The sequence below is a fragment of the Leptotrichia sp. oral taxon 215 str. W9775 genome, from assembly GCF_000469505.1.
GTDB lineage: Bacteria > Fusobacteriota > Fusobacteriia > Fusobacteriales > Leptotrichiaceae > Leptotrichia_A.
This window is the reverse complement of the sequence record NZ_KI272824.1, coordinates 1-57,671: the sequence shown is the minus strand read 5'-3', so window position 1 is coordinate 57,671 and position 57,671 is coordinate 1. Positions and strand designations below refer to the sequence as shown.

General features: G+C 31.1%; 60 protein-coding genes and 1 pseudogene (1 of these 61 running past the window's edge). 5 read left to right on the top strand and 56 right to left on the bottom strand.

What is annotated here, in order from left to right; genetic code table 11:
• The 9 genes from HMPREF1984_RS00500 to HMPREF1984_RS00460 form a co-directional block, all read right to left on the bottom strand.
• On the bottom strand, positions 1-1,261 hold the 5' portion of the coding sequence (locus tag HMPREF1984_RS00500; protein WP_021765897.1) for an ABC transporter substrate-binding protein. 5 nt of this gene lie to the left of the window's left edge; the window shows 1,261 of its 1,266 coding nt (coding positions 1-1,261); the start codon lies at positions 1,259-1,261; the stop codon falls past the left edge of the window.
• 31 nt (positions 1,262-1,292) lie between these two features.
• Positions 1,293-1,946 (bottom strand): hypothetical protein, encoded by a 654-nt coding sequence (locus HMPREF1984_RS00495; RefSeq protein ID WP_021765896.1) that lies wholly within the window; start codon positions 1,944-1,946, stop codon positions 1,293-1,295.
• Positions 1,947-1,993: 47 nt separating this feature from the next.
• Complete coding sequence (locus HMPREF1984_RS00490; RefSeq protein WP_036099230.1) at positions 1,994-2,548, bottom strand: hypothetical protein; 555 nt, start codon at positions 2,546-2,548, stop codon at positions 1,994-1,996.
• 34 nt (positions 2,549-2,582) lie between these two features.
• Positions 2,583-3,581, bottom strand: a complete 999-nt coding sequence (locus HMPREF1984_RS00485; RefSeq protein ID WP_021765894.1) for a uroporphyrinogen decarboxylase family protein — start codon at positions 3,579-3,581, stop codon at positions 2,583-2,585.
• A complete protein-coding gene (locus HMPREF1984_RS00480) occupies positions 3,582-4,223 on the bottom strand; it encodes a B12-binding domain-containing protein (protein WP_021765893.1) in 642 nt (213 codons plus the stop codon).
• 27 nt (positions 4,224-4,250) lie between these two features.
• Positions 4,251-5,120 carry a carbohydrate ABC transporter permease gene (locus HMPREF1984_RS00475; RefSeq protein WP_021765892.1) on the bottom strand — a complete coding sequence of 290 codons (870 nt, stop codon included), beginning with the start codon at positions 5,118-5,120 and terminating at the stop codon, positions 4,251-4,253.
• Positions 5,110-5,970 carry a carbohydrate ABC transporter permease gene (locus tag HMPREF1984_RS00470; protein ID WP_021765891.1) on the bottom strand — a complete coding sequence of 287 codons (861 nt, stop codon included), beginning with the start codon at positions 5,968-5,970 and terminating at the stop codon, positions 5,110-5,112. The genes HMPREF1984_RS00475 and HMPREF1984_RS00470 overlap by 11 nt, the downstream gene beginning before the upstream one ends.
• An 86-nt stretch (positions 5,971-6,056) precedes the next feature.
• On the bottom strand, positions 6,057-7,334 hold the full coding sequence (locus HMPREF1984_RS00465; RefSeq protein ID WP_021765890.1) for an ABC transporter substrate-binding protein: 1,278 nt from the start codon (positions 7,332-7,334) through the stop codon (positions 6,057-6,059).
• Positions 7,335-7,391: 57 nt separating this feature from the next.
• Positions 7,392-8,693: an extracellular solute-binding protein gene (locus HMPREF1984_RS00460; protein WP_021765889.1), complete on the bottom strand. Its 1,302-nt coding sequence runs from the start codon at positions 8,691-8,693 to the stop codon at positions 7,392-7,394.
• Positions 8,694-9,283: 590 nt separating this feature from the next.
• On the opposite strand from HMPREF1984_RS00460, the gene HMPREF1984_RS00455 reads away from it, so the two are divergent.
• The 3 genes and pseudogenes from HMPREF1984_RS00455 (at position 9,284) to HMPREF1984_RS11055 (ending at position 11,637) form a co-directional block, all read left to right on the top strand.
• Positions 9,284-10,990 carry a DUF4091 domain-containing protein gene (locus tag HMPREF1984_RS00455; RefSeq protein WP_051314403.1) on the top strand — a complete coding sequence of 569 codons (1,707 nt, stop codon included), beginning with the start codon at positions 9,284-9,286 and terminating at the stop codon, positions 10,988-10,990.
• A gap of 127 nt (positions 10,991-11,117) precedes the next feature.
• On the top strand, positions 11,118-11,375 hold the full coding sequence (locus HMPREF1984_RS00450; RefSeq protein ID WP_021765886.1) for a type II toxin-antitoxin system RelB/DinJ family antitoxin: 258 nt from the start codon (positions 11,118-11,120) through the stop codon (positions 11,373-11,375).
• Positions 11,375-11,637: pseudogene (locus tag HMPREF1984_RS11055) on the top strand (Txe/YoeB family addiction module toxin). The gene HMPREF1984_RS00450 and the pseudogene HMPREF1984_RS11055 overlap by 1 nt, the downstream one beginning before the upstream one ends.
• Positions 11,638-11,723: 86 nt before the next feature.
• Here the strand turns inward: HMPREF1984_RS11055 and nagE are convergent.
• The 23 genes from nagE to HMPREF1984_RS00335 all read right to left on the bottom strand — a co-directional run bounded on the left by nagE (position 11,724) and on the right by HMPREF1984_RS00335 (position 35,508).
• Positions 11,724-13,157, bottom strand: a complete 1,434-nt coding sequence (gene nagE / locus HMPREF1984_RS00445) for an N-acetylglucosamine-specific PTS transporter subunit IIBC (protein WP_021765885.1) — start codon at positions 13,155-13,157, stop codon at positions 11,724-11,726.
• 292 nt (positions 13,158-13,449) lie between these two features.
• Positions 13,450-14,115 (bottom strand): uracil-DNA glycosylase, encoded by a 666-nt coding sequence (locus tag HMPREF1984_RS00440; protein ID WP_021765884.1) that lies wholly within the window; start codon positions 14,113-14,115, stop codon positions 13,450-13,452.
• Positions 14,116-14,139: 24 nt separating this feature from the next.
• Positions 14,140-15,003 (bottom strand): S-adenosyl-l-methionine hydroxide adenosyltransferase family protein, encoded by an 864-nt coding sequence (locus tag HMPREF1984_RS00435; protein ID WP_021765883.1) that lies wholly within the window; start codon positions 15,001-15,003, stop codon positions 14,140-14,142.
• A 33-nt stretch (positions 15,004-15,036) separates the two neighbouring features.
• Positions 15,037-15,873 carry an energy-coupling factor transporter transmembrane protein EcfT gene (locus HMPREF1984_RS00430; RefSeq protein WP_021765882.1) on the bottom strand — a complete coding sequence of 279 codons (837 nt, stop codon included), beginning with the start codon at positions 15,871-15,873 and terminating at the stop codon, positions 15,037-15,039.
• Positions 15,874-17,604 (bottom strand): ABC transporter ATP-binding protein, encoded by a 1,731-nt coding sequence (locus tag HMPREF1984_RS00425; RefSeq protein WP_021765881.1) that lies wholly within the window; start codon positions 17,602-17,604, stop codon positions 15,874-15,876.
• Between the two features lie 81 nt (positions 17,605-17,685).
• Positions 17,686-18,228, bottom strand: coding sequence for an ECF-type riboflavin transporter substrate-binding protein (locus HMPREF1984_RS00420; protein ID WP_021765880.1), 543 nt, complete (start codon positions 18,226-18,228; stop codon positions 17,686-17,688).
• 60 nt (positions 18,229-18,288) lie between these two features.
• Complete coding sequence (locus HMPREF1984_RS00415; protein WP_021765879.1) at positions 18,289-18,774, bottom strand: dCMP deaminase family protein; 486 nt, start codon at positions 18,772-18,774, stop codon at positions 18,289-18,291.
• 23 nt (positions 18,775-18,797) lie between these two features.
• A complete protein-coding gene (gene xseA, locus HMPREF1984_RS00410; protein ID WP_021765878.1) occupies positions 18,798-20,138 on the bottom strand; it encodes an exodeoxyribonuclease VII large subunit in 1,341 nt (446 codons plus the stop codon).
• Between the two features lie 45 nt (positions 20,139-20,183).
• The gene (locus HMPREF1984_RS00405) at positions 20,184-20,729 is read right to left on the bottom strand and encodes a hypothetical protein (protein WP_021765877.1); all 546 of its coding nucleotides are present in this window, start codon (positions 20,727-20,729) and stop codon (positions 20,184-20,186) included.
• 32 nt (positions 20,730-20,761) lie between these two features.
• Complete coding sequence (locus HMPREF1984_RS00400) at positions 20,762-21,112, bottom strand: arsenate reductase family protein (RefSeq protein ID WP_021765876.1); 351 nt, start codon at positions 21,110-21,112, stop codon at positions 20,762-20,764.
• Between the two features lie 109 nt (positions 21,113-21,221).
• Positions 21,222-23,195, bottom strand: a complete 1,974-nt coding sequence (uvrB, locus tag HMPREF1984_RS00395; protein WP_021765875.1) for an excinuclease ABC subunit UvrB — start codon at positions 23,193-23,195, stop codon at positions 21,222-21,224.
• Positions 23,196-23,442: 247 nt separating this feature from the next.
• Positions 23,443-24,135 carry a hypothetical protein gene (locus HMPREF1984_RS00390; RefSeq protein ID WP_036099226.1) on the bottom strand — a complete coding sequence of 231 codons (693 nt, stop codon included), beginning with the start codon at positions 24,133-24,135 and terminating at the stop codon, positions 23,443-23,445.
• A gap of 296 nt (positions 24,136-24,431) precedes the next feature.
• Positions 24,432-24,800 carry a TIGR02328 family protein gene (locus HMPREF1984_RS00385; RefSeq protein ID WP_021765873.1) on the bottom strand — a complete coding sequence of 123 codons (369 nt, stop codon included), beginning with the start codon at positions 24,798-24,800 and terminating at the stop codon, positions 24,432-24,434.
• Complete coding sequence (locus HMPREF1984_RS00380; RefSeq protein WP_021765872.1) at positions 24,784-25,188, bottom strand: YbgA family protein; 405 nt, start codon at positions 25,186-25,188, stop codon at positions 24,784-24,786. Before HMPREF1984_RS00380 ends, HMPREF1984_RS00385 begins: the two co-directional genes overlap by 17 nt.
• Positions 25,189-25,405: 217 nt before the next feature.
• Complete coding sequence (locus HMPREF1984_RS00375) at positions 25,406-27,052, bottom strand: PTS transporter subunit EIIC (protein ID WP_021765871.1); 1,647 nt, start codon at positions 27,050-27,052, stop codon at positions 25,406-25,408.
• Between the two features lie 74 nt (positions 27,053-27,126).
• Entirely contained in the window at positions 27,127-28,488 is a 1,362-nt protein-coding gene (locus HMPREF1984_RS00370) for an ABC transporter substrate-binding protein (RefSeq protein WP_021765870.1), read from the bottom strand.
• Positions 28,489-28,552: 64 nt separating this feature from the next.
• Positions 28,553-29,398 carry a carbohydrate ABC transporter permease gene (locus HMPREF1984_RS00365; protein WP_021765869.1) on the bottom strand — a complete coding sequence of 282 codons (846 nt, stop codon included), beginning with the start codon at positions 29,396-29,398 and terminating at the stop codon, positions 28,553-28,555.
• Positions 29,399-29,409: 11 nt separating this feature from the next.
• A complete protein-coding gene (locus tag HMPREF1984_RS00360; RefSeq protein ID WP_021765868.1) occupies positions 29,410-30,306 on the bottom strand; it encodes a carbohydrate ABC transporter permease in 897 nt (298 codons plus the stop codon).
• Positions 30,307-30,373: 67 nt separating this feature from the next.
• Positions 30,374-31,336: an acetylxylan esterase gene (locus HMPREF1984_RS00355; protein WP_021765867.1), complete on the bottom strand. Its 963-nt coding sequence runs from the start codon at positions 31,334-31,336 to the stop codon at positions 30,374-30,376.
• Positions 31,337-31,533: 197 nt separating this feature from the next.
• Positions 31,534-31,932, bottom strand: coding sequence for a DUF488 domain-containing protein (locus HMPREF1984_RS00350; RefSeq protein WP_021765866.1), 399 nt, complete (start codon positions 31,930-31,932; stop codon positions 31,534-31,536).
• Positions 31,925-33,274, bottom strand: a complete 1,350-nt coding sequence (locus HMPREF1984_RS00345) for an APC family permease (RefSeq protein ID WP_021765865.1) — start codon at positions 33,272-33,274, stop codon at positions 31,925-31,927. The genes HMPREF1984_RS00350 and HMPREF1984_RS00345 overlap by 8 nt, the downstream gene beginning before the upstream one ends.
• 327 nt (positions 33,275-33,601) lie before the next feature.
• Positions 33,602-33,871: a 30S ribosomal protein S16 gene (gene rpsP, locus HMPREF1984_RS00340; RefSeq protein WP_021765864.1), complete on the bottom strand. Its 270-nt coding sequence runs from the start codon at positions 33,869-33,871 to the stop codon at positions 33,602-33,604.
• 128 nt (positions 33,872-33,999) lie between these two features.
• Positions 34,000-35,508 carry a YfcC family protein gene (locus HMPREF1984_RS00335; RefSeq protein WP_021765863.1) on the bottom strand — a complete coding sequence of 503 codons (1,509 nt, stop codon included), beginning with the start codon at positions 35,506-35,508 and terminating at the stop codon, positions 34,000-34,002.
• 226 nt (positions 35,509-35,734) lie between these two features.
• Here HMPREF1984_RS00335 and HMPREF1984_RS00330 point away from each other — a divergent pair, with 226 nt between their 5' ends.
• On the top strand, positions 35,735-37,024 hold the full coding sequence (locus HMPREF1984_RS00330) for a folylpolyglutamate synthase/dihydrofolate synthase family protein (protein ID WP_021765862.1): 1,290 nt from the start codon (positions 35,735-35,737) through the stop codon (positions 37,022-37,024).
• A gap of 85 nt (positions 37,025-37,109) precedes the next feature.
• On the opposite strand, the gene HMPREF1984_RS00325 is transcribed toward HMPREF1984_RS00330, so the two are convergent.
• The 3 genes from HMPREF1984_RS00325 to era form a co-directional block, all read right to left on the bottom strand.
• Entirely contained in the window at positions 37,110-37,718 is a 609-nt protein-coding gene (locus HMPREF1984_RS00325; RefSeq protein ID WP_036099223.1) for a DUF4240 domain-containing protein, read from the bottom strand.
• A gap of 49 nt (positions 37,719-37,767) precedes the next feature.
• Complete coding sequence (locus HMPREF1984_RS00320; RefSeq protein ID WP_021765860.1) at positions 37,768-38,394, bottom strand: DUF2278 family protein; 627 nt, start codon at positions 38,392-38,394, stop codon at positions 37,768-37,770.
• A 136-nt stretch (positions 38,395-38,530) separates the two neighbouring features.
• Positions 38,531-39,430, bottom strand: coding sequence for a GTPase Era (gene era / locus HMPREF1984_RS00315; RefSeq protein ID WP_021765859.1), 900 nt, complete (start codon positions 39,428-39,430; stop codon positions 38,531-38,533).
• Positions 39,431-39,728: 298 nt separating this feature from the next.
• On the opposite strand from era, the gene gltS reads away from it, so the two are divergent.
• The gene (gene gltS / locus HMPREF1984_RS00310) at positions 39,729-40,952 is read left to right on the top strand and encodes a sodium/glutamate symporter (RefSeq protein WP_021765858.1); all 1,224 of its coding nucleotides are present in this window, start codon (positions 39,729-39,731) and stop codon (positions 40,950-40,952) included.
• 114 nt (positions 40,953-41,066) lie between these two features.
• Here the strand turns inward: gltS and HMPREF1984_RS00305 are convergent, their stop codons facing one another.
• The 21 genes from HMPREF1984_RS00305 to HMPREF1984_RS11450 form a co-directional block, all read right to left on the bottom strand.
• Complete coding sequence (locus tag HMPREF1984_RS00305) at positions 41,067-42,410, bottom strand: glycoside hydrolase family 10 protein (protein ID WP_021765857.1); 1,344 nt, start codon at positions 42,408-42,410, stop codon at positions 41,067-41,069.
• Positions 42,411-42,424: 14 nt separating this feature from the next.
• On the bottom strand, positions 42,425-43,162 hold the full coding sequence (locus HMPREF1984_RS00300) for an endonuclease/exonuclease/phosphatase family protein (protein WP_021765856.1): 738 nt from the start codon (positions 43,160-43,162) through the stop codon (positions 42,425-42,427).
• A 5-nt stretch (positions 43,163-43,167) separates the two neighbouring features.
• Positions 43,168-43,812, bottom strand: coding sequence for an O-methyltransferase (locus HMPREF1984_RS00295; RefSeq protein WP_021765855.1), 645 nt, complete (start codon positions 43,810-43,812; stop codon positions 43,168-43,170).
• A 108-nt stretch (positions 43,813-43,920) separates the two neighbouring features.
• Positions 43,921-44,973 (bottom strand): type II secretion system F family protein, encoded by a 1,053-nt coding sequence (locus HMPREF1984_RS00290; protein ID WP_021765854.1) that lies wholly within the window; start codon positions 44,971-44,973, stop codon positions 43,921-43,923.
• 22 nt (positions 44,974-44,995) lie between these two features.
• A complete protein-coding gene (locus tag HMPREF1984_RS00285; RefSeq protein WP_021765853.1) occupies positions 44,996-46,507 on the bottom strand; it encodes an MFS transporter in 1,512 nt (503 codons plus the stop codon).
• Positions 46,508-46,540: 33 nt separating this feature from the next.
• Positions 46,541-47,422, bottom strand: coding sequence for an ROK family protein (locus HMPREF1984_RS00280; protein ID WP_021765852.1), 882 nt, complete (start codon positions 47,420-47,422; stop codon positions 46,541-46,543).
• A gap of 89 nt (positions 47,423-47,511) precedes the next feature.
• Entirely contained in the window at positions 47,512-48,516 is a 1,005-nt protein-coding gene (gene rfaE1 / locus HMPREF1984_RS00275) for a D-glycero-beta-D-manno-heptose-7-phosphate kinase (RefSeq protein WP_021765851.1), read from the bottom strand.
• A gap of 150 nt (positions 48,517-48,666) precedes the next feature.
• Positions 48,667-49,836 (bottom strand): type II secretion system protein GspD, encoded by a 1,170-nt coding sequence (locus HMPREF1984_RS00270; protein WP_021765850.1) that lies wholly within the window; start codon positions 49,834-49,836, stop codon positions 48,667-48,669.
• Between the two features lie 17 nt (positions 49,837-49,853).
• A complete protein-coding gene (locus HMPREF1984_RS00265) occupies positions 49,854-50,393 on the bottom strand; it encodes a hypothetical protein (protein WP_021765849.1) in 540 nt (179 codons plus the stop codon).
• 15 nt (positions 50,394-50,408) lie between these two features.
• Positions 50,409-51,518 (bottom strand): hypothetical protein, encoded by a 1,110-nt coding sequence (locus tag HMPREF1984_RS00260; protein WP_021765848.1) that lies wholly within the window; start codon positions 51,516-51,518, stop codon positions 50,409-50,411.
• Positions 51,519-51,548: 30 nt separating this feature from the next.
• On the bottom strand, positions 51,549-52,103 hold the full coding sequence (locus tag HMPREF1984_RS00255; protein WP_021765847.1) for a hypothetical protein: 555 nt from the start codon (positions 52,101-52,103) through the stop codon (positions 51,549-51,551).
• Positions 52,104-52,115: 12 nt separating this feature from the next.
• The gene (locus tag HMPREF1984_RS00250; RefSeq protein ID WP_021765846.1) at positions 52,116-52,595 is read right to left on the bottom strand and encodes a hypothetical protein; all 480 of its coding nucleotides are present in this window, start codon (positions 52,593-52,595) and stop codon (positions 52,116-52,118) included.
• 12 nt (positions 52,596-52,607) lie between these two features.
• The gene (locus tag HMPREF1984_RS00245) at positions 52,608-53,027 is read right to left on the bottom strand and encodes a hypothetical protein (RefSeq protein WP_021765845.1); all 420 of its coding nucleotides are present in this window, start codon (positions 53,025-53,027) and stop codon (positions 52,608-52,610) included.
• Positions 53,028-53,043: 16 nt separating this feature from the next.
• Positions 53,044-53,517, bottom strand: a complete 474-nt coding sequence (locus HMPREF1984_RS00240; RefSeq protein WP_021765844.1) for an A24 family peptidase — start codon at positions 53,515-53,517, stop codon at positions 53,044-53,046.
• The gene (locus HMPREF1984_RS00235; protein WP_036099219.1) at positions 53,517-53,918 is read right to left on the bottom strand and encodes a type II secretion system protein; all 402 of its coding nucleotides are present in this window, start codon (positions 53,916-53,918) and stop codon (positions 53,517-53,519) included. The genes HMPREF1984_RS00240 and HMPREF1984_RS00235 overlap by 1 nt, the downstream gene beginning before the upstream one ends.
• 205 nt (positions 53,919-54,123) lie before the next feature.
• Positions 54,124-54,588 (bottom strand): hypothetical protein, encoded by a 465-nt coding sequence (locus tag HMPREF1984_RS00230; RefSeq protein ID WP_021765842.1) that lies wholly within the window; start codon positions 54,586-54,588, stop codon positions 54,124-54,126.
• 407 nt (positions 54,589-54,995) lie between these two features.
• Positions 54,996-55,721, bottom strand: a complete 726-nt coding sequence (locus HMPREF1984_RS00225) for a hypothetical protein (protein WP_036099258.1) — start codon at positions 55,719-55,721, stop codon at positions 54,996-54,998.
• A 22-nt stretch (positions 55,722-55,743) separates the two neighbouring features.
• Positions 55,744-55,923, bottom strand: a complete 180-nt coding sequence (locus HMPREF1984_RS00220) for a hypothetical protein (RefSeq protein WP_021765839.1) — start codon at positions 55,921-55,923, stop codon at positions 55,744-55,746.
• A gap of 329 nt (positions 55,924-56,252) precedes the next feature.
• Positions 56,253-56,390 (bottom strand): hypothetical protein, encoded by a 138-nt coding sequence (locus HMPREF1984_RS11245; protein ID WP_021765838.1) that lies wholly within the window; start codon positions 56,388-56,390, stop codon positions 56,253-56,255.
• Positions 56,391-56,778: 388 nt separating this feature from the next.
• On the bottom strand, positions 56,779-57,168 hold the full coding sequence (locus HMPREF1984_RS00210) for a hypothetical protein (protein WP_021765836.1): 390 nt from the start codon (positions 57,166-57,168) through the stop codon (positions 56,779-56,781).
• Between the two features lie 17 nt (positions 57,169-57,185).
• A partial coding sequence (locus tag HMPREF1984_RS11450) for a hypothetical protein (RefSeq protein WP_021765835.1) occupies positions 57,186-57,671 on the bottom strand: 486 nt, incomplete at its 5' end.

Sequence of the window (57,671 nt, the reverse complement as noted above, 5' to 3'; positions counted from 1 at the left end):
TATTAGCTTTTACAAGTTCATTTACTTTTTGTTCCATAAGGTCTGCTGCAGCTTCAGGTGTAAGTTTTCCTTGTCCTAACTGATTTATAATATTGAATATTTCTGTACTCATTTTAGTATAATATCTTGGAACTCCGTTAGGGAAAGGAGATGCAACTATTTTAGACTGTTCTACTATGGATCCTGGAGTTTTTATAATTCCTTCCTTAACCATTTGTTCTATAACACTTGTTCTTGTAGGAGTATTGTTTATAGCTTTATTTAATTTCAGCTGAGTTTCAGGTCTTGAGAACCACTCTACAAATTTCTTAGCCGCTTCTTTATTTTCTGAGTAAGCAGAAACTCCCACCGCTTCAGTAAATGTAATAGTCTGTTTAGCCGGACCGTCTATTCCTGGAACAGGAATTGTTGTTATTTGTCCTACAACTTTAGAAGATTTTGGATCGTTTGAACTTGTTATGAATGAAGTTGGTCCTATTAAGAATGCCCCTTGAGCATTATTTATTCCTCTGAATGTATCAATTCCAGGTGTAGAAACACTTGCAGGATTAATGTATCCCTTGTCAACAAATTGCTTAATAAGTTTCAATGCGTCAAGTGCACTTTCCTTATTTAAAGTATCATCATCATTGAAAATTTTCCCATTTCTTGTATATGCCAAAGTTAAGAATGAAGTTGTTGTTTTTTCTTCAGCATTTAAAGGGAATAGCATAGGATATTCTATAGCTTTGCTTTCTTTAAGTTTATCAAAAACTGCTTCCATTTCAGTCCATGTTTTTGGAAATTCTGTAACTCCTGCTTTTGCTAACATTTCTTTGTTTATATATGCTAATCTTAGCCCATTTGCATAAGGTACTGCATATATTCCATTATTAACCTTAAAGTATGAAATAGACGGAATATCCTTTTGTGTTGCTTCATCTACTTCAAGAGGTTCAAGCCATCCGGCATTTTGGAATTCTCCAACCCATGACCAGTCTACTTCAACTACGTCTGCCGCCGCTTTTTTTCCTGCCGCGGCTATTGAAATTTTACTTTTTGTATCATCCCACGCAGTAGGCAATACCTTAACTGTAATTCCTGTTTCAGCTTTAAACTCCGCCAGCATTTCTTCTGTAGGTGCACCCCAATCAGGAATCATCAATGTTATTTCCTTTCCTTCCGTTGTTTCCTTTTTAACTTCTTCAGTTTTTTTCGACTGACATCCGACAAATAGACAGGCAATTAAAATTATTACTGCCACTAATCTTTGTTTTAACATACGCTCTTTTCCTCCTTAAATTTTTTTCATTTTATATTTTTTTTATAAAATATCCTTTTGTCATGGGAAATCTCATCCCCTTTTTCCATTCTTCCTTCAATTTTCTTTGCAGACTTGTATCTTCTTCCCAATCTTCAATATTCTCACTTTTATTTCCAAAAACTCTTTCTATAATTTGAGGATTTTCTTCATTTAAGTTTGACGAGAAAAAAGTATATTTTTCCTGAAACTTGATAATATTACTTTCTTCAGGAAGAATATTTTTCAAATTTGGGCTTAAAAGCCATGAATAACAGATAAAAACCACTGTTGAAAATTTATACCCTCTTGATTTATAGAAATTAATAGCCATATCATATGATTTTTCACACTCTTCAGGGGTAAGTTTTTCCCCTTCCCTTATGTGAACATTTACAAAAAGAAAATCCTTTGTTTCTTCAAATACGTTACTTAAGTCATCTATATTTTCCAATACTTCAAACTGTAATCTTCCAAGTTTTATTACCTTCATTTCAAGAATACTGTCTACCCATTTAAAATGTTCTTTATAAAGACCTTTTACGTTATTTTCCTTTTCATATTTTTCCGACCATATGTAAAGATCTTTTATATTATCTGCAAAAAGTTCATCTGATAACTTTGTATTTTTATATAAATCTTTTGTATATGTTTTACTCTTATTCAATAAAAATCTATATCCTGCTTCCTCATCACTTTTTTTACCTTCACAAATTATTTCACATTCTCCGCAGGGGTTATAGAACTTTTTTTTTTGGAAAGAGACAATCTCAATGCCACAGATTTTACAGGATTTAGCTGAAAATATTCATTTACTTCTATACTTTTCACATTTTCCATTTTATCCAGTATTTCCTTCTGTATACTAAGAGGATATCTCGGACTTCCCGGATAACCTTCAGAAGTTACACTGTAACCATATTTTGAGTATATTTCATTTTCTATACCTTCTTTTATCTCATCCAGTGTGACAACTCCTATTTTATCCATTATCATAGCCCGCATACCTTCTCCGTTGTCTACATATTTCTGAATTACTCCCTCCAGTTTGTTTCCTATTGTATATAGTATGTCAGCATACATATTCCCATTTTCTTCAAATATTTTATAGTCATACTCCATTTCTATATACTCTTCAAACTTTTCAAGTTCTTCTTTAATTTTTCTCACAACGATAGGAGGTGGAGTCTTTTTTACAAATCCTAAAAATTTTATAACTGTAGAACTATTTTCCTTCACATTTTCTATTACTTCACTTCTTTTTATCATAATTACCTCTATTCTTATTTTCACACATTCAGAATCATTTTCTTTTAAAAGTTCTAGTTGTATTTATTGCAGCCCTTAAATTTTCATCAGGCGTGTCATTTAGGCAGTTGCACCCGAAAGCACACAAATAATTATTATATGGCAGCATTTTTGTACAAAGTTCCTTCGTATATTTTTCAATTTCTTCAACCGTACCTTTACCAATTAAATCAATAGGATCCAAATTTCCTATAAGAACTTTATCTGACGGAATTCTTTTTGCAACTATTTCATAATCCATTATCTGATCAAGACTTACTGCATCCAAATGACAGCTTAACATTAAATCCAGAAATAAGGAAGTATCTCCACATATATGCATTCCTTTCCAGCAGTCTATTGAATCAAATATCTTATTTACCCTTGGCACCACATAACGCTTAAAATTTTTAGGACTAAGAGTCACTGTTCCTGGTTCCGCTATTGAAATATACATTGCTCCGGCTTTACGCACAGCTTTAACATACTCCAGCACAGTTTCTGTCGCAAAATCAAGAATTTTTTCCACAAATTTAGGATTTCTTATTACTTCCCCTAGAAGATGAGTTGCCCCTGCCATTTGAACCGCTAACGTAAAAGGTCCCTGTATAGAAACATAAAGGGGTTTGTCGATGGATTTTGCAATCAATTCCAGACTTTTTAAATTTACAGGCATTCTCCCATCCTTATAGGGATCTGGTACTTTTGCTTTTTCAACATCTTCAATTGTCCTGAACGGATGGCTCATTACACTAGGAAAATCATAATCAGGTTTTAAAAGTTCAAGGCCTAATGTCTCACAAAAAATTGCACCGTCACAAAATGAATATATAAAATCTGAGTCAAACTCTTCATTCATACGTTTTGCCAGCTTCAGCTGCATTTCAGGATTTGTATACACATCATAACTTTTTACTCCAAAAAATTTTAATCCATTTGTTGCCATATCAGGCAGAAAGAAAAATCTATTTTCGCTATTTATATACTCTAATAACGTCATTTTTCTAAAGTCCATTTAATCCCCTCCCAAGAGCTTTTTCACAAGCAAAACTGCTTCAACTGCATTTGCCGAATATCCATCTGCCCCTATTTCTTTCGCATATTTTGCACTGACACTTCCTCCGCCAATAATCACTTTAGGTCTATGTTCAAAATTTTTACTGTTGACAAGATCCACTACATCCTTCATTTTCCCCCTGGTAGTAGTCATCATTGTAGAAAGACAGATTATATCAGGGATTTCATCTTCTGTTTTTTTAATTATATCTCCTGCTTTTACATTGATTCCCATATCAGTAACTTTAAATCCGGCAGCTTCAAACATTATTTTTACTATATTTTTTCCTATTTCATGTAAATCCCCTTCAACAACTCCTATAATAACTTTTGGTCCTTTTGCATCCTGTTTTGCAGGAAACTTGTTTCTCAGATAATTTACTCCAACATTTAATGTATCTGCACACACTATTACTTCTGATACAAAATATTCTTTATTTTCAAATAATTTTGTAACATCAAGCATACCTTTACTTAACCCGTCATTATAGATTTCTTCCGGAAGGACTTTTGCCTCTAAAGCCTTATCTATTAATGGTATGATATTATCTTCATCCATATCTACTATCGCTTTAGCAATTTCTTCTAAATATATGTTCATAAAATTATTTTTCTCCTTGATTATGTATTATTCCTTTACTGAACCTGCTGTCAGCCCTGAAACTAAATTTTTTCTGAATATTATACTTGCCAATAGCGGAGGTATTATTACAATAATTCCTGACATTGCTATAACACTGTAATTAATTGCATCCCTTGTCATAAATTCTGACATAATAAGAGTTAATACTTTATTATTATGTGAGGATAACAGCAGCATAGGAATAATATACTGTTTCCATGACATTAAAAATATTACAAGTGAAGAAGTAAGAACAATCGGCTTTGCCAATGGCAATCCTATCTGAAAGAACAGCTGCCTCTCATTAGCTCCCTCTATCGCTGCCGCTTCCCATAAATCTTCAGGAAGTTCCCTGAAATAATTCATAATTATCCATATATTCAGTGGAATAAATGCTGATATAAATATTACTGATGTCCATAACATACTATCAAGCATTGAATGTTCCATAAAAAAGGAATAAATCGGGATAATAGTAGTAAATACAGGTATTACTATTGTCATCAGAATAAAACTGATAATTAAATTTTTAAATTTAATCTTATAACGTGCAAGGGCATATCCTGTAACAACAGACAGCGGCATCCCTATAAGCACTGTAATTACCGCCAGATACATACTATTTGAAAGTCCATTTATAAGTACATCACTTTCCTTACTTCCCAAAGTTAGAAAATTTTTATAATTCATAAAAGTAACTACCTCAGGAAAAATCTTTAAATTATTTTTCAGCAGATCCCCTTCCGGAGTTATACTTATAAGAAAACACCAGAAAATAGGCCCTACACTAAAAATAATTATAAAAAATACTGTAATATAATAAATCAGTTTATGCTTTCCTGTTTCCTTCATAATTAATCCTTTCCTACTTTTCATAAGCCATATTTCTTACATAAAAATATCCAAATATCCCTGATAAAATCATTACAACATAGGATATTGCACTTCCATATCCAAAATCCAGAAAATTAAACGTTGTTGAATAATTATAAACAAGTAAAGTCTGGATTTCAAACTGATAACCTGATATTGCTATAACCTCATCAAAAATGCTAAGTGCCGTCGTTGTTAAATTTATAAGAACGACCCCTATTGACGGTAATAACATAGGTAATGTCACATAATAAAATTCCTGAAATTTATTCCCTCCGAATACCTTTACAGTATCATAGTAGCTTTCAGGTATATTCTGAAGATTTGCTAATATTACAAGCGAAGAAAAAGGAATAATCCTCCACGAAACAACTATGGAAATAACAAGTAGAAATAAATATCTGTTATCTGTCCACGAAATTGGACTTTTTATTAAATGCAGATTCATTAAAATCTTGTTCATAAATCCATACCCGGGAAAAAATATAAATTTCCACATAATTCCGTTTACGATAGGCGGCATAGCCCATGGTATTATTACCAGAGCTGTCAGTACAGGATTAATTTTAGACTTTACATTTAAAACAAGACCTGTAATTATACTAAATACCAATCCTATAATCATAACCATTATTAAAATTATTACACTGTTATATAAAGCATTGTAAAAATGAGGATCTTTGAATATTTTTACATAATTCTCAAACCATATAAATTTTTCATTTTGAGGTTCTGTTAAATTGTAGTACTTCAAGCTATAACGAAAAGTTAAAACTACCGGTAAAATTACTGAAATTAACAGTAATAGTAAACATGGCAATAATAACAACGTTCCTTTTGTATCTTTCCTCATAAAGTACTATCCTCCTATATTTTGATAATTTATTAATGAGTCTGCTTATACAAACAGACTCATTAACAACTGTTTTTTTATTATATTTAACTGTTAGCTTTTGCCAATTCATTTACTTTTTGTTCCATCTGGTCAGCAGCCTGTTCAGGAGTAAGTTTTCCCTGTGCCATCTGATTAATAATATTAAATATTTCTGTACTCATTTTTGTGTAATATTTTGGTACACCATTAGGGAAAGGACTTCCTACTATTTTAGCCTGTTCTATAAGTGATCCTGGTCCTCCTGGAATTGTTCCTTCATCAGTCATTTTCTGAATTACACTTGTTCTAGTAGGAGTAAGGTTTATTGCTTTGCTTAACTTAAATTGAACCTCAGGTCTTGAAACCCATTCAATAAACTTCTTAGCAGCTTCCTTATTTTCTGAATAAGCTGAAATTCCCATTGCTTCAGTAAATGCAACTGTTTTAGTCGCAGCTCCTTCTTTACCTGGAATAGGTAAAGTAGAAATTTGACCTACAACTTTTGATTCTTTAGGATCATTTGCACTTGTAATATAGAAAGTCGGTCCAATAAGGAATGCTCCATTTCCGTTTATTATCCCTTTATATACAGTTCCACCGTCTGCAGAAATAGTTTCAGGGTTTATATATCCCTTATCCAGATATTTTTTTATCATCTGTAACGCTTCCAGTGCATTTGCTTTATTTAAAGTATTATCTTTATTAAATACTTCTCCACTTCTTGTATAAACTAAAGTTATAAATGAAGTAGTCGCATTTTCTTCAGCACCTAGAGGGTATAACATAGGATTTTTAATAACACCTTTAGCCTGCAGCTGATCCATTACATTTTCAAGTTCACTCCATTTTGAAGGAAGAGTTTCAACTCCGGCTTTTTTAAGCATTTCTTTGTTTATATATGCAACTCTTAAATCATTAAAATGTGGCATTGCATAATATTTACCATCAACTTTAAAATAATCAAGAGATAAGATGTCCTTTTGTGTATCTTCATTTATTTCAAGAGGTTCCAGCCAACCTGCACTTTGAAATTCTCCAATCCATGACCAGTCAACTTCTATAATATCAGCAGCAGCTTTTTTCCCTGCCGCGGCAATTGAAACTTTACTTTTTATATCATCCCATGATGTAGGTAAAGTTTTTACAGTTATTCCTGTTTCTTCCTTAAATTCCTTTAACATATCTTCAGGTGGAAGACCGTAATCAGGAAGCATTACCGTAATTTCTACTTCTTTTTTTTCTGTTTTTTCAGTTTCTTTTGTTTCTTCTTTTTTAGGTTGACATCCTATTATAAAAGTCAATAATAGTAATGAAGCCATAAAAAATCTTAAAGTTTTTTTCATTGTTTTATATCCTTTCAGTTACAACTTAAGTTATATAATTTTATTGCTTACAAAATTTTACTTATTAGCTTTTGCCAGTTCATTTACTTTTTGTTCCATAAGATCTGCAGCGGCTTCAGGAGTAAGTTTTCCTTGTCCCATCTGGTTAATGATGTTAAATATTTCTGTACTCATTTTTGTGTAGTATTTAGGTACTCCATTAGGGAAAGGGGAAACAACTATTTTAGATTGTTCTATTATTGAACCTGGATCTTTAATAGTTCCATTTTTAACCATTTCTTCAATTACACTTGTTCTTGTAGGCATGTTATTTATAGCTTTGTTAAGTTTCAACTGAGTTTCAGGTCTTGAGAACCATTCAATGAATTTTTTAGCAGCTTCTTTATTTTTAGAGTAAGCTGAAATTCCCACTGCTTCAGTAAATGTAATTGTTTCTTTTGCAGGACCGTCTTTTGCCATTGCAGGAATAGTTATTATTTTTCCTACAACTTTAGAAACTTTTGGATCGTTTGTACTTGTAATGTGAGAAGTTGGCCCTATTAAAAAAGCTCCCTGGGCGTTATTTATACCTCTGAAAACATCAATTCCAGGTGTAGAAGTACTTGCAGGATTTATGTATCCCTTATCCAAATATTTTCTCAATAACTGTAATATATCTAAAGCACTTTCCTTATTTAAAGTATCATCATCATTGAAGATTTTTCCATTTCTAGTATATGCGATAGTAAGGAATGATGTAGTTGCTATTTCTTCCGCATTAAGAGGGAATAACATTGGGTATTCAATTACTTTATTCTGTTTAAGTTTTTCAAATGCTGCTTCCATTTCATCCCATTTTTTAGGATATTCTCCTTCTTTTATTCCAGCTTTTTCAAACATTTCTTTATTTAAATATGAAAGTCTTATTCCATTAGCATAAGGTACTGCATATATATTGTCTTTTACTTTAAAATAAGATAATGAAGGTATATCCTTCTTTGTAGCTTCGTCTATTTCAAGAGGATCAAGCCATCCTGCACTGTAAAATTCTCCAACCCATGACCAGTCAACTTCCACTACGTCTGCCGCAGCTTTTTTTCCTGCCGCCGCAATAGAAATTTTACTTTTTATATCATCCCATGCTGTAGGTAATACTGTAACAGAAATTCCTGTTTCATCTTTAAATTCTTTTAACATTTCTTCAGTAGGTGCACCCCAGTCGGGTATCATTACTGTTATTTCCTTTCCCCCTTTTTCTTCTTTTACCTCTTTAACTTCTTCTTTTTTACTCTGACATGCCGTCATTAAAAAAACTAATCCCAAACTTAAAAGCATAAGAGCTATTTTTGAAGCTTTGGAACCACTGTGAAAATTAAACATTACTGCACTCTCCTTATAAGTTTTTATTCAGAATAAACCTCATATGGAAATACAAATAGTTATTTAAAAATAGGTTTAACGTTATATTTTATTTAAAAATTTATCTTTATATGGTAAATGAATTTTAGATAAGAAAGCGTATATTTCCCTTTAATAATTTGTATTTAAAATGTCAGCTCTGCAAAAAAGAGTCAATTTAAAAATCTTATCAAAAATTCTGCATAAAGAACAACCTGCTCTTTTAGAACTTGAGAATCAAGTACAAGCAAAAGTATTGATATTTTTAAATAGAATATTTTTATTTTTTGTGCTATCCGCTATTTTAGTATAAATATTCATATTTTCCCTTCCTTCGTTGCTATTCCATATAATAAGTATACCATAAAAAACTTATAATTCAAGTTTTTAAAATATAAATAAAACAAATGCTATATTCAAAAAACAAATATTAAAAAATAGAAAACCACTAAAACATAAAGGATTTTCTTCGGTTTCAAATTACTCCCTATTCATAATATTAATTGACATTTATCAGCTTATATTATAATATGGGGTAAATACTTATTTAAAATCTATTTTAGGAGGCAAGCATGAAGTTTTACAGCAGTGTACATAATTTTTACAGAAATTGTGAAATGGAAAATTTGAAAAAATTTAATAACAATTATTTTTCAAATTTAGAAGTAATAAAAAATGAAGAATTCGGTTTTTTTGTCACAGTGGATTTTCCTCAGGAATCATGTCTTAACATAAGTAACTCTCTGGACTTACCGTGGTGGGGATTAAACAGGAGATACCGTCTTGAGGTAACTTCTGACTTTGAAACTGTTTATCCAAGTCTTGTAGATTATTCAAAAGATGATTACGGAAATGAAATTGCTGATATAATTCTTTCCCAGAAAAGTAAAGTTTATCCGGAAGGAGAAATCCCTGTTTTTATTCAAGGAATTATTCCTCAGGATTTCTCAGGAGAAAAAGTTTCAATAAATGTGAAATTATTTGAAAATAATGGTTACGAAAAGGAAAAACTTATAGAAGAAAAGACTTTAAATGTAGACGTAATTGATTATGTACTACCTGAAAACAGTTTTTTCCTTGATTTGTGGCAGCATCCTTGTTCATGGGCAAGAACATATGATTTAGAATATTTTTCAGATGAACATTTCTATGTAATAGAAAACTATCTGAAAGAAATGAAAAAACTTGGTCAAAAGGTTATAAACCTTGTAGTTTCAGATTTTCCATGGGCTGGCCAGAAATGTTTCGATGTAAAGGAAAATGCTTCCCGTTTATATGAATATAATATTATAAAGGTTTCAAGAAAAAATGGTAACCTTATTCTTGATTTTTCTCATCTTGACAGATATGTTGAACTTTGCTGCAAACTGGGAATTGACGAGGAAATTAATCTATTTGGCCTTATAGGAAACTGGCATGGATATGATTTCGGATCACCTCTTGAAGATTATCCGGATCCAATAAGAATAAGCGTTTATGATGAAGATACAAAAATTAACGATTATATCAGAAATAAATCTGAACTAGCAGAGTACATCAGGCTTTTATTCCAGCATTTAAAAGATAAAGGATATCTTTCTATAACAAAAATAATAGGAGATGAACCAAGTTCAGTAGAAGTATTTAAAAAATTCTCAGATTTCTTAAATTCCTGTACAACTGAAAAATTACAATATAAATACGCTATTCATTCTCCTGGATTTTTTGAAGAATACAGCGATGACCTGGAAAGTTTTTCAATAAACACACTACTTTTAGGAGATTATTATCAGAAGGAAAATCCTGCATATAAAAAATTGGAAGAAAATTCTAATAAATTAACATGGTATTCATGCTGTTTCCCAAAAACATTCAATGTATTTATAGAAAGTCCTCTTATAGAATCAAGACTTACAGGGCTATATACATATTTATTTAAAATGAAGGGAATGTTACGTTGGGCATATGGTATCTATGTGGAAGATGTTTTCTCTGAAGTATCGTATAAAAAGGAAAAATGGACTGCCGGTGATATGCTGTTTGCATATCCTGGAAAAAATATGAAACCTCTCCACAGTTTAAGAGAGAAAAATATGCTTTATGGAATACAGGATTTCAATATTTTCAGACATTTGGAAACTAAATTTGAAAATTTAAATGATGAGTTAAGAAATAAATTTGGGATAAAAAATTTAATTAAAAGAATAGATGGAGATATAGACCTTGGAAACTATCCTGATATGGATAAATATAGAAAAGTCAGAAATGAAATTATAAAAGAATATATAAAAAAAAAGTAGTTCTATATTTATTCTACAATAAAATATAGCAAATTTAATTTCCATATTTTTGTATAGTATTATTATATACATATACTTTACATTTGATGTCAAATGTAGTATATTATACCTGAAAGGAGATGATTTTATGGCACAAATTAATTTGCGAATTGATGATACTATCAAGAAAAATGCAGAACAGGCATGTTCTGATATGGGACTTTCATTATCAACAGCCATAACTATCTATTTAAAAAAAATAGGTTCTGAAAGACGTATTCCATTTGAAATAACTGCAGATCCTTTTTATAGTGTTCAAAATATGGAACGTCTAAATCAGTCAATCAAAAATGTAAAAGAGGGGAAAACTACGCTTAAAGAACACGAGTTAATTGAGGAGGAATAGTGAAAAAAGTATGGTCTGATGAAGCATAGGAGGAATATCTCTATGGCAGACTCAAGATAGAAAAATTATAAAAAAAATAAACAATTTAATTAAAGATATCGACCGAAATGGATATCATTGTATAGGAAAACCTGAACCATTATCTGGAAATCTTACTGGATATTGGAGTGTCAGAATTGATAAAGCAAATCGCATTGTTTTCAAAATTTCTGATGATACATTGGAAATATGGCAATGTGGCTCACATTATAGAGATAAGTAAAATTTAAAACTGCACTTTCAACCTTATTAAGATTTTAAGTGCAGTTTATTTATTTTATGAGACAGTTATCCGTATAATTATTTTATCTATAATCTTTTCATTTCATTTGCAACAAATTCAACCAATGGACCAATAATTACCTGAACATCTGTTTTTGAAGGTTTTATTATTCCTGCTGCAACCTTTTTTATCTTTTTATCATCAATTAAACTTGAATCTTTTACTTCCAGTCTTAATCTTGTAGCACAGTTATCTATAGAAACTACGTTATCTTTTCCACCTAATGCTTCGTATATAACCGCAGCCACTTCTGCATGATTTGTATTTGAAGCTTCTATTTTTAATTCTTCTTCATTGTCATCATCTTCTCTTCCAGGTGTTTTCAAATTAAACATTTTTATTAACACTTTAAATAGCAGATAATAAACTACTGCAAATCCAAGTCCTGAAACTAACAGCATAAATGGATTATTTGCCATTGGCATTCCTGAAGTAATTGTAAAATCAATAAGTCCTGCACTGAATCCAAATCCTGCTGTCCAGTGGAATGTAGATGCTATAAACAAGCTTACTCCTGTTAAGAATGCATGAACTCCATATAATAAAGGTGCCACAAACATGAATGCAAATTCAAGAGGCTCTGTTACTCCTGTTACAAATGAAGTTACAGCTCCAGCTAACATTAATGATGCAACTTGTTCCTTTTTCTCAGGTTTAGCTTCCTGATACATTGCAAATGCAGCTGCCGGTAATCCAAACATCATAATTGGGAAGAATCCTGCCTGATACATTCCTGTTACTCCTTTTACTCCTGTTCCTGCAAGGAAGTTTTTAATATCACTTATTCCTGCTATATCAAACCAGAAAACTGCATTTAATGCATGATGTAATCCCAGAGGAATTAACAGTCTGTTAAAGAATCCAAATATTCCTGCTCCTAAAGGTCCTAATTTTAAGAAAGATTCTCCGAATGCAATTAATGCTCCAAATACTATAGGCCATACAAAGAAGAATACAGGTGACAGTATAAGCATTGTAGCTGCTGTCAATATTGGTACCAGTCTCTTACCACTGAAGAAGGCAAAAGCCATCGGCAACTGTGTTTTATGGAATCTATTAAATATTTCAGATGCGATTATTCCTGATGCTATTCCTATAAACGCATTATTTATTTTTGCAAAAGCTAACGGAACTGTTGCTACATCTACCTTTGTTAACATTGCAACTGATTCTTTTGATAATAATGTTGTTATTACTAAGAAACCTACTAATCCTGCCAATGCCGCAGAACCGTCCTTCTCTTTAGACATTCCAACTGATATTCCTACTGCAAACAATATAGGTATATTTTCCAGTATGGAAGCTCCTGATTTTATTAGGAATGCCGCTGCGGGACTATTTGCTCCCCATCCAACCGGATCAAGTCTATAACCAATTCCTAAAAGTATTGCCGCTGCTGGCAGTACTGCAACCGGTAACATAAGTGATTTACCAATTTTTTGTAAATACTTCATTAACATTTTTAACCAACTCTCTTTCTACTTTTTTCGTTCATATCCTTTTTATATTGGAATATAAACCTTATTTTCAATAATATTATATATTGATTTTTCGTCAAGTCAACTTTCATAAACATTCTTTTCAATAGACTTTTTTAACTAATTATAAAAAGTGTGACCAAATATTTCATTTTACAACCATAGAAACGAAAAACTTTTTCAACTTTTTTAAAAAAATTAAAAAAGTTCTAACCTTAATCTATCTTGAAACTTTATTTTTTTAATCACACTTTCTATTTTTGTTTTTATTTTTTTACATTTTCCAGTTTATTTCTTTTTTTCCTAATTCCTTTAAGATACCATTTGCTTTTTCAAAATGTCCACATCCAAAAAAACCTCTGCTTGCAGAAAGCGGACTTGGGTGTGCTGATTCCAGAATATAATGTTTTTCTGTATTTATAAGTCTTTTCTTACTTCTTGCATTATTTCCCCAAAGTATAAATATCAACGGTTCTTCCCTTTCATTAAGATATTCTATGACGTTATCTGTAAATATTTCCCATCCAATTTTTGAATGTGAATTTGCATTTTCTGCAACAACTGTCAATGCTGTATTTAAAAGAAGCACTCCCTGTTTTGCCCATGAAACAAGGTATCCATTTTTGCTCATGCTGTAACCGTACTCGCTACTTATTTCCTTATATATATTCTGCAATGAAGGTGGAAGTTTTACCCCTTCCTTTACAGAAAAAGCAAGTCCATGTGCCTGATTTGGTCCATGATAGGGATCCTGTCCCAGCAGAACTATTTTACAGTCCTTATAGCTTGTCAGTTTAAATGCTGAAAATATTTCTTCCGGCTTAGGATATATAGTTTTTGTCTTATATTCCTTCACCAGAAATTTTCTCATATTCTGATAATATTCCTTTTCAAATTCTCCTTTTAAAATCTCATCCCAGTCATTTCCTATATTTACCATAACTTCTGTCCTCTTTTCCTAAGTCTATTTCTCTATTTTCTTCAGCTCCACTGTCCACTGGTATCCTGATTCCACCTGATGTGCCCTTGAAAATGAACCTTGATTTATTGCCACACCGATTTTATCAAGTGAATTTACATAAAGCAAAGTTCTTCCTATGTGAACTTCAGCAAATGATTTTACAAACTTTACTGTACTGTTGTAAACATTTCTCATGTTGTGTTTTATTACAAGTTCCAAAGTATCTCCATAATTTATTCCAACTTTTTCAAAATAACTTCTGTCTATATTTGTCCATAAATTTCCAAATCTTATATCAAGTATGTCTATCGTTCCTGAAATTACTTCATCATCAGAAATTTTAACTTCTGTTGTTTGCAGCAGTTCCATTTTTTCAACTTCAATTTTTTCTCCAACTTCTTCATATGAAATTACTCCACTTGCAAGTCTTGCTCCAGTAAATGCATATATGTCCCTTCCATGAAAAGTGTAGGATTCTCCCGAATATGGCAATCTATTCCTAGTTTCATCGATTTCCCTTATTTCTTCTATTCCTATGTTTGAATGTATATGTGTCAAAGTTCCATTATCAGGAGTTACCACATATTTTCCGTCCTTTGTTTTTGCAACAATACTTTTCCTGTCACTTCCCACTCCAGGATCCACAACAGATACGAAAACAGTTCCTTCAGGCCAATACTGTAAAGTCTGTACCAGTCTATAAGATGCATCCCATATATTATATGTTTCTATTTCATGTGTAAGATTATATATTTTCAAATCCGGATTCACTCCAAGTGAAACTCCATACATTGCAGCCACAGCTCCATCCTGTAATCCAAAATCTGTCTGTAGAACAAGCATTCCACTTACTTTATTATTTCCCATTTTGATTTCCTCCTAATTTCATAATAAAAACTGTTATTTCACAAATATGTTGTAAAATCTTCCGTTATTCACTTTTATAAGTATAAGTGCAACAACAACAAATACCGCTGTTATAAAAATCGCCACTATGTCAGATGTTTTCATTTTTCGTGCCTGATACCATGTACGCTTATTCTTTTTTCCAAATCCTCTTAAAACCATTGCATTACTTATAACATCTATTTTATCAAGACTTGAAAATATTAGTGGAAGTAACGTGTAGGATATATTTTTTATTCTCGTTGTCAGTTTTACATTTTTTGAAATATCTATCCCTTTTGCCTGCTGTGCCTTACTAATTGTAATAAAATCTTCCTGAACTGTCGGTATATATCTCAGTGCAATTGATACTGCATAAGAAAATTTATATGGTACCCCTATCCTGTTCAGTGAAGATGCAAATTCACTTGGATGAGTTGTTATTACAAATAGCAGACCAACAGGAATAACCGAAAAATATTTTATAAATATATTAAATTCATAAAACAGCTGCTCCTGAGTTACTATATAATTTCCAAAAATTTTAAAAATGTCATGCTGTGTTCCATATATTTTTGTCCCTTCCAGAGGAGAAAATAAAAATATCATTAGCAGATTAAGTATCAGAAAAATAGAAATCAGATAAAATACAATTTTTATTTCCTTAAATCTTATTTTTGAAACTTTAAACAATATAAAACCTAAAACTGTTAAAAATATTAACAATCTTGTATCATAAGTAAGCATAATTGCTGTTGTCCATAACAGGAAACATATCAGTTTTGCTGCTCCATTCAGTCTATGTATTATTGAATCTTTTTCTATATATTCCAGTAAAAACGTACTTGCCATCTAATCACCCGCCTTCTGATGATATTTTTCAAAGTTAACAAAAGTTCTTATAAGTTCTTCTGAATTTATTCCAGCCTTTTCAGCCATATAGTGAAGTGAAGTTTCCTTAAGATTTGCTTCTTTGAGTATTTTTTTGTCAGCCAGAATTTCTGCAGGATTTCCTTCTTTTATAACCTGACCGTCATTGAAAACATAAGCTTTGTCAGTATATTCCAACATCAGATGCATATCATGCGTAATAAAAAGTATCGTAATTCTATATTCGTTCAGCTGTTTCAAAAATTCCATTATTTCCCTGTAATGAAATAAATCCTGTCCTGCAGTCGGTTCATCCACTATTATGATTTCCGGCTGTAATATTAGTACAGAAGCTATTGTTACCCTTTTTTTCTGCCCATAGCTAAGTGCTTTTATAGGCCAGTTTCTGAAGGGCTTAAGTTTACATATTTCCAAGATTTCAAGCACTCTTTTGTCTATTTCATCTGGTGAAACGCCTCTAGTTTGAAGCCCAAGAGCCACCTCATCAAAAACTGTCACCTTGGAAATCATCGCATTTGGATTCTGCAGTACAAATCCTATTTTTTCTGCCCTTTCAGTTATACTTTCATTACTTATATCTCTATTCTTATAATAGATTTTTCCTTCATCCTGTTTTTCAAATCCAGTAATAACTTTTGAAAGTGTTGACTTTCCGGCTCCATTTGAACCTACAATACTTATCATTTCTCCTTTTTTTATATTTATATTGACATTTTTCAATATTTTTCTTTTTTCATTATATGAAAAGGAAATATTTTCAAGCTTCAGCATTGTTTCTGAGTCTTTTTTCTGTCCTTCCACCTGATTATGCTCTATCCATTTCAGTATATTTTCCTTCAATTCAGAAAAATTAATTTTTTCAACATTAGAAATATCCTGATATTTTTCGAGATTAACATTACTATATTTTAGTGCCGAAATATACAATGGCTCCCTTATATTCATTTCTGTAAGAATATTTCCCTTCAGGATATTATCAGGTGTATCATCTGCCACTACCCTTCCCTTATCCACAACAATAATTCTGTCAACTTTTCTATGTAGCACATCTTCCAGCCTGTGTTCAATAATTACTGTAGTAATTCCTCCTTTTCCATGAAGTTCATCTATCAGTTCAATGGCATATTTTCCACTTAGCGGATCAAGATTTGCCAAAGGCTCATCATAAAGAAATATCTTCGTATCATCAACCATTATTCCAGCAAGGGAAACCTTCTGTTTCTGCCCACCTGACAAGTCATGAGGTTTTAAATCCAGCAATTTTTCAATTTTTACAAATTCTGCTATTTCCCTAACTTTATTTTTCATAATTTCAGTTTCAACTTCATCATTTTCCAGTACAAAGGCTATATCTTCTGCAACACTCAGCCCTACAAACTGGGCATCTGAGTCCTGAAGAACTGTTCCTACGTACTTGGAATGTTCAAATATTTCATTTAGCTGTTTACCATAAATTTCAATTTTTCCTGTTTTACTTCCCTTATAAAAATATGGTGCCAATCCATTTATACAATGTCCCATTGTACTTTTCCCGGAACCTGAAGGCCCTATTATGACAACTTTTTCTCCTTCATATATTTTAAGGTTTATATCATACAATGTCGATTCTGACTGACTTTCATACTGAAATGTAAAATTTTCAAAATTTACAGCAACTTTTCTAACATCTTTGTTTCCTCTAATTTCTTCCAAGAATTTTTCCTCCCTGTTATTTAAAATACCCGCCTAATCTGTCAGCATTACTACTAACTAGAAAATGCGGGTTATTTAAAACTATTCTTTCTTCAGGCTTCCCTTACTTACAATTGTTTTTGAGAAAGCAAATATAAGAATTGTTCCTAATACTGCAACAACAAAAGCATTACTCAATGCCGCAGCAAATCCCTGTATAAATACTTTTCCCTGAGGCTCTTTATATATTACAATATCCAGAACTGGTGCTATAACTACCCAAGTCAGTAAACTTATAATTATATCTCCTATTATAAATTTTACAGCTTTTGCCTTGTCAAAATTTTCAGGCTTAATCATTTTTCCTAAAAGTCCCATACCTATTCCGAAAAATGCAGTGGCTACAACCCAGCTGAACCATACATTTCCATAAGATAGGATGTCATTAAGTGTATGTCCTATAAATCCTACTCCCAGTCCAACTACCGGACCATAAATAAATGCCATTAATGCCAGAAAAGCATAAGTAACCTGTAATGTAGTATTTGGAATTGGAGTTGGAATTGCTGCAAATCTTGACAACACAATATAAACTGCCGCTCCTATACCCATTGCTACTACTTTTTTAATTGAATTTGCTTCCATTTATATCACCTCTTATAAATTTTTATTACTTTTTTATTATATACTAATATTGATTTTTTCTCAATCCTTAAAGATTATATTTATTTTTTCTTTTTCCATTTTAAGATGCTCTGTTTTAACCCCTGCATTTTCAAAAATTCTTCTTGAAGCCTTTGTCGAATCCAGAGATTTATGCTTATCAGAAAAATATATTACCTTTTTTATTCCTGACTGTACAATTGCCTTTGCACATTCATTACATGGAAAATGCGTTACATAAATAGTACAATTTTTAAGAGATTTTATACTGTTAAGAATGGCATTTAATTCAGCGTGTACAACATATGGATATTTTGTTTCCAGAAATTCACCTTCTTTATCCCATGGCATATTATCATCAGAACTTCCCATTGGAAATCCATTGTATCCGATTCCTATTATTTTTTTATCCTCGTCTATGATACATGCTCCCACTTGCGTAGACGGATCTTTACTTCTCATACCGGATAGAAATGCTATCCCCATAAAATACTCATCCCATGATAAATAATCATTTCTTTTTGACATTTATTATACCTCGCTTTCATATTTTATTTAACAGTACTTTTCACCTTCATATCAGCAAACATTGTTTCAATAACATCTGATTTACTTAACTCTATTCCACGTTTTACAATTTTTCCATTTTTTCTCGTTATTGTATAACCTTGTTTCAGTATATCATCCACTGAATATTTTGAAAGTTTTGCTGCTTTCAGCTGTAGTTCTTTCCTAAGTTCCTTCAATTTTTCCTTTATTTCAGTATTCAGCTCTTTTTCAAGTATTTCCAGATGTTGTCTTTTCTCGTTTATAATCAATCTCAAATCAACTTTATCAAATCTTTTTTTTCTGTACTCAAACTGTTCCCTTGACTTTTCCACAATTCTTCTCAGTTCCCTTGTTATTCTCTGTTCCTTTTCCATCAGCTGAAATTTTTTCTCATTCAGTGTTCCTACAAAATTTTTGATATAGTAGCTATTTTTTCTCTGCTCCAGTTCCTTTTTCATAAATGCAACTTTATTTAAAAGAAGCTTATTTACAGTGTTTTTTCTCAGCATAAGGGCATTTACAAGTTCTTCCTTCACAGGGATAAGTATTTCTGCAGCCTGAGTAGGAGTTGCCGCCCTTCTATCTGCAACAAGGTCAGAAAGAAGATTGTCAATTTCATGTCCGACTGCTGAAATAACAGGTATTTCTGATTTAAAAATTGCTTCTATTACAGGCTCTTCATTGAAGGACCACAAATCTTCAATACTTCCTCCACCACGACCAACAATAAGTACATCTGTATCAAGCTGACCTTCATTTTTCATTCTGTTGAAAAACTCTATCCCTGAAGCCACTTCAACTGCAGAACCTTCCCCCTGAACTTTTGCAGGATAAAGATAAATATTTACATTTCTGAATCTTTTATGTGTCGTATTTATTATATCCCTTATTGCAGCACCTGTTTCCGCCGTTACTACTCCCACATTTACAGGCAGTTGAGGTAATGGCTTTTTATTTGAATCATCAAAATATCCCTTTTCAAGATACATTTTTTTTAACATTTCAAGCTTCTCAAACAGAGATCCTAATTTATTAGTTTTTTCAAGTGTCTCTGCAATTATCTGAAATGAACCGTTTGCTTCATATACTGTGGCACTTCCCATTATTTTTACATGGTCGCCTTCCTTCAAATCAGTTGGAATATTTTTATAAATATATTTAAATATAGCACACTTTACACTTGATTTATCATCCTTAAGCGTGAAGTAAAGATGGCCTGAACGATAATATGTTATATTTGACAGTTCTCCCTGAATATACATATTCCTGAAAGTTGGAGTTCCTTCCAGATATTGTTTTACCGCCCTGTTTACTTCACTGACTGAAAATATAGTCTGTTCCATTTTATCCCCCTATGTTTAAATTTTATTTTTTCCTGAATTATTAACCTATTTATTTTTTTCTATTTTCATTTTTAATTTCGTATATTCTTTTAATTTATTTCTCAGGATGTCAATACGTTTACCGAATAAAAATCCTATTGAAAAAATTATATGCATTGCTCCACAATATAAATAGATTATTTTAAGCGAATCCAATATTATCGCATAAGGATCTACTTTTTCCGTATAATACTTATATATAAAATAGAACAGTATCGCTGACATTATAAATCCCAATGTATATTTATTCGTTCTTTTTAACTCCTTTTCTGTCCATTTACCTAAAAAATATGAAATTACAGCTACTATTAGTAAACAGAAAAGGAAAGTTATACTGACAAAAATATCTTCTGCTGTTTCTGACATTTCTAAGAATGGTAAAATTTTTGAAATTTTATCTCCTAAAGTTACTATAGTTAATACTAGAATTATATACACAAAAGGATATATAAACTGCTGAAATATAAAATAGATAATGGTAAACACGGTTATCAGCAGCCCATGATTTAAAATCATATCCTCTTTTTTTATATCTTCTTTTTTCATTTCCATATTTTTTCACCTGTCAGATTTTTTCTTATTTTTTATAACAGTTTTTCCCTGTATTCATCTTCCTTGAATCCAATAAGTGCAAATGTCCTGTTTACAAGAATAGGCCTTTTTAAAAGCATTCCATCAGAAGCAAGAAGTTCCAGTTTTTCCTTTTCAGTCATATCCTTCAATTTTTCCTTCAAATTCAGTTCTTTATAGACCCTCCCGCTTGTATTGAACATTTTCTGAATAGGAAGTCCGCTTTTTTTGTAAATATCTTCAACTTCCTTTACAGTAAGATTTGCTTCCACAATATGTCTTTTTTCATAACCAATTTTATTTTCATCGAGCCATTTCAATGCTTTCTTACAAGTTCCACATGCTGGATAATAATATATTCTCATTTTCTTTTCTCCTTGATTTTTTCTTCAAATTTCTAAAAAATTTCCAAAACTTATAGTATCTCATAAATACATAATATTCTTATTTTTTGCTAATTTCCTTTTCTGCCGTTTACAATTCCAGCAGTATTTTTTTCAGTTCATTCATTTTATCACGAAGTTTTATCGCTTCTTCAAAATTAAGTTCTTCAGCCAGTTTCTTAATCTGTTTATCAAGATGTTTAATTTCCTTCTCAATTTCCGCCTGACTTTTGTAATTTTTCTTAATTTTGTCTACACTGTCTTCTTTTACAATTTCATAATCTACAATTGATTCGGCAATTTCCCTCTCAATTGATTTAGGATTAATATTATTTTCAATATTATACTGTTCCTGAATCTTTCTACGACGCTCCACTTCATCTATGGCTTCCTTCATGGAGCCTGTCACAGTATCTGCATACAGGATAACCTGTCCGTTCACGTTTCTTGCCGCCCTTCCCATTGTCTGAATTAATGAACGTCTCGAACGCAAATATCCTTCCTTATCTGCTTCAAGTATTGCCACAAGTGAAACTTCAGGAATATCCAGTCCTTCCCTCAAAAGGTTTATTCCCACAAGCACATCAAATTCACCTTTTCTAAGTCCTCTTATTATCTCAGTTCTTTCAAGCGTATCAATATCCGAGTGCATGTATTTTACCTTTATACCGTATTCCAGATAGTAGTCTGTAAGCTCTTCAGCCATTTTCTTCGTAAGTGTTGTAACAAGAACTCTTTCTTTCTTTGCAGTTCTTGTCTTTATTTCATCCATCAAGTCATCAATCTGATTTTTTGTAGGTCTTATTTCTATTCCAGGTTCAACAATTCCTGTTGGTCTTACAAGCTGCTCGATTATTTCTTCCTTTGACTGTTCCAGCTCGTAGTCACTTGGAGTTGCAGATATATACACTACCTGAGGAACTTTTGCAAAAAACTCTTCAAACTTAAGAGGTCTGTTGTCAAAAGCACTTGGCAACCTGAACCCATTATTTACAAGGGATTCTTTCCTTGCCCTGTCCCCCTTATACATTCCATTTATCTGGGGAACTGATATATGCGACTCATCAAGAAAAACCACCATATCATCAGGAAAATAATCCAGAAGTGTGTCAGGTGCCTCACCTTCCTTCTTTCCTGTAAGATATCTTGAATAATTTTCTACTCCTTTACAATATCCTATTTCAGCTATCATTTCAAGGTCATATTCTGTTCTCTGTTTGATTCTCTGGGCTTCCAGAAGTTTATTCTGTCTCTCAAAAAAATCTATCCTGTCATGAAGTTCTGCCTTTATGCTCTCAAACATCTTTTCTGAATCTTCAGTTGAAAGATAATGGGTTGCAGGCATTATTGTAAGTCTTTGAATGTCCCTTATTTTCTGTCCTGTAAGAGTATTAATCTCTGCAATGCTTTCAAGGTCATCTCCAAAAAATTCAAATCTGTATCCTGTATCCTGATAACTTGGATGTAAATCAAGTACATCCCCCTTTACCCTGAATTTTCCCCTCTCGAAGGCAATATCATTTCTCTCATATCTAAGGGAGATAAGTCTTCTGATTAACTCATTCCTATCAAATCCTGTTGCCACATCAATTGGTATTGAACGTTTTTTATATGCTTCAGGCGATCCCAATCCATATATTGCTGAAACAGAAGCCACTATTATTACATCACGCCGATTTAATAAAGCTGCTGTTGCCGCGTGTCTTAATTTATCTATTTCATCATTTATTGAAGAGTCTTTTTCTATATATGTATCCGTTTGCATTATATATGCTTCAGGCTGGTAATAATCATAATAGGAAACAAAATATTCCACAGCATTTTCAGGAAAAAACTGCTTATATTCATTATATAACTGGGCTGCCAGCGTCTTATTAGGAGCCATTATCAATGCAGGTCTGTTTATCCTTTCGATTACATTTGCCACTGTAAATGTCTTCCCTGATCCTGTAACTCCGAGAAGAATCTGATCTGTAATACCATTTTCAATATTTTCAACTATTTTATCTATTGCCTGTGGCTGGTCACCTGTAGGCTGAAATTTTGAATGTATTTTAAAATCCATTTTTTAGTTTCCTTCCTTCAATTTACCCTTTATTTCTTATAATTATATAAAATTTACCTAATAAAATCAATAAAGAAATCCAGTTTATTGCAATTTAAAATTTAGCTGAAAAATAAATAATATTATGTATTTTGAATATATAAAAACAGGGAATAAATTTTAACTCCCTGTTTTTCATTTTTTATAATATTCTAGAATTTATTCCAGCTCTCCCAGAAAACTTTTTCCATTTTCAGGCATTTCAACTTTATTTCACTCTCATTGCCTTATTAATCTCTCTAATATATTCTTCCAACTCTTTTGAAGTCCATTTTCCTTTAATTTTATCTAATTCCATTTCTCCATTAGAAACATCGTATTTTCTAGTTCTTTTAGCAGTCTCAAATTTTTCCTTCAATAGTTCCATATATAAATCCATCATTTTTGAAATATCTTCTACGTTATCTATTTTATTTTTTGGCAATTTACGTCCGTATCTTTTTAAAAATCTTCTTTCAATTTCTTTTTCATCTTTTCCATCAATATCTACTTCATCAATATCTATAATTTTTGTTTCATATTTCACATTTACTTTTGAATTTGATAAATATTCTATTTTTTTTATTTTAATTTCTGTAGTTTCAGCTACTAAAGCAAAAATTTTTGCATAATTTTCCACCATTATTTTTGTAACTTTTTTTACATCTTCCTTTTCCTTTTTAGTCATGTTTTTTGTATCTATTTCATTTTCAAAACCAAATTCTATAACATTGGAAAATGAAGAAAAAACTCCTTTGAAAGTTTCTTTTACAACATTTTTTAATCCTGCTTCTATTTCTCTATTTTCCTGACTTATCTGCTGTTCAGATAATGTAACTTTTTTACTTTTTTTTACTTCATATCCTTCTCCAAATAATTGCAGTGAAAATAGTAATAAAATAATTAATCCTAGTTTTTTCAAAAAAATCACTCCCTTAGTATTGTTTTTATGATAATTTCATACATTTTACTATTTTTCTTTAAAAAAATCTACTGTTATTTATTTTTCTGATATATTTTTTAAAGTATAGAACTATGACAACAAAACCATATCAGAAAAAATCTTAACCCATAATATAAAAATATTTATATATAATTTCAAAATATGAAAAAAATTTTATTAATAAAAAAACAGCTTCTGCTGTCCTAAAAAATTATTTTCTCTCCCTTTTCAGTTATTTTTTATAATATTCCAATACTCATTATCTCCTCTAAATTCTATACTTTTAGATGTATACCCTTATTTCTTAAATTTTCTATACATTCAGCCAGATATTCCTTATTATGCTCTTTGTAAATCGGGCTGCCTATAATTTCCTCTTTAAGATTATCGTATTTTACTGCTGTCCTCCCCCTATAATTTTTATCTTTCCATTCTGCAGAAACATTATATCCTCTTTTTTCCATCTCCTTCATAACTAATACATGGTAAATAAAAAGATGATATGGGGAATATGAAAACACATAGTCCACCGTTTTATGTTTCTTTTTCCATCCATTGCCCCTCAGAGCACAACATTCCCTATGTTGGCCAAGCAGCTGATTTTTTGGCAATAAATAGATAATTTTTTCATGCCATAGTCTCATATTGTTCTCCTGTTAATAAGGTTGATTTTTCTAAATATTCATTAGGGTATTTCTTTAGTAAAGTGTTAATGTATTCAATTACAGCATTTTGATTATTTTTTCCTTCCATATATTCATTTAATATATTAAATAATGTCTGTTTTTCAATTGTACTTGCTTTTTTTTTGAAATATCCCCATATATGAAGAACGGCATTCCTAAAATCTTTTTTACTCTCCTTCATATCTCTCGTTTCCTGTATTTTTTCATTTACCCATATAACATCCAATTCTTTTTCTTTCAGGTACTCCCTTATCTCCAGATATATTTTTTGCGATTTGCTTAGTACATAATATTTATTTTTTGCCCACAACTTTTCACATTCTCTTCTTATATCTTTGTGTCTCATATTTACACACCTCATTCCAAATATTCAAACTAAAACAAATCCCATATAATGTACCACTATTAATAAGAATCTCTAAATATTTCAAATGAAATTTTTGCTCTATTTACGTTACACCCTGGTACTATTACCCCCCCTGTATTCTATTTTACTTAATGACTATAGTACCATTTCTATTTTTTATCAAACTTCATTTTCTGTTTTTTCAAATTTTTATCTATTATACTCTATATTTCTCTCTTATCTTATTCTTGTATATTTCAGCCTGAGTTCCATAAACTACCTGTACACCATTTCCTGAACGCAGTACTCCTTTTGCCTGAAGCTCTTTCCATCTTGCATCATCAGAAACTTTAGAAGCATCTTTTACAGTAACTCTCAGTCTTGTAATACATGCATCAATATTATCTATATTGTCAACTCCACCTAGTGCAGTTACGATATCATCAATAAGTTCCTGCCCTTGTCCTTCTTCTCCCTTATTCTTAGATTCATTGTAATCTTTTCTTGTGTAAAGTTTATTTTCAGAATCTCCTCTACCTGGAGTAGGAATATTGAATTTTAATATTAATGTTTTAAATACAAAGTAATAAATTACCGCATATACAGGCCCTAATATAAGTATCCAGTAATATGAAGTTTTTGCCGGTCCCTGTAAAAGACCAAAAAATGTAAAGTCAATTATACCTCTCGAGAAGGTAATTCCCACTGCTACATTCAACACATACATAAGCATATATGCCAGTCCTTCAAGTATTGCGTGAATTACATATAATACCGGTGCTACAAAAAGGAATGTAAATTCAATTGGTTCAGTTATTCCTGTCAGGAATGAAGTTAATGCTGCAGATATAAGTATTCCTTTTACCGCCGCCTTGTTCTTGTCATCAGCAGTTCTGTACATTGCAAGTGCTGCCGCTGGAAGTCCAAACATCATAGGAAGGAATCCCCCTGTCATTGTTTTTGTTGCTGCCGCACTGAAATGTTTTATAGATGGATCTGCAAGCTGTGCAAAGAATATATTCTGTCCACCGGCTACCATTTTTCCTGCTACTTCCTGATATCCTCCAAGTTGAGTATACCAGAACAGTGGATATATTGCGTGATGTAATCCGAATACATTTAACAATCTCATTGTAAATCCATAGAAGAAAGTTCCTACTGCTCCTGTTGCCGCAAATATTTCTCCAGCCTTTACAATTCCCATAAAAATTGTTGGCCAGATGAATGGAAATATTGCTGCCAATGGAATAAACAGAATAATTGTCATTACAGGTACAAATCTGTTCCCACTAAAGAATGCCAAATAATCAGGAAGAACTTTATCAGAAAATTTATTTGTAATTGCTGATGCAACTATACCACATATAATTCCTCCAAAAACTCCTGTCTGCAATGTAAATATTCCAAGTTCTTTTGCATAAAGTGCCGCAGTTCCTCTTGCCGCAGCTTCTCCAAGTCCTTTAGCAACAAGTGCATCATAAGTTACAGAATCAGGTGTTATTCCTTTAAATCCTAAAATTGTTCCTATTATAGTATGAAAAAGTAAAAATCCTAAAACTGCTGATAATGCCGCTGTTTCTTTATTTTTATTTGCAAGTCCTATTGCAACTCCTACCGCAAACAGTAAAGGTAAATTTGCAAAAACGAACAATCCTGTATTTGAAAACAGCTGCATCAGATAGTTTAAAGGTGTTCCTGGTTCTAAAAAAGTAAGATTATAAGTTTTTATTAAAACTGGATTAGTAAAAGAACCCCCAACTCCTAAAAGTATTCCCGCCATTGGTAATACTGCTATTGGTAACATAAATGCCCTACCAATTTTCTGTAATACTGCAAAAATATTATTTTTCATTTTAAATGTCATATTGGAGCTACCTTAAAAGTCAGCAGCTCCAATATTCTCCTTTCTTTTCTAAGCTTTACTTTTAATTTTCTATTCTATTTCTTTAATGCAAGAGAATTTTTCTGTTCTTTTTCTATTACTCTGTTTCCTTGTTCCACATAAGAATCTAAAGCTTGTTTAGGATTTTTTGCTCCTGTAAACACTGCCTGTAATTCAGGGAATAACAAGTTTCTCAATTCAGCATATCCTGGTGTATTGTTTGAGAAATTGAATATATATTTTGCATTTTCCTGGTAAGCTTTTAAGAATGGTAATTCTCCAGCAACTTCCTTAGCAACTGAATCTCTTACCGGAATAACATTTTTAGAAGCTTTTACAAGTTCTTTATTAGAGCTGAAGAATTTAACAAATTTCTTTGCTGCTTCCATTTTAGCTTTATTTCCTGTATTAAATACCATTCCACCAACTATATAAGTAACTGATAAAGGTCCTTTTTCTCCAGGAATATTTGCAAGTCTTACATCAAATTTTCCAACTTTTCCTGCTTCCATGTCTGCTTTTATATTCATCATAAGGTTATTATTTGCAAAACTGATTGCAACCTTCTGATTTTGGAATAATCCAAGAACATCATTTGAAGAAAGGCTTTCAGGACCACTGTTTGTATACCCTGCTTTTCTCCAGTCATCAAGTTTTGTAAGAGCTTTTACTCCCGCTTCATCATTTACAACAAGTTTTCCATCTTCACCGAAATAAGGCGAACCATACATTCTTAAATATGCTACGTTCCATGTATCAGCTTGGTTATTTTTAGCATACAGTCCCATAGGAGCAACATCTTGAGGTAATTTTTCCCTTAATGTTTTTAATATTTCTTCATATTCTTCCAAAGTCCATGTAGCTATTTCATGTTCTCCTTTAATGTATTTATCAAGTCCTGCTTTTCTGAACATGTCAGCATTGTACATTAATGTTCCAGGGTTATTTCCAAATGGATAGAAGTATGTTTTTCCACCTATCTGAACATTATCCCATATTGCTTGTGGAATATCTTTTTTAGTTTCTTCATCAATTATATCATCAACAGGTGCAAGTACTCCCATGTGTGCATACTGTGTCATAGCAAAAATTGATTCAAAGAATGCATCAGGCAATGTTTTTGTCTGTATTGCAACACTTAACTTGTCTGAACGCTGATCTCCAGGTATTACCTGAACATTAACTGTAATATTAGGATTTTCCTTCTTAAATTCTTCTGCCGCTTTCTTAAGGAAACTGTCATAGTCAGCTCCTTCTTCTTTAGCATCATAAACACCCTTCCACTGAGGAGTAAGCCATATATCGATAGTTACAGGTCCGTCAGCAGTTTCACCACCGGCATCCTTCTTTCCTCCACAGCTTACAACTAATAATAAAGACATTATTACCAATAATAAACTTGAAAATTTCTTTAACATTCTTTTACCTCCTGATTTTATTTATTATTTTTTTTATTACCACAAATTAAATATTAATATGCATTTATTCCTTAACTGCTCCTGAAGATATTCCTCTTGTGAAATATTGCTGGAACAGAATAAATATTATTATCATAGGAAGCGAAGCAACTGCCGCTCCTGCAACCTTCAATCCAAAGTTAGGATTTAAATCCTGCATAAGTCCTGCCACTCCAACTGTCAGTGTGCTTATCTGTTTGTTTACTGACATCAGTAACTGCCATAGATAATCATTCCACACAGTTACAAAGTTTAGAATAAACAGTGCACCTATTCCCGGTTTTGCTATTGGAAGCATTATTTTATAGAATACTTGCCATTCTGTTGCTCCCTCTATTTTAGCTGATTCCCTTATTGAGTCAGGAATCTGTTCAAAAAATCCTTTAAGCAGGAATACTCCAAAACATGTCGCCAGATTTGGTACTATGAATGCCTGGTAAGTATTCATCCAATTAAATGTAGTAACTATTTTAAATAGAGGAATTATAAATGTTTCCTTCGGTATCATAAGAGACCCTATAAACATATAATATATGAAATTACTTCCTTTAAATTTAAGTTTTGCAAAAGCATAGGCCGCCAGTGATGAAATAATAACTGTCAGCACCGTTGTTACAAATGATACAAAAAAACTGTTGAAAAGCCATCTCATTGCAGGCTGATTATGAAACAGTTCCTTATAATTTCCTAGATAGATATACTTAGGAAACCAGTCTGGAGGCATTTTATAAATATCTGCAGATGTTTTTACAGAATTTAGTATCAACCATACTAACGGCATCAAGGCAGCTATTGCCAGTACAAAAACTATAACATTGGCAATTACGTCATATGCTCCCATTCTTTTTATCCTAGATTTTAAATTTATCATTTTCCGCCTCCTTATTTTTTATCTCCAAATGCTTTAAACTGAGGTATCGAAAGTAATACAGCAAATATAAACATTAGCACTCCTACAGCTGCCGCAACTCCTCTATTATTGTATACAAACGCATTCTGATACAGATAGTACATCATCGTAACCGAAGCATTATTAGGTCCACCACCTGTTAATAACTGAATTACTACGAATATTTTCAATACTGCGATTATATTTATAACTGTTAAATAAAGCGTTGTAGGTTTTACCAGAGGAATTAATATTTTTGTTATTCTCTGCCATCTTGAAGCTCCATCTATTTCCGCAGCTTCAAAATAATCAGAAGGAATTCCTATCATTGCCGCAATGTACAGGATTATTGATTGTCCGACATTTCCTACAAAAGTTACAAAAATAATCGTATACATTACTATTTTTGCATTTCCTAGTAAACTTACATTTTTTATTCCTATTTCATTGAATAAATATGTTATAAGACCATTGGCAGGATTAAGTAAAAAGTTCCATACCATACTCATTACAACCATTGAAACCATTACCGGTAAATAGTAACTTCCTCTTATAAATGAAATATATCTTGGATTTTTATCATATACAGTCGTTGCAACAAACAGTCCAAAAACAATTGTCAGAAAAACAATTCCTATTACAAATAGAATTGTATTTAACATTGATTTCATAAAAACAGGATCCTGAAACAGTTCCTTATAGTTGTCCAGACCTACAAAAATTTCTTCTGCATAAGTCGATCTGAATAAACTCATTTTAAATCCTTCAAATATTGGATATAGTATAAATACTATGAACAAAAGTAACTGTGGCAGAATAAATAGATATCCAGTTATAGGATTTTCAATACCTTTTGATTTTTTCAAAATCACACTTCCTGTTTTCGCCATTAATTCGACCTCCTTTATTTTTTATAATCTAAATTTATTATCAAATCATTTCCATTAATAACCACTTTTACTCTATACTGCTTCCTGTAGCCCAGTTGAATATTTTATCCTGCACCTTCACATTCATTGCCTCATGGGAATATTCAGGCATTACAAGAAGCTTTTTCTCACATTCAAGATTATTATACACTGCAAACTGAGTTTCAGGCGGACATACATCATCCATAAGACTCGCAATAAACACTAATTTTCCTTTTATCTTATGTGCAAAATTCTTTACATCAATATATGAAAGTGTATTGAAAAACTCTTCCTCCGTCTCATGAAATGGGTCTATAAATTTAAAATATCTGTAAAGTTCCACGTAAGCCTCTGTAATTGTATGCATTTCCACAACTTTTTTATAATCACTCAGAAAAGGATAAATTATAAAGCTGTCCTTTATATTTTGATTTAGTGCTGCACACACTAGGGAGAGTGCTCCTCCCTGGGATTCTCCGTAAACTTTTATATTTTCTTTATCAGTAAATTCAAAATTTTCAATAATTTTAGATAACAGATACGTATCCAGATAAACATCCTTGTAAAAAAGTTTATCTCTTCCTTCTTTTACACCTTTTACAATATGACCCCTAACTGTTATTCCATCAAAAATGCCGTTATCCTGCGATTTCCCGGCCTGACCTCTCACATCCATCATTGCCAGTCCCATTCCCGAAGCAACAATTCCTATATTTCTGCTCCAGTCTGAACTCTGACCCTGATATCCATGAAATTTCAATACAAACGGAATCTTTTTATCCTTCACTTCTTTAGGAATTATCAGTTTTGAATAAATTCTGGCTCCTCCTGTTCCGTTAAAATACAAATCATAACATTCTGCAAAAGGTATACCAAAATCCTTTTTAATCATTTCATATTTTAATTCCTTTTCAAAAAACTCATCAGCCTTTCTGATTTCTTCATTCCAGAATTCATCAAAGTCATCAGGAAAAGGGCTTATTCCTTTATAATTCAAATATTTTTCCATGATTATATTTTTATCCCTTCAATTTTTATATTTTCTCCATTAAAATTTTACTGAGTTTTACATTATAAGTTTACCCTATTTTTTCATTTTGTAAATAGCCTAATAAAAAAAAATTTCATTTTTAAAAATGAAATTTTTCCCTACTTTTCTATAATTGAAAGTTATTCTATTTTTTTATGTAATTCAAATTAAAGCTGTTATTTTTTAACACACTCCATTTTATATCCTTCTTCTTCCAATTTCTTCTCAATATATTTCCTCAAGATTGGAATATGACTAAGTTCAGGAGTTTTACTGGCAAAAACAAATGTAACATTTTCTTTTTCCAGTTCCTCTTTTATTTTTTGAAGAAATTGACTAAAATAAGGGTTTTTCTTCAACTCATCAGAATATTTTTCAGAAAATGTTTCAAAACTGATTTTCCCTTTATGATAATCTTCCCTAAGTTCTTTTGTTGGGGTAATTTCCTTAGCCCAATAACTGATTCCGGCATTTTCCTTTTTTATTCCCCTTGCCCAGAGTCTGTCAACAAATACTCTGAATCCATCGTCATCTTCAGCTTTTTCATAAATTCTTTTCCAAATTAATCTATTCATATGTCTCATTCCTTTTCACAAAATAATACACTATCATTCCTGAGCCTGTCAAAGCCAGTCCTGTCAATGCTAACGCAGTCTGTGTCAACAAGGCGCTTACTAAAACAACTATTCCTCCTATTATAGCCACTACCGGTACAAAAGGATACAATGGCACTCTATAAGGTCTTTCAATGTCAGGACAGTCTTTACGGAATTTAATTACTCCTACAAAGGCAAGTAGATTGAAAATCCACCAGCTGAACATTGCCATATCAGCCAATGTATTAAATGTTCCTAAAAAAGTCATAGTTCCTCCTATTACAAACATTAAAACAAAACTTGCAAAGGATGTTTTAAACTTTGGATGAAGTTTAGTAAATTTTTTACTATATGGCAGTTCGTTGTGCAGAGCCATTATATATGGTATTCTTGTTGAAATAAGTACACTTCCATTCAATGTTCCAAAAACAGAAATCAATATTCCTACTGTTATAAGTTTAGCACCTATTCCCTTTCCAAGAAGTATGGAAGCCACATCTGCGGCAGGAGTAGAAGTTTTCATCAGAATTCCCGCAGGTAAAACATATAAATATGCAAGATTAATAATAAAATATACAACACAGACTCCTATTATTCCAACTGTAATTGCTTTTGGAAGATCTTTTCCCGGATTTTTCATTTCTCCTGCAATTGTTCCCGCATGCTGCCATCCGTCATAAGCAAACATACATGACAGAATTGCCGCACCAAATATTGTAAGATTTCCTCCGGCACTTCCGCCAACTGGAAGAACTGGAGTTAAGTTTGATACAGAACCTCCGTCAAAAAAGAAAGCCGCAATGACAATAACAATTATTGGCATCAGCTTTGCCACCGTCAATATATTTGTAATTATCCCTCCTGCTTTTGCCCCCATAAAATTCATTACAAACAGAAATATTATAAATGAAATTGCAATAATATTCTGATAGGAAGAATCAATGTTAAACAGTTTGCTTAACTGTAATGAAATAACATTTGCCTGTGCTGACATATATGCTGGCCAGAATACAAAAGCATAAGTCCATCCTGCCAGGTATCCTACTTTTTCCCCAAATATTCTTTTTAGCCACGTAACCATTCCACCAGTTTCCGGAATAGCTCCAGACAGTTCAGCTACCGTAAGTCCTCCACATAAATTAATTATACCTGCTGAAACCCATGCCAGCAGTGCAAATCCCGGAGTCGCCTTAGTTATTTCAAGCACTCCCTGTGTTTTAAAAAATATTCCCGATCCTATTATCATGTTAACTACAAGAAATGTAGCAGTCGGTAGTCCCAGTACTCTTTTTAAAGAATGTTCCTTTTTTGTCTTTTGCATTTATTTTCACCATTAAAAACCTAATCATTTATAACAATTATTATCTTTAAACCTTTCTTTCCAAATTTACAACATAGTAATGTTTTCCCCATAAAACATCATTTTATATTGCTAGAAGATTTTAGCATATTTTACCTCAAAATAATAGATATTTATCTTTAGATATATTATTTTTAGCAAAAAAGAAAAAGGAGGTATCTCAAAATAGTAAAAATTAAATATAATATACAAAAAAAACTATATTTTTTTCATTTACTAAAATATAGTTTTTCACATTGTTTTTTTAATTTTCTTTTTGAAACAGCCCTTTAGATATATTCTATCTTACTATTTCTTTTTAGTTTCTTGGAATTTATCCCATAATCCTGCTTTAGTTAAGATACTTTTTACAGTTTCTGTCGGTTGAGCTCCATTTGAAAGGAATCTTAAAATTTCTTCTTCCTTCAATACAACTTGTTTTCCATCTTCTGCTAAAGGATTGTATGTTCCAAGGTAAGCTATTGCTTTCCCGTCTCTTCTTGATAAAGCTTCCATTGCAGCTATTCTATAGAAAGGAACTCTTTTTCTTCCTAATCTTGTTAATCTTAATTTTACCATTTTAAATTTACCTCCAAGTTTTTATTTATTAGATTTTTTATCTTGTAAATTGATTTACTATGACATTATACATAATCTCTAAAAATTTGTCAAGTATTTTTTCTTTACACATTTTTTATTCCAAAACTCTACATCATCGTATTGATTACAAGCATTATTGCTGAGAAAGCTGCTATCATTCCAAAGAGCGGTAATACAAATTTCAACCATTTATCAAAAGTAACTTCTGCCATTTCAAGAAATACAAGAACCATTCCTGTAGGAGTTATAAAGGACATCAGACCTTGTCCCCAGTTATATGCATTAATTATAATTTCCCTTGAAACTCCGGCTGTATCTGCAAGTGGTGCCATGATTGGCATTGAAAGTACTGCAAGTCCTGAAGAAGACTGAATAAAGAATCCCAAGACAGAGAAAATACCAAACTGGAATAATGCAAATGCCGTATGGCTCATGTTTGCAACAAGCTGACTTGAATAGTATAATAATGTGTCTGATATAAAACCATTGTCCATTATAATATTTACTGCGCGTGCAAGTCCAACTATAAGTGCTACTCCTATAAGTTCCGCAGCTCCGTTTATAAAGGCATTTATAGATTTTTTTTCAGGAAGTCCTGATAAGAACATTATTATAATTCCCACCGCAAGGAAAAGTGATGACATTTCGCCAAACCACCATCCCTGTGTTGAAACTCCCCAAATCATTATTGGAAATGCAATTCCAAATATAGTAAGGCATATTTTTTTTCTCATAGTAAATTCCGTTTTTAGACTTTTTTCAAACTGTCCTAAAAATTTTTCACGGATTTCCGCTTCCTGATCATAAACAATAGATTTTGTTCTGTCTTTTTTAACTTTAAGTGTATATCTGTAAATATATACTATTGTTATAATTGATGCAAGAATCAGACATACTATACGGAATGTAAGTCCTTCTGTAAAGGATATTCCTGCCGCATTCGATGCAATAACTGTAGAAAATGGATTAACTGTGGAAAACATTGTTCCTATTGTTGAACCTAAAGAAATTGCTGCAATACATGTCATAGCATCAAATCCACTCGCTAAAAATATTGGCATTAGAATAGGATAAAATGCTATTGTTTCTTCTGACATTCCGAATGTTGTTCCTCCTAATGTGATTAGTAAAAATATTAAAGTCACAAGTATAAATTCTTTTCCTTTTGTTTTTTTCGAAAGAGCTGCAATTCCCGCATCAAAAGCTCCCATTTTATTTATAATTCCAATTACTCCTCCTAAAATCAGTACAAAAATTACAATATCAACTGAATCTGCCACTCCGGCAACAGGAGATTTTATAATTTCAACTATTCCTTGAGGATTTTGTGGAATTCTTTTGTAAGTTCCTGGAATAGCCATTGGTTTCTTTATAACTTCCTCTGTAAATTTATTAATGGACAGATGAATGTTCAAGTTATCCAGAACTTCCTGTGTTGCAGGCTGTGCTGTAACTTTTTCATTTTCATCCGTTATAATAAATTCATTACTTTCCTTGCTGTATGTCAATTTTGAAAATCTTCCTGATGGTATCAGATAAGTCAATGCCGCTGCCAAAATCAGTATAATGACCAGCACCGTAAACGCTGAAGGAAATTCGAATTTTTTCTTTTTCATAAAAATCACTCCTTAAATATTTATAATAAATTTTATACCAAAATCATTTCTAACTTTAAATTTTAAATATTCTCTTCCATTTGCATTTCAAAATTTTATACCCGTTATAAATATACCACGACTTTTCAAAAAAACCAGTCAAATTTTTAAAAAAATCAATCTTTTTCTACTAAAAATATTCATTTAGTGCTATAATTTGTAACATGTAAGAGGAAGGAAAATAACTATGATTGATAATATATTAAATGAACTGTTCAATTTACGTACAGGTAAAAGAAGGGAAAATATAGACGATCTTAAGTTAGTCTATAATTTGCTTGGTAAACCATGCGAGTCTGTAAAAATTATTCACATTGCCGGGACAAATGGAAAGGGATCCACCGCCACATTCCTTGAAAACATTCTTCTGGAAGCGGGATATAATGTAGGAAAGTTTACATCTCCACATATTCTCAAATATAATGAAAGAATACTTTATAACAGACAGATGATAGATGATGAAGAAATTGTAAAAAATTATTATTTTCTAAAACAGGTAATAGAAGAATTTAAAAGAGAAAATGTAGATTTTAAGGATATGTATCTTAACTTTTTTGAAATAACAACATTTATAGCATTAATGTTTTTTGCAAAGAAAAATCCTGATTTTCTCGTTATAGAAACAGGACTTGGAGGGCGGCTTGATGCTACAAATATTCTTAATTCCGATATTGCACTTATTACAAACATCAGTTTTGACCATACGGCAATCCTAGGAAACTCCCTAAAGGAAATTTCCTATGAAAAAGCTGGAATTATTAAGAATAGGGAATTATGCATTTATGCAGACAGTTTACCTGAACTAGAAAAAGAAATTAATAAAAAGACAGAAAATTCTATCAATGTCATAAAGAAATACTGTGATATGGAAGTGGAACTGGATAAAATTAATTATAAAACTATAATAAAATTTCAGGATAAAAAATTTACTCTGCCTTTATTCGGAAAATTTCAGGCAAATAATTTTTTATTAGCTTATGAAACTTCAAAATTTTATAATATTGATGATGAAACTATTCAAAAGGGTATTAATAAAGTTTTCTGGCCTGCACGGTTTGAATTTTTTTCTACTGAACCACCTGTTATACTTGATGCCGCACATAATGATGATTCCATAAGGAAGCTTGCTGAAAATCTGTCTGAAGTCTATAAAAAAAATGAAGTTGTAATTATAACTTCGCTTCTATCGACAAAGGATTTTGAACAGGTATTTACTAAACTCGAAAAAATTACTGACAAGATTTTTATTACCTCTTTAAAGGACACAGTATATGGGTTAACCTCAGCAGAAATCAGGGAAAAAATGATTTCCCTGAATATTCCGGTTGATAGTATTATTTTTGAAGATGATATTATGACTGCATATGAAAATGCCCTAAATATTGTAAAGGATGAAAATTCCGGATATAAAGCAATTGTAATCTGCGGTTCCTTTTTTGAAATAGCAAAATTCAATAAAATAATTGCCGGAAAATAAATCTCATTTCCCGATAAATAAAAAAGTAGAATAATACTGCATATCTTCTTAATGTCAGCTATTCTACTTTTTTGCATTGTAGTCATTAATTTCCAGTATATTCATCTTCTCCAATATAAAACCTTTCAAATAGTTTAGGACATATCTTCTTCATTGATTTTGGCACTTTTTCACACCATGTAAGTTTTAATTTTGGATAATCTTCATCATTATAGTTAAGCTTTTCTTTATAGGAATCAAATTCCTCCAGATAAATTTCAAACAGTTCTTCAAATATTCCCATATCATTTTTTATACCGAAGGCATCTACAGCAACAAAGAAAAAATCCTCATTTTCATACAAATCTGATATAAAATCCTCATCAGGTTCTTCAACATATTTTATAAGATTGTCAGGATTTTTCATAACATCATTGTATATTTTTTCACCTTGCGAAATCAGCCATAATCTAAAAAAATCAAAGCTTTCTTCACGTGTGTCTCCATTTAGCAGGTATGAGGCACACCAGAGTTTCTGATTATAACTTTCCAGCATTATTTCATCCACTATTATTCCAAAGCTGAAAATTTCTTCATATGACTTATTTGATAGTTTTTCTACAAGATAGTTCATTCTGCCATTATTATCCTTTTCCTTTTTATGAGCTTCTGCAATATACTTCCAGAAATTTTCCCGTGTCATTGCCAACTCCATAACTCTTATTCCTCCTTCCACATCATAAAAAATATTTTAAATTATAATTTTAATCGTGTTTATTTTTACCTGCACACAGGTTTTGTGATGTAAAAGCTATGAAAATTGCTGCCCATGTTTTTGATTCACTGTTATAAAAAAACACTCCACCATCAGAATAGGGAGCGTCACTACTTCTGTATCTTCCTGTACTTGCCTGATTCATATGTATATCATGAATTCCTTTTTTATTGTCATATAAACGGCCAAATACAAAAATTTCATTTATATCGTTGTTAAGAGCTTCGAGTACATGCCTTTCCAATATTTCTGTCAGAAAAACTTCTTCCCTGTCCAGTCCCTTCATGAGTTTCATTTTTTCATGAGGAAATAATTCCATTCTTAAATAATCCAAATTTAAATTTTTTCTGCCTGCTGTTACTCCTGGCTTCTGTAACAGCATTTCCTTAAGAATTTTGTTATTATATGTGTAATTGTTGTCGTAATAAACTTGCAAATTTGAAGAATAAAATTCATCGCTATTTTCAAGAACACTTCCTATATTTATTGATATGTCATATTCCTTTATATTATTTTCATCCTCTTTTACAGCCACAATGATATGATAATGAGCCTTTCTGTCAAAATCATACCATTTACCTGTAACTTTTCCCCTAAGAAGTACATATTTTTCCATTCTTCCTCCAAAAATTCCAGCTTTAAAATTTATAATTTAAAATCTGAAATTTATATTGAAACTTTCAAGCTAATCCCTCTTCAATATTATTATACCACATAATTTCAAGGTTGCAATAGATCACATCATATTTGGATTATTTTTTAACCTTCTTTTTTATTTTATATCCCATATCATTAAGAAACTGTTTATCCCTTCTCCATTTTTTTCTTACTTTAACCCATAATTTAAGGTTTACCTTCAAATCAATAAGTGCTTCTATTTCTCTTCTTGCTTCAGTCCCGATTTTTTTCAGCAGGGCACCGTCTTTTCCTATTATTATTCCCTTCTGGCTGTCCCTTTCCACATAAATATTTACATCATATTTTCTTATTTCAGGTTTTGTCTCAACATTTACAATCTCTACTGCGACACTGTGAGGAACCTCGTCTTTTGTGTGATGCAATATTTTTTCCCTTATAGTTTCAACTACAATTTTATTTACCGGTAAATCTGTATAATAGTCTTCAGGATAGAACCATACATCATTTGACAAATATTTCTCAGCCACTTCAAAAATTTTATGTATTCCAATTGCAAATTCTGCCGTCAGTGTTATTATATTGTCAAAATCCCCTAACTTTTCTTTTATTTCCTCTTTTTTAGCTTCTATTTCCTCATCACTCATTTTATCAATTTTATTTATTATAAGAACTACAGGTGTTGTAACTTCCTTTATATGTTCGTTTACGAAAATATCTCCTGTTGAAATTTCCTGTGTCCCATCAAGCAGGAACATTATAAGATCCACATCATTTAACGTTTCAAGGGCAATTTCAGTCATATGTTCTCCTAGAAGATGCTTGGGCTTGTGAATCCCTGGAGTATCTACAAATATAAACTGATTATCCTGTATATTTACAATTCCCCTTATCTGATCCCTTGTAGTTCCTGCCTTGTCAGAAACTATTGCCACCTTTTCCTTTACAAGTTTATTCATTAATGTAGATTTTCCGACATTTGGTCTTCCTACAATTGCTATAAATCCTGATTTCATTTACAAAATTCCTCCTATTTCTATATTTTTTGTTTTCTATTATTTTGTTTTACAGTGATATTTCTCATTACATGTTTATAAAAAATATTATACTAATCTTATTATATATATTATACATACTTTTATAATTTTGTAAACAGTAACTTATTCAAATGTGTTTATAATAATATAAAAAACATAATATATTTTAACTTATATTCATATATAAACCCTACATTATCATTAAATTTTATTTGTTTTTTCTTCTGATATATAGTATAATAATGCATTATATTTATTTAGAAAGGATGGAGATTTAATGTTCGAATTAAAAATGGACATGATTCAAACAATTGGTTTGTCTGTTATTTTACTTATAATCGGTATGAAGCTAAGAAGTAAAGTTAAATTCTTTGAAAAATATTGTATTCCGTCACCTGTTATTGGCGGATTTCTTTTTTCAATAATAGCCTTTATACTTAGACAATCCAATATTATAACTATAAAGTTTGACACTACACTGCAGACATTTTTTATGGTAATGTTTTTTACCAGTGTTGGATTCAATGCAAGTTTAAAAGTTCTGAAAAAAGGAGGAAAAAAAGTATTTATTTTTCTTCTTCTTGCCATAGGTTTATGTTTTGCACAAAACCTGGTTGCTATTCTTCTTTCAGGATTTGTCGGAATTAATCCACTTCTTGCATTAATGACAGGATCCACTCCAATGACTGGAGGACATGGAACTTCAGCGGCAATTGCACCAACTATTGAAGCTCTTGGAATAAAGGGAGCCGAAGCAGTTGCAATAGCATCTGCAACTTTTGGACTTATTGCAGGTTCTATGCTTGGAGGACCTATTGCAAATAATCTTATTATTAAACATAAACTAATGGAAAAACAAACTTCAAAGCGTGAAAGCAATAATTATGATGATGATATTGATGAAAATGTTTTGAATAAGCCTGAACCTGTTCTTGATGCAGAAAAATTTTCAATGGCATTTTTCTTTATTTTAATAGCAATGGGAATAGGATCATATTTATCCATTATTATAACAAAACTTCTACCTGCAATGAATTTCCCGATTTATATCGGTCCAATGATTATTGCGGCTATTATGAGAAATATTTCAGATAATTCAAAATTATTTACTGCACCTATAAGGGAAATCAGTGTAATGGAAGAAGTTTCACTTAACCTGTTCCTTGCAATGGCACTTATGTCACTGAAATTATGGGAATTAATAAATCTTGCTGTTCCAATGCTGATACTTCTGATAGCTCAGATAATTCTTATTTATCTGTATCTGAATTTCATTACATTCAAGGCAATGGGAAGTGACTATGATGCAGCAGTAATAGTATCAGGACATTGCGGATTTGGATTAGGAGCTACACCTAACGGAATTTCAAATATGAAATCTGTGTGTGAAAAATATAAGTATTCCAGACTTGCATTTTTCGTTGTTCCTGTTGTCGGAGCATTGTTTATAGATTTTGCAAACGTAAGTTTAATTACATTATTTATAAGTTTCTTTAAATAAAAAGAGACTATCACAAAATTAAAAAAATGAAAACCATATTTATGAATTATTTATAAATATGGTTTTTATGTTATTTTTCTATTTTTTGTGATAGTCTCTTTTTTATATAATTTTCTATTTATTTTGAGCAATTTCAGTTACTGTTTCTTTATCTACGTTTTCTGTATCAGCAAGTTCTGACGGTAAAGAGCTGTAAGGGCCGTTTAACAGGTTATTTATTATATTTTTAGGATTTTCTTTTAATGATTTATAGCTGAAGAATACACTTCCCTTAACTTCAGGATAATTTCTGTTATAATTTATCTGATTTACAAGTTCGTTAGGATTTGACCATGAACCTACCCTGTATGCAGCCTGTCCTATGTATAAATCAGTTTTTGTACTTTTAGCATGTTTACTCCACCACTTTACAAGTGTATTGTATTCTGCAACTTTAAATCCTTGATTCCAGTATATTTGTGGCACTACGTAATCAATCCACCCTTTATCCATCCAATGTAAAATGTCTGCATAAAGGTCATCATAATTTTGAACTCCTGCCTGTGTTTCCGAACCTCTTCCAGGATCAGTCGAGGCATTTCTCCATACTCCGAAAGGACTTATCCCAAATGCAATGCTGCTATTCTGTTTTTTTATTTCCCTATGAAGTTTTTCAACGAGCTTATTTATATTGTTTCTTCTCCAGTCACCTTTATCAGCAAACTTACTTCCATATTTTCGGAACTGTGCATCATCTGGGTATTCCTGCCCTTTCACTTTATAAGGATAGAAATAGTCATCCATATGAACTCCGTCAATATCGTAATTTCTTACTACTTCAACAATACTGTCAATAACATAATCATTTACTTCAGGTATTCCTGGATTTAAATAAAGCTGTCCTCCATATACGACTGTCCATTCAGGCCTTTTTCTTCCTATATTATCTTTAGAAAGACTTTCTGTGCTGGTAGACTTTCCTTTCATTGTAAGTCTATATGGATTAAACCATGCATGAAATTCTATACCTCTTTTATGTGCTTCATCAATCATGAATTTTAACGGATCATATCCAGGATTTACTCCCTGAGTTCCTGTAAGATATTCAGACCATGGTGAATATTTTGAAGGATAAAACGCATCCCCTGTAGGTTTTACCTGAACAAACACTGCATTCATATTCCATCTTTTAACATCTTCAAGCACTGAAATATACTCTCTTTTCTGCTGCTCAACACTCAATCCTTTTTTTGAAGGCCAGTCAATATTTATGACACTCGCCACCCATACTCCACGCAATTCCTTTTTTGAACTCTTTTTAGTTTTATTTGAATCATCCTTTTTAAGTCCTCCGATGATTTTTGTTATTTCATTATAATTACTTTTTATATGTACAGTTTCTGCATTTAAGGTTCCCACTGTAAATGTTGCCATTAAAAATAGTAATGCTCTATTTAAAATTTTCTTACTTATTTTCACTAATCTTCTCCTTCTTAATTTTTCTTAATTTCAAAATCCACTAAAATAGGCAGGTGATCTGATAAAGTATTTCTTACTACCTTATAGTCCTTTATTTCTATATTCTCAGAACATAAAATAAAATCCAGCTCTTTTTTGGGTGCCCAGCTTGGAAATGTAGGTTCTCTTCTATTGTTAACGTTCTTCAATTTTCCCGCTTTTAAAAATAGTTCTATTTCTTCTTTTCCCCACAAAAGATTAAAGTCACCTGCTACAATAAATGGCTTTTTACAATTTTCTATCATATTATTTAATTCTACAATTTGCCTCAGCCTTGTTTTTCCTCCTAAAGCCAGATGAACTAAAAAAATCGTAACTTCTTCTGTTTCCATTTCAATTACAAGTTTTTTAGTTCCTCTTTCCAGGTAGTGAAATCTCTGGGCTATTATTTTTTCATTTGATAATAGTGCATTTCCCTGCTTTCTCATAATTGGAAATTTCATATATTTCGAGTTTTCTTCATATTTATATTGTGACACATAATGTTTTCCAGTCAACTCTCCAAGCAGTTTTGCCTGATTTGTCTCCTTTGTCCTGAATGACCCTAAATCTACTTCTACGAGTCCTACAATATCTGCCTTCTGTTCCTTTATAAACTCTCCTATACGGTGAATATGATCTAAAGACTGACCTAAATACCCCCTCAGGTATTTCATCGGCTGATTTAAATATTTTCCTGTACCATATCGTATATTATATAAAAGAAATCTCATTTTTATTACTTCCTAACTAATCCTACTCCATCTCCGAATGGCAGCAGGACAAAATCAAATTCATTGTTTAATTTCTGTATAAACTCTTTTAATCTTACAACTATTGTCCTAAACCTTTTTGGAACTTCAGTTTCATCTTCCGCTACTAACCCTCTGAACATTATATTGTCAATAAATATAATACCATTTTCATTTAGAAGCTCCCAGCACATTGTAAAAAATTTAATGTATTGACCCTTTGCCGCATCAATAAAAATAAAATCAAATTTATTATTTTGATCTAATTTAGGTATTTCTTCCAATGCATCGCCTAAAATCAAACGATTTTTTTCAAAAATACCAGCTTTTTTAAAATTTTCAATAGCCTTTTCATGTCTTTTTTCATCAATTTCAATTGTTGTGAGCTGACCACCGTTTGTATTTGCAATCTGTGCCAGGAATAACCCTGAATATCCTGTTGCTGTACCTACCTCCAGAATATTTTTAGCTTCAATTCCTTTTGCATTAAATATCATAAAGTTTAAAACTTCCCTTGTTATAATTGGAACATTATCGTTTAAACTTTCCATTTCTATATTTTTCAGTACTTCATCATCTATCTGGAATAATTTCTGTGTATATTCTGATGATTTAATAAAGTTTTCAATCATATATTTTTACCATATTCCTTTATATTTTAATCTTTTTATTTTCTTTGTTTATAATTAATTTTTTCATAATATCTGTTATTCACAATATCCTTTAATTTTCATACCGAACTATATCATTTCCCCTATTTTAAACATTGGAAGCATCACTGCGAAAATTATGATTCCAATTATAATTCCAATAAAAATTATAGATACAGGCTCCATAACTTTTAAAAGTAACTGGGTTTTCCCCTGTACCTTTTCAGAATAAATATCTGTCAAATTTTCAAAAGATACTGCCATTTTTCCTGTTTTTTCACCTATTTTCAAAAATCCTTTATATTCCTCATTAAAAAAACTGAGTTTTTCAAAGGATTTCCCTATACCTGTACCCTTTTCCAGTCTAAAAATTATTTTCCGTACTTCTTCATTTAAAAGTGTATTTCCTGAATTTGCACACATTTTTAATGATACAGGAAAAGAAATCCCTGCATCTGTAAGGGAATACATATTCTGAGTAAAGTTTAAAATAGCTATATTTTTGTATATTTCTCCAAATATGAATATCTTCATAGCAATTTTTTCAAAATATTTCTGATTATTTTTTTTAAGAAATAAGATGATAAAAACTCCTAAAACTAGAAAAATCAATATTACAAAACCATATTTATCTGTAATTTCACTTATTCTGATTATAGCCTTTGTCAATTCCGGCAATTCCTGATCTAAATCAGAATATATAACAGTAAACTTCGGAACAACTACTCTAAGCAAAACAGTTACTATCACAAACGCTGTAATAATAACTGTCACAGGATATATTGAGAGATTTCTGACATCTCTTTTTAACTTTTCCCTAAATTTATACTTCTCAAACAAATTTTTAAATACGATTTCCAAGTTTCCTGTTTCTTCTCCTATTTTTACCAGTTCCAGAAATTCTTTACTTTGTGTAAGGCTCCCAAAAGCTTTTCCTAAAGAATTTCCTCCTTCTATTTTTCTTACAGTTTTTATTATCCTATTTTTTATTTCTTTCCTGTAACCTTCAGAAATAATCCTCAAAGCTTCAGTTAATTCTATTTTTCCCTTTAAAAGATAGTACATTCCTTTTGTAAAGGAGCACAGTTCCTTTTCAGTAATTTTATCACTGCTAAATTTTTTTAAGCTAAAAAAAACAGTCAATTTAATCCCCCCTTTTGATTTTTTAAACTGTTTTATTATCTGTATTTTCTTCTTCTGTTACTGAACTTTTTTCAAAGTTTCCGTTTTCAGATTTATCTACTTTATTTTCCTGTTTTTCAGGTTCTTTATTTATATTGTTTACTTCATTATTTTCAACATTTTTATTAATGTTTTCCTCATTTTCAGAATTCTTTTCCTGATCTTCCCTTTCACTTCTCTTTACATCGTTAATATAGCTTGCACCCACATTTAAAATTCTTTTTGAAAAAAAGTTCTTTATAGGCAGGCTTCCCTTATAAATGAATGTCTTTTCAAATGAATCAACTCTTGTCAGTTCAAGTAATGAAAACAGCCTTAAAACAAATCCTATTGCAAAAGCAAATCTTATTGTGTAAAATTGTTCTCCAAAAACATAAATAACTCCATTATTTACGAACTTTCCTACAAGTCCTCCAAATATTCCTGCCAATATTGCTGAAATTCCACAGACTATTGCGTATGCTCCTACATAAGCATCGGCAGGTTCTTCAGAAACTTCCATCATTAAATTCAGTAAACTTAATGTTATTGCTGTAAATCCTACCGCATCAATTACTGCCGCCGCAAAAAGCATTGACATTTTGTTATCCTGTGTCATGGAAAAATATGTAAGGACATAATATGTTGTAAAGAATATCCCCATTCTTAACATAGTTTTATTCCCATATTTATCCGACAATTTACCATATATTATGTAAAGTACACTTGACAGTATTGCAGTAATAACCCCCATCTGGGAAAGAAACATTGTATTTACACCAAGTATCTTTATTCTGTAATATTCTGTCAGAGGTTTTAAAAATTCCCATGTAAATAGCCATATGGATGCAAATTTCAGATAAAGGACGAAATTTTTATTTTTAAATGCAGCTTTTATACTGATATTCTTTACTTCCTCCCCTAAATCCGGAATATAGTGAAGATACATAAATACTGCAGATCCTATTGCTGAAACTGCCATTACTGAAGTAAGCAGCAATATGGAGCTTTTTTTATCAGGTAGAGATAAAATATATCCATAAAACAGTGTATATACCACTGTCGATAACGATGAGAATAAATTACGTTTCCCAAAATATTTTCCTCTTTCCTTTTTATTTATAATTTCTACCATTGTAGCTGTCCATACGTTATTTACAAAAGGTGATGACAACCCATAAATAAACATTATTATAAAATATACAAACTGATTTCTCATATCAAATAGCACTGCAAAAGGCAGTAAACATATAACTAACCTTGATATTGTAACTGACAGAACAAGTGTTCTTCTTCTTCCACCTAAAATTGTATTTACTCTTTTAGTAAATATCTGCAATAAATATCCGGCTGTTGGCAAAGATGATACTACTGATATTAAAAAAGAACTCATATTAAAATATATTGCCAGACTTAACAGCACAAAACTTTGCATTCCCACTGAAAAACCATTAAAGAACATAACTTCCAGTATCGCATATTTTCTAGTATTTTTTATTGAATGTTCTACATTCACTTTTATTCCCTGCCCTTCCGGAATTATTTAAATTTATTTGGCATCCAAAGCCAATTTTCCTAAAGCTATCGATCCTACAAAACCTGCTTCATCTCCAAGTCCGGGATACACAACATACTCATCAATTTCTTCAAGTATTTCTTTTTTCTGTACATACCCGTTTAAAAATTCCTGTAAATATTTTCTTATACGTGGAAACAGATGCTGCTGTTTCATTACTCCTCCACCCATTATTATTCTCTGAGGAGATAAAATTAACACATAATTCATAAGAGCCTGTGCCAGATAATATGCCTCTATATCCCATACTTTTTCATTATCAGCCAGTTCATGTCCTTTTTTCCCCCATCTTTTTTCAATTGCAGGCCCTGCTGCCATTCCTTCAAGACAGTCTTTATGGAATGGACAGTTTCCTTCATAAGTGTCTTCAGGATGTCTTTTCATGAAAATATGTCCCATTTCAGGATGAGTAAGTCCCTGAAGCATAGTTCCATTTACAACTGCTCCTGCTCCAATTCCTGTTCCAACTGTTATATACATAACATTTTTCAATCCTTTTCCTGCTCCCCACCATGATTCAGCCAGTGCCGCACCATTTACATCTGTATCAAATTCCATTGGGACATCATAGTGCTTTTTCAGTTCCCCGATTATATTATAGTCACTCCAGTATGGTTTTGGAGTTTTTGTTATATAACCATATGTTTCTGAACCTTTTACAGGATCAATGGGACCAAAACTTCCAACCCCCATAACATCAAACTTTTTATCCTTAAAATACTCTATAACCTTAGACATTGTTTCTTCAGGAGTAGTTGTTGGAATACTTATTCTGTCTATTATTTTCCCATCTTCAGTTCCAAGACCACATATAAATTTTGTTCCCCCTGCTTCTACTGCTGCAATTATCGCCATAATTCCACTTCCTTCTTTTCTTAATTCTATTTAAAAACTATAATTCATCACCTTATATTTTTTATCCCACGAAATTAGCACATAACATGTTATATTTTTTCATAATTATTTTCTATAACGTTATGGTAGAATTCCAGTATTTCCTCTTTTGTAGCTGTTGCTGTTCCAATTTTAGCAACTACAATACCTGAAGCCATATTTGCAATAGCTCCTGCTTCAAACAGATCTGCTCCTGCACATACTGATAACAGGAATGTTGATATAAAGGTATCTCCTGCTCCTGTTACATCATAAACTTCCCTTGCTACAGTCGGTATTCTCTTATGTTCATTCCGGAAAAGTGAAACCCCTTCCTCACTTCTTGTCAGAACTACATTATCAAGCTCAAGCTCTTTCTTAAGCTCTGACATTTTTTGAGCTATTTCTTCTTCACTCTGGAATTTTTTCATTCCAAAATAATCAAGGATTTCTTTCCTGTTAGGAGTCATTGAAGTTGCTCCTTTGTAATTTTTAAAATTATTAGGCTTAGGATCCACAACAACTTTTCTGTTATATTTTTTAGCTATTTTTATTATGCTCTGGGAAATAAATTCTGTCAGCACTCCCTTATTATAATCTGAAAGAAGTACTGCATCTGTATTTTCAATGTCCTTTTCTACATTTTCTATTATTTTTGATTGTATATTTTCAGTAATATCTGTATCCTTTTCCCAGTCCAGCCTTAATAACTGCTGACCTTGAGAAAGGACTCTGCTTTTTATTATTGTAGGTCTTGTTCCATCTATGACAATTCCTGATGGATTTATCTGCTTAGCTTCAAGTTCCTTTACAAACTTTTCGCCATTGCTGTCCTGTCCCACAACTCCATAAACAGAAACTTGTGCTGACAGGCTTTTTAAGTTATTTGCCACATTCGAAGCTCCTCCAAGAACAAATCTTTCCTGTTCAATATTTACCACAGGAACCGGTGCCTCAGGAGATATTCTAGTTACTTTCCCTATTAAATATTCATCCAGCATCATATCACCAACAACGGCAATTTTAACCTTACTGAAACATTCCAGTATTTCCTTCAGTCTTTCAAATGAAATCATACTCTATCCTCTTTCTGAACTTAATCTAAAATTATTTTTCTTTGCATTTATAAAATTGTGTTCCTATATTATACTATATATTTCAGATTATATCATTAATTTTACATTAATAATTTTGAGGAAATTAAAAAAATTATGGCTTTCTGTATTTTATTTTTCTGTCTTCTGGATTATAGCTTCTATTTCAATGTAAATATCCCTTACTTCATGATTTTTCCTTTTGTATTTAAAGAGGGGACCAATTATAGGTATTGCTGATAGGAAAGGAACTTTTCTCAATGTTTCCTTGTTTACATTCTGCTTTAGACCACCTATAAAAGTTGACCCTCCGTCATCTAGGCTAATAATAGTTTTAGTCTGATTTTTCTGTTTTGCTCCTGATGTGGCGCTATAATTAGATGTAAGCTTAAAATTACTTATTTCCGTATCTATTTTCAGCAGAATTTTCTTTTCATTTTTTATTTTTTTAATTTCAGGCAGTATTCTGAAAACTATTCCAGCTTCTGAAAATATAGGCTCTATGTAATCTTCATTATTTTTTGTTATTTTCTTCTCTCCTACAATTACCTCCTCTGTAACCTTGAGTTCCCCTTCTTCATTTTCCATTATCATAAGAGTTGGCATTGCCTCTATTTTTATATCTCCGTTTTCTCTTAAAAGGTTAAAATCAACTCCCAGAAACTTTCCTCCGCTTGAAAAAATTGACCCGATGGAAACCTCTCCATTTAGAAACTTTGCTATAAGACTGGTTTTTGCCGGAGTCTGGTTATCAGTGCTGGCACTCCAGTCTACTCCGAGCCTTTCAAAAAGATTTGAGCTTGTATCAATTATTCTTCCCTTTATTATTACCTGTTCTTTTGGCCTGTCCAAGTCTTTTATTATTCTTCTGACTTCTTCCATTTTCTTTTCATCTCCATGCAGAATAACCTTATTATCAATTCCCACTATTTTGAAACCGCTCAACCCATCCAGTTTTTCTGATATTTCCTTGACATCCCTGTATTCAAGTTCCACCTCACCTATTTTCTCATTAACTGTTTTCTGAGGTGTTTCTTTTCCGTTATTTTTTTCTTCAGTTTTTTCTGTTTTTGTATTATTTTCTTCGTTTTTATTTTTTATACTTCCCTTTTCCAGTTCTTCTTTTTTCTGCCTTTTTTCTTCCCTGTAAATAAATATTCTATTTACATTCTGTACATCTTTCTTATTCACATAATCTGTTATTTTTTCTGAAAAAATATTATTTCCTGTAAGAAAAATCATAAAAGTTATAACTACATTTTTTTGAATCTTCATTTTATCCCATTTATTTCTAAAAAACATTTTTCTATCCTTCCCAATTAATTTTTTACACCTATTTTCCCCTTTTCAATAAATCCCAGAGAAATTTTAAAGCCTTCACCTGTAAGGTCAATATACATTCTGGAAGTGTCTATGAACTTTCTGCTTTTATTAAGAAAATACAGAAACTTTCCAAAATTATTCAATGATCCATACAATGTAAAATGAATATATTTCAGTTTATAGCCATTTCTCTCCCATAACTTCTCCGATTTTGATATTTCATTCATTTTAAGCCCGCTTTCCCTTGTAAAAACATAAATCATCTTTTTAAATTCTGACTCATTTTTCATGGAAAGCAATCCTAATTTCCCTGTTATTATTTGAATCTGCTCATAATCAGACTGTATTTCCTTCCTACGTTCTTCCCTTTCTGAAATAACATTTTCTATTTTCGCTTCCAGTTCCTTTTTATTTTCCTTCAGCAGTTTTTCGTTATTTTTTTCATTCCTGTATTTTTGATATTTGGTATTTAATCCCAATATTCCCAGCACAAGCAACAGAACCAGTATAATTCCCTTTATTTTAATCTTTTCCATTCCAACCTTCCCACACTATTCTTTCTCACTTACAGTATATTCAAAAACTGTTGTTTCATCATTGTCCTTTATATATCCAAGTTCGCTGTTTTCATATTTTTTCCTTACACTGCTTTCAAACTTTTCAAAATTATCAAAATTTTCTATTTCTCCCTGTATCAGCCATTTTTTATTCTCATACTTCACTTTAGTATAATCTATTCCGTTAATACTGTTATCTACCAGAAATTTTATAAATGAATAATACTCCTTCCTTTTTATTCCATTATCAATTTCATTTAATTTCGACAGCTCTTCTGAATAATCCGGAAGTTTTTCATTCTTCTCCTTTAAATATTCAGATTCCAGGCTTTTCACCTGTTTCTTCAGATTATTATTTTTTTCAACCTGCTTCCCTAAAGGAATCATTCCATTTAAAAATACATAGATTCCTATCAGAACAACAACAACCAGTACATCTTTTAATTTTATATTTTTTAAATCTCCAAGCTCAAGCTGATTATTTTTACTCAGAAAATTTATATTATTTTCCAGTTCTTCATTCTGAAAAATATTCCTTATGTCCTCTTCTTCACAAAAGAAAGTTTTCATATCCCCAAAATCAAAATTTTCCCTGTCTTCCATATCCTCCAGTTTTAAATCGAGCTTTTCAAGTTCTTCTATTTTTTCATTTTTTACCAGCATTCTTACACTGTTTATTTCCCCAACCTGTAATATTTCAATATCTTCTTCCTTCGAAAAACCATAAATTATATCAAAATCCGTTTTTATGTCCATAAGCTTAAAGCCAGCTTGTCTGCAACTGTTTTTTATATCATTTATCTGTTTTCTTTCCATATACAGATTTACATACCTGTTTTCCATATGATTTAAATAATATTTTTTGTATATATATTTCATATTTTTATTTATAAAGTTATTTTTAGCCTGTAAATCTTCTTCAAATAAAAAATAAGGATAGTGCAGAATAATTGAAACAGCCATTTCTTCATCTGTTTCACTCTCTTCCCTTAAATTTTCAAGAATGGAAGATAGTTCCTGATTTTCAAAAAACAGAATCTCTTCATTCATGTAAATATATACTTTATCCTTACTTCTCATATAAATTTTTATTTTTTCAAACATTTTTCACCTCAATTTTTTCCCTTTTATATTTCAGTTTAAAACAAACCCGCCATTCTTTTCCTGAATTTCCACAGTCATGGAATCTATTCTTTTAAATTCCAGTTCCTCCCTATAATTGACTTCTTTCCCTAAAACCTTCTTAAAATATACTATTTTCAGATTATTATAAACTGTATTTTCTTCAAGTGGCGGAAAATATTCATTTCCTGTAAAATCCTTTATTTCCTTTATTTTAAAGTTCCCAATACTTTCTTCATGATTATCTGAAAATAGAAGTCTTTTCAGTTCATTCTGACCAGATGTGCTTATTATGAACTTCTTATTGAAATAATCACTTTTCCCCTTTATAACTTTCTGATTTCCGTTAATGCTTAATCCCCTGTTTTCCAATCTTTCAGCAGTTTTATCTTCCATGTTTGCCATATAACTGTTTGATATTTTCCTGCTCCTGTCACTTTTCTCCCTCAGAACAGTTATTTTCCCACGCTCATGCACAAAATAGATAAATCCTGTTGAAAAAGTCAGAATGACAGATAAAATTATAAGAACATAAACAAGACTTGCCCCCCTCTTTTTATTCTTCACCAGATTCCCCCTCTACATTAAATTAATTACCTTGACTTCTTCACTGCTCCCGTTTTTCATTACAATCATAAATAATCTGTCCACTTTTTTAAATTCCAGATTTTCATATTCTCCTAAAGCTGTCCTGCTTCCCAGATTTAACAGATTTATTCCTTCTGATATGTATAATTTCTTATTTGTGTATTCCAGCTTATAAAATAAGTTATCCTTTCTAAATAAAACATAATTTTCTTTTATATGAAAATTATCCATGCTTCCTTCATATTCAAAAACTTCCCTGTCCCTGTTTGATATATCTTCAGAAATTTTATCTGTGAGAAAGTGGATATTTTCTTCCAATTTCTGAGTTTTTGACTTTTTCTTTTCTATCATTACAGTTCTTTTTAAAAATACTGAAATTACAAATACAACTACTGAAAACAGGAGCATACAAATCAGTATTTCAAGAAGCAGATATCCTCCTGTTTTTTTACCCGCCTTATCCCCTTTCATAATCCCCCTTTTTTACTTTATTTCAGGAAAATAATAATCCTTTTTCCCGTCTATAATTATTTCCAGTATATATTCCTTTTCCCCTTTTTCATTCAGATAATAGTTTTCTGTTGCTTTTATTTCCAGATTACGACTTTTTCCATTGACACTCTCCTTCAGTATCTGATACTTTCCTTCTATTGCAAATTTACTGTAAAAGTCATTTTTATTCTGTATCGCATGTTTTCCAATCCGACTGTACAGAAATGCATAATCTTTTGTTTTCAATATTTCTGACATATTTTCTGTTTCCATGTTAAAAATATTTTTCCTGTCAATTTTACTGTCAATTCTGAAAGTCTTTAAAATCAGATTTGAAACAGGTGTCAGGACAATAACAGCAAAAAATATGGATAAAAGACTTTCAACCAGCGTTTCCCCTCTATTTTTCATGATTAAATCCGTCCCCTTATAATATTTGAATATCCATTATCCTTGTAATAACCCCCATAATAAGAAAAGGGGCAAAAGGAATATACTCAGCTTTTTTCCCTTTATATTTTAGATAAAGTATAAATAGAATCGCCATAATTCCAGCAAGAAAATATACCGCATGATAATATTTTACTATTTCTGCAAGATTTTTATATCCCAGATTTCCTCCAATTCCCATCATTAGCTTTATATCTCCGAATCCTATCAGTTCCTTCTTAAAATAATCTTCCAGTATATACAGAATTATTAACGGCATCGGATAGACACACATTCCTAAAAAATATCCTTCCAGATTTCCTTTTGCCATACCTTTTAATAATCCTGTAATTATAAGTATTACAAAACCACTATCAGGTATTATTTTCTTTTTTATATCTGTCATACATATATAAAAAAAAGTAATATATTCAATAATTTCAAATATATGAACTGCATTTAAACCAGACATTATTTTCTAATTTCCTCATTTGGAAATGCCTTGCTGTTGGGATCTGTCTTTGCATATACTTCTCCATTGCTGTATAAAATTTTCCCATGAATATTTCCAATCTTGAAATTTCCGCTGTTATCTGCTCCTATTCCAAGTTTCTTTAAATCTCCCTGTTCATTGAATATGTCCTGTAAACTATTTGGTATATCGCCCCCATGATCGATGCTCCAAGATGTTGATGAATTGTTTAATTCCGCTATTGCTCCTATTATTTTACTCCTGTTTGCCTTATTCAGGTACTTTCCCACCTGTGGCACTGCTATTGCCGATATTATTGTAATTATGGCCACAACAAGAATAACTTCAACCAGAGTAAAGCCCTTCTGAAACTTTTTTTCCCTTTTTACCTCACTTTTCATAATAACCCCACCTTTTATCATTAATTTTTATTTAATTATTTATACTACATTTTTTATTATTTGTCAAATTATTTTTAATTATTTTTATATATTTTATTTTTCTTTTATTAAAAAAACATGATATTAAATACATTTCTAAATCATGTTCTATACAAAAAATATAGTGGTTATAGCTCTTAGAATAAATTTTATAACACATATAAAATCAACTTAAAAACGATTTTTTAGATGAATCATAGTAAAATTTATATTCCATATATTCAACTCCAAATTTCATCAGATTATAGTAAGTTTCTCCACATAAAGGATTACTGATGTCAATTGCTATATTAAAATAAATTGGAAAATTTTTTCTTCTTTTAAAATCTCTAGTTGAAACAATTATCGTATTTTCAGCTTCTTCAAAGCATTCGTTGAAACTTTTAATTTCTTCATCTGACATTGCCTCCGGATTTATTATTATGATAAAACCAGACACAGCAATCATATTCAGAAAAGAGTCATTACAAATAATATAATCAAAAAATTCTTTTTTTTCTGTCTTCAATTTTTCCACCTTTGTAAATATAAAATGTTCTTCTTCTCTAGTTAAACCGTAACTTACAATATGAGAAAGATGAGTATTTTTCATAGTTTTTCCTGTCATGGGATTCATAAAATATTTTTGCATAAAGTAATTACCTCCTTACAGTTTTACTTTAATTTCATTATACCTTGAAAACTATTATTTTCAATTTATTTTAGATATTATTTATTTTTTCATCTTCACACATATTATAGAACCTAAATATTTTTGTGATTTTATTATACTAAGACCAACTTTAAGTCTACATAATTTTTTACATTCCCACTCAGTTTTCTATTTGATTTTCTAAAATTTGAGGACACTCCAAGAATTCACCCTTCCTGACATCATCCATCCGTGCAGGTTTCCCATCTTTTGACCTTATATTATCCCTTAGTCCCTTCACTGTCCCGGTAACAAAATTTATGGCATTACTACTTTCACTATACATATTACTAATATTTTTATAAAACAGACAGCCTGATAATTTTCCAGACTGTCTTATATTCCAATTAAATTAATCCCAGTAATGGCTTAAATGTGTTGTTCATTTCTACAAATTCTTCATAAGTAATATCTGCCTTATCATTAAAGATAATGTATATACCCTTTTCAAGTAGCAACACTCCCTTTGCTTTCCCCTTAAGTCTTTCCAGAAGCTCTTCTTTTGGTACTTTTATAAGCTTATTATAACTTTCTTCATTGAAATACATCACTGGAGATAGTGTAAATAATACATCTTGCAGAATTCCTATGTTACAATTTTTCTCCTTCAGTTTTAAAAATTCAGGATTTATACTTTCTCCATAAGTTCTTGTTTCCGGAGTTCTCCCTTCTTCGTAAGCACCATTATAAGCTACATATAAATCAGCAACATAAGGATCAAAAATATTTATCACTTTTGGGAGGTCTTCATATATTATTTTCTTATAATTTATCAACCTATATGTTATTTTAAAATCATACTCCAGAGAATCCCATCTTTCTTTCTCTGAACTTTCATCTCTCCATATATAATTTCCTGATATCGAAACTCCTTTTGTTTTAGAATTTTTTGTACGATAATACGCTCTTATTTCTACACCGAAATCCGGCACTTCTGGAATCTCACTATCTTTCAATCCTAAAGGTGCTTCCAGTTCTGACAGTCCTTTCATAACTTTCTTATGTCTTTCTTCTATTGATTCATTTTTATTGATTTTTCTATACATTCTAATGCTTTTTTCTCTATTTTGCATAAATTTAAATATCCTTTCAATTTCATTTTTCTGGTCTAATCCTGATTTCATTAATTGTTTTCTTATATTTTGGATTCTTATCTAACCAGTCAGTAAATTTAATCTTCGCCTCTTCCTTTGGAAATTCATATATTACTTTAATTTCTAGATTTTGATTTTTAGCTTCATTTATTCTATCAAATGTTTTTGTCAAATTTTTCATAGCACTTTTATTCCAATGAGGAATATTTCTTTTCGCATCAATCAGATAAGTTTTACCATCCCTTACTTCAATTCCATCAAATTTTATGAAATTATTCCTCGAGAATTAGGATTATCATATCTTAAAGCCGGAATTACATTTTTCGGTCTATCTGGAGTCTGTTGCATCATACTTCCTGTTGTTCCCCACTGAAATTCCTGTGCTTCAGGCTTTCCTGCAGGTTTTTCAAATATATATTCGCCTCCTCTGTTAGGAGTAGCATTACTTTCTCTTCCTAACTGATTCAGTTCACTTGCAGTATAAACTTTCCGCCCTTCATAGTAAATATCTCAATTATCAGATTTGTTTTCTCCTGTTTTTCTTTTCTGACTGAAATCTTCTTTATGACTATCCTGATTACTACTTCTCTGAGAATGACTTCTGTCTACTGGTTTAGGCTTTTCTGAAGTAACAGCCGGTTTCTCCACTGTTTCTATATTCTATTCAGGTTTAATAAACGGTTTAACTACAGGTTTCTTTGGTACTTCCGGTATTACTACACTCTTCCACACGTCCTGTGTTTCCTACATTTACAACTATTCCGTATTTTTTCATTAATCATTGAATTTTATGATATATCTCATCCACAGTCCATCAATTATATATACTTCATTATCTTTATAATTTCTGTTTATCATATTTGAAAACTCATTTATTTCTAATTTCTTTAACAGACTATCATAACAATAAAGTTCAGAAAATACTGACTTAAAACTTTTTACATTAGAAAAAACCAGACATTTATTATTATTTTTATGCCTATAATAAATATATAATTTTGTATCTTTATATTTACATTTTTTTATAAAAATATTTTCAAATTTCTGTTTTAACATTACTTATATCCCTTTCTATAATAACTTCAACTCTTACTTTATCTTTTGATATTATCAAATTTTCATATTTTTCATTTTTATTAAAAATTATATTTGCTTCTTTAAAAAATTTTTCATATTCTTTTGTTTTTTTGATATATATTCCTTTTTCCTCCCCATCTTTTTCAACTACATAGTTTATAAAATTTATTAGCTGAATTTTTACAGTTTTATTCCTATATATTTTATAATTTATGTTAAGATTTTTTAAAATTTGTTCTTCTTCTTTTGAAATATTTAAAAATTTCAGTTCTATTAATTCCATAATTCCTTCTTCTGCATATTTCTTATATTTTTCAAATTCAGAAGTAATATAATAATTAACTTCCATGTTATGATTCCTTTCTATTATTCAAATTTAATTTTTGTTACCCATGAACCTGTACTTCCTTTAAACAATTCAATAGTTGGATAACTACCATTTATAACTGAAAAATCTCTATAAGTTAATTTATTTCCAAATTTATCGAATCCTACTTTTATTACTTTTCCTGCAGGATTTACTTTAGTTTCTATTTCCCCGACTACTCTGCTTTCGAAAAATTTTAATGCTTCTTCTTTTGTTCCTTTCAACTTTTTTATAGCATTACTAGAAGTGGTCTCTGAAGAACCAATTTTTCTTAAATCTTCTAAACTCATTTCTTTAATTTGTTTACTTGTAAATCCATTTATTATTAGAACAGTTTCCTGTTCAATTTTAGTAACTGGTTTAACTACAGGATTCTTTGGTGCTTCCAGTGTTGTCACACTCTTTCCTGATGTAATCAGATTTGGAACGACTGACCCTGTTACCATTCTTGCAGAAGATGAAGTTGTTACCGTTACTCCTGTTGA

Excerpts from the sequence above, each read along its gene's own strand:
- HMPREF1984_RS00490 (WP_036099230.1), bottom strand. The coding sequence starts at position 2,548 with ATGATAAAAAGAAGTGAAGTAATAGAAAATGTGAAGGAAAATAGTTCT.
- HMPREF1984_RS00485 (WP_021765894.1), bottom strand. The coding sequence starts at position 3,581 with ATGGACTTTAGAAAAATGACGTTATTAGAGTATATAAATAGCGAAAAT.
- HMPREF1984_RS00480 (WP_021765893.1), bottom strand. The coding sequence starts at position 4,223 with ATGAACATATATTTAGAAGAAATTGCTAAAGCGATAGTAGATATGGAT.
- HMPREF1984_RS00475 (WP_021765892.1), bottom strand. The coding sequence starts at position 5,120 with ATGAAAAGTAGGAAAGGATTAATTATGAAGGAAACAGGAAAGCATAAA.
- HMPREF1984_RS00470 (WP_021765891.1), bottom strand. The coding sequence starts at position 5,970 with ATGAGGAAAGATACAAAAGGAACGTTGTTATTATTGCCATGTTTACTA.
- HMPREF1984_RS00465 (WP_021765890.1), bottom strand. The coding sequence starts at position 7,334 with ATGAAAAAAACTTTAAGATTTTTTATGGCTTCATTACTATTATTGACT.
- HMPREF1984_RS00460 (WP_021765889.1), bottom strand. The coding sequence starts at position 8,693 with ATGTTTAATTTTCACAGTGGTTCCAAAGCTTCAAAAATAGCTCTTATG.
- HMPREF1984_RS00455 (WP_051314403.1), top strand. The coding sequence starts at position 9,284 with ATGAAGTTTTACAGCAGTGTACATAATTTTTACAGAAATTGTGAAATG.
- HMPREF1984_RS00450 (WP_021765886.1), top strand. The coding sequence starts at position 11,118 with ATGGCACAAATTAATTTGCGAATTGATGATACTATCAAGAAAAATGCA.
- nagE (WP_021765885.1), bottom strand. The coding sequence starts at position 13,157 with ATGTTAATGAAGTATTTACAAAAAATTGGTAAATCACTTATGTTACCG.
- HMPREF1984_RS00440 (WP_021765884.1), bottom strand. The coding sequence starts at position 14,115 with ATGGTAAATATAGGAAATGACTGGGATGAGATTTTAAAAGGAGAATTT.
- HMPREF1984_RS00435 (WP_021765883.1), bottom strand. The coding sequence starts at position 15,003 with ATGGGAAATAATAAAGTAAGTGGAATGCTTGTTCTACAGACAGATTTT.
- HMPREF1984_RS00430 (WP_021765882.1), bottom strand. The coding sequence starts at position 15,873 with ATGGCAAGTACGTTTTTACTGGAATATATAGAAAAAGATTCAATAATA.
- HMPREF1984_RS00420 (WP_021765880.1), bottom strand. The coding sequence starts at position 18,228 with ATGGAAGCAAATTCAATTAAAAAAGTAGTAGCAATGGGTATAGGAGCG.
- HMPREF1984_RS00415 (WP_021765879.1), bottom strand. The coding sequence starts at position 18,774 with ATGTCAAAAAGAAATGATTATTTATCATGGGATGAGTATTTTATGGGG.
- xseA (WP_021765878.1), bottom strand. The coding sequence starts at position 20,138 with ATGGAACAGACTATATTTTCAGTCAGTGAAGTAAACAGGGCGGTAAAA.
- HMPREF1984_RS00405 (WP_021765877.1), bottom strand. The coding sequence starts at position 20,729 with ATGGAAATGAAAAAAGAAGATATAAAAAAAGAGGATATGATTTTAAAT.
- HMPREF1984_RS00400 (WP_021765876.1), bottom strand. The coding sequence starts at position 21,112 with ATGAGAATATATTATTATCCAGCATGTGGAACTTGTAAGAAAGCATTG.
- uvrB (WP_021765875.1), bottom strand. The coding sequence starts at position 23,195 with ATGGATTTTAAAATACATTCAAAATTTCAGCCTACAGGTGACCAGCCA.
- HMPREF1984_RS00385 (WP_021765873.1), bottom strand. The coding sequence starts at position 24,800 with ATGAGACTATGGCATGAAAAAATTATCTATTTATTGCCAAAAAATCAG.
- HMPREF1984_RS00380 (WP_021765872.1), bottom strand. The coding sequence starts at position 25,188 with ATGAGACACAAAGATATAAGAAGAGAATGTGAAAAGTTGTGGGCAAAA.
- HMPREF1984_RS00375 (WP_021765871.1), bottom strand. The coding sequence starts at position 27,052 with ATGACATTTAAAATGAAAAATAATATTTTTGCAGTATTACAGAAAATT.
- HMPREF1984_RS00370 (WP_021765870.1), bottom strand. The coding sequence starts at position 28,488 with ATGTTAAAGAAATTTTCAAGTTTATTATTGGTAATAATGTCTTTATTA.
- HMPREF1984_RS00365 (WP_021765869.1), bottom strand. The coding sequence starts at position 29,398 with ATGATAAATTTAAAATCTAGGATAAAAAGAATGGGAGCATATGACGTA.
- HMPREF1984_RS00360 (WP_021765868.1), bottom strand. The coding sequence starts at position 30,306 with ATGGCGAAAACAGGAAGTGTGATTTTGAAAAAATCAAAAGGTATTGAA.
- HMPREF1984_RS00355 (WP_021765867.1), bottom strand. The coding sequence starts at position 31,336 with ATGGAAAAATATTTGAATTATAAAGGAATAAGCCCTTTTCCTGATGAC.
- HMPREF1984_RS00350 (WP_021765866.1), bottom strand. The coding sequence starts at position 31,932 with ATGAATAGATTAATTTGGAAAAGAATTTATGAAAAAGCTGAAGATGAC.
- HMPREF1984_RS00345 (WP_021765865.1), bottom strand. The coding sequence starts at position 33,274 with ATGCAAAAGACAAAAAAGGAACATTCTTTAAAAAGAGTACTGGGACTA.
- rpsP (WP_021765864.1), bottom strand. The coding sequence starts at position 33,871 with ATGGTAAAATTAAGATTAACAAGATTAGGAAGAAAAAGAGTTCCTTTC.
- HMPREF1984_RS00335 (WP_021765863.1), bottom strand. The coding sequence starts at position 35,508 with ATGAAAAAGAAAAAATTCGAATTTCCTTCAGCGTTTACGGTGCTGGTC.
- HMPREF1984_RS00330 (WP_021765862.1), top strand. The coding sequence starts at position 35,735 with ATGATTGATAATATATTAAATGAACTGTTCAATTTACGTACAGGTAAA.
- HMPREF1984_RS00325 (WP_036099223.1), bottom strand. The coding sequence starts at position 37,718 with ATGGAGTTGGCAATGACACGGGAAAATTTCTGGAAGTATATTGCAGAA.
- HMPREF1984_RS00320 (WP_021765860.1), bottom strand. The coding sequence starts at position 38,394 with ATGGAAAAATATGTACTTCTTAGGGGAAAAGTTACAGGTAAATGGTAT.
- era (WP_021765859.1), bottom strand. The coding sequence starts at position 39,430 with ATGAAATCAGGATTTATAGCAATTGTAGGAAGACCAAATGTCGGAAAA.
- gltS (WP_021765858.1), top strand. The coding sequence starts at position 39,729 with ATGTTCGAATTAAAAATGGACATGATTCAAACAATTGGTTTGTCTGTT.
- HMPREF1984_RS00300 (WP_021765856.1), bottom strand. The coding sequence starts at position 43,162 with ATGAGATTTCTTTTATATAATATACGATATGGTACAGGAAAATATTTA.
- HMPREF1984_RS00295 (WP_021765855.1), bottom strand. The coding sequence starts at position 43,812 with ATGATTGAAAACTTTATTAAATCATCAGAATATACACAGAAATTATTC.
- HMPREF1984_RS00280 (WP_021765852.1), bottom strand. The coding sequence starts at position 47,422 with ATGGCGATAATTGCAGCAGTAGAAGCAGGGGGAACAAAATTTATATGT.
- rfaE1 (WP_021765851.1), bottom strand. The coding sequence starts at position 48,516 with ATGATTTCATTTGAAAGACTGAAGGAAATACTGGAATGTTTCAGTAAG.
- HMPREF1984_RS00270 (WP_021765850.1), bottom strand. The coding sequence starts at position 49,836 with ATGTTTTTTAGAAATAAATGGGATAAAATGAAGATTCAAAAAAATGTA.
- HMPREF1984_RS00265 (WP_021765849.1), bottom strand. The coding sequence starts at position 50,393 with ATGGAAAAGATTAAAATAAAGGGAATTATACTGGTTCTGTTGCTTGTG.
- HMPREF1984_RS00260 (WP_021765848.1), bottom strand. The coding sequence starts at position 51,518 with ATGTTTGAAAAAATAAAAATTTATATGAGAAGTAAGGATAAAGTATAT.
- HMPREF1984_RS00250 (WP_021765846.1), bottom strand. The coding sequence starts at position 52,595 with ATGAAAGGGGATAAGGCGGGTAAAAAAACAGGAGGATATCTGCTTCTT.
- HMPREF1984_RS00245 (WP_021765845.1), bottom strand. The coding sequence starts at position 53,027 with ATGAAAAATAGAGGGGAAACGCTGGTTGAAAGTCTTTTATCCATATTT.
- HMPREF1984_RS00240 (WP_021765844.1), bottom strand. The coding sequence starts at position 53,517 with ATGTCTGGTTTAAATGCAGTTCATATATTTGAAATTATTGAATATATT.
- HMPREF1984_RS00235 (WP_036099219.1), bottom strand. The coding sequence starts at position 53,918 with ATGAAAAGTGAGGTAAAAAGGGAAAAAAAGTTTCAGAAGGGCTTTACT.
- HMPREF1984_RS00230 (WP_021765842.1), bottom strand. The coding sequence starts at position 54,588 with ATGCAAAAATATTTTATGAATCCCATGACAGGAAAAACTATGAAAAAT.
- HMPREF1984_RS00225 (WP_036099258.1), bottom strand. The coding sequence starts at position 55,721 with ATGCAAAATAGAGAAAAAAGCATTAGAATGTATAGAAAAATCAATAAA.
- HMPREF1984_RS00220 (WP_021765839.1), bottom strand. The coding sequence starts at position 55,923 with ATGAAAAATTTGACAAAAACATTTGATAGAATAAATGAAGCTAAAAAT.
- HMPREF1984_RS00210 (WP_021765836.1), bottom strand. The coding sequence starts at position 57,168 with ATGGAAGTTAATTATTATATTACTTCTGAATTTGAAAAATATAAGAAA.